The 57,671-nt window shown below is 39.2% G+C and carries 53 protein-coding genes (2 of these 53 only partly in view); 13 read left to right on the forward strand and 40 right to left on the reverse strand.

The features are described from left to right. From GNP81_RS08750 to GNP81_RS08830, 17 genes are all read right to left on the reverse strand, one after another. Window positions 1-884, reverse strand: partial view of a beta-ketoacyl-ACP synthase gene (locus tag GNP81_RS08750; RefSeq protein WP_155672111.1) — the 5' portion only. It extends 352 nt beyond the left edge of the window; only the first 884 of its 1,236 coding nucleotides appear in the window; the start codon lies at window positions 882-884; its stop codon lies off the left edge, out of view. After that, the gene (locus GNP81_RS08755) at window positions 881-1,606 is read right to left on the reverse strand and encodes a 3-ketoacyl-ACP reductase FabG2 (RefSeq protein ID WP_155672112.1); all 726 of its coding nucleotides are present in this window, start codon (window positions 1,604-1,606) and stop codon (window positions 881-883) included. The genes GNP81_RS08750 and GNP81_RS08755 overlap by 4 nt, the downstream gene beginning before the upstream one ends. Window positions 1,607-1,622: 16 nt before the next feature. Then, window positions 1,623-2,084 carry a hotdog family protein gene (locus GNP81_RS08760; protein WP_196587332.1) on the reverse strand — a complete coding sequence of 154 codons (462 nt, stop codon included), beginning with the start codon at window positions 2,082-2,084 and terminating at the stop codon, window positions 1,623-1,625. Continuing rightward, on the reverse strand, window positions 2,084-3,271 hold the full coding sequence (locus GNP81_RS08765) for a beta-ketoacyl-[acyl-carrier-protein] synthase family protein (protein ID WP_155672114.1): 1,188 nt from the start codon (window positions 3,269-3,271) through the stop codon (window positions 2,084-2,086). Before GNP81_RS08765 ends, GNP81_RS08760 begins: the two co-directional genes overlap by 1 nt. Before the next feature lie 5 nt (window positions 3,272-3,276). Continuing rightward, window positions 3,277-3,903 carry a DUF3261 domain-containing protein gene (locus GNP81_RS08770; RefSeq protein WP_155672115.1) on the reverse strand — a complete coding sequence of 209 codons (627 nt, stop codon included), beginning with the start codon at window positions 3,901-3,903 and terminating at the stop codon, window positions 3,277-3,279. Beyond that, window positions 3,893-6,265: an MMPL family transporter gene (locus GNP81_RS08775; protein WP_336495395.1), complete on the reverse strand. Its 2,373-nt coding sequence runs from the start codon at window positions 6,263-6,265 to the stop codon at window positions 3,893-3,895. The genes GNP81_RS08770 and GNP81_RS08775 overlap by 11 nt, the downstream gene beginning before the upstream one ends. After that, a complete protein-coding gene (locus GNP81_RS08780) occupies window positions 6,249-6,869 on the reverse strand; it encodes a LolA family protein (protein ID WP_155673413.1) in 621 nt (206 codons plus the stop codon). Before GNP81_RS08780 ends, GNP81_RS08775 begins: the two co-directional genes overlap by 17 nt. Continuing rightward, window positions 6,862-7,257, reverse strand: coding sequence for an acyl-CoA thioesterase (locus GNP81_RS08785; protein ID WP_155672159.1), 396 nt, complete (start codon window positions 7,255-7,257; stop codon window positions 6,862-6,864). The genes GNP81_RS08780 and GNP81_RS08785 overlap by 8 nt, the downstream gene beginning before the upstream one ends. A gap of 62 nt (window positions 7,258-7,319) precedes the next feature. Continuing rightward, window positions 7,320-8,855 (reverse strand): HAL/PAL/TAL family ammonia-lyase, encoded by a 1,536-nt coding sequence (locus tag GNP81_RS08790; RefSeq protein ID WP_155672117.1) that lies wholly within the window; start codon window positions 8,853-8,855, stop codon window positions 7,320-7,322. Beyond that, window positions 8,845-10,536 carry a glycosyltransferase family 2 protein gene (locus GNP81_RS08795; protein ID WP_155673412.1) on the reverse strand — a complete coding sequence of 564 codons (1,692 nt, stop codon included), beginning with the start codon at window positions 10,534-10,536 and terminating at the stop codon, window positions 8,845-8,847. The genes GNP81_RS08790 and GNP81_RS08795 overlap by 11 nt, the downstream gene beginning before the upstream one ends. Window positions 10,537-10,538: 2 nt before the next feature. Further along, the gene (locus GNP81_RS08800; protein ID WP_155673411.1) at window positions 10,539-10,913 is read right to left on the reverse strand and encodes an ApeI family dehydratase; all 375 of its coding nucleotides are present in this window, start codon (window positions 10,911-10,913) and stop codon (window positions 10,539-10,541) included. A gap of 13 nt (window positions 10,914-10,926) precedes the next feature. Continuing rightward, the gene (locus GNP81_RS08805; protein WP_196587331.1) at window positions 10,927-12,315 is read right to left on the reverse strand and encodes an AMP-binding protein; all 1,389 of its coding nucleotides are present in this window, start codon (window positions 12,313-12,315) and stop codon (window positions 10,927-10,929) included. After that, entirely contained in the window at window positions 12,291-12,851 is a 561-nt protein-coding gene (locus GNP81_RS08810; RefSeq protein ID WP_155672120.1) for a COG4648 family protein, read from the reverse strand. Before GNP81_RS08810 ends, GNP81_RS08805 begins: the two co-directional genes overlap by 25 nt. Beyond that, the gene (locus GNP81_RS08815; protein WP_005418340.1) at window positions 12,851-13,108 is read right to left on the reverse strand and encodes an acyl carrier protein; all 258 of its coding nucleotides are present in this window, start codon (window positions 13,106-13,108) and stop codon (window positions 12,851-12,853) included. The genes GNP81_RS08810 and GNP81_RS08815 overlap by 1 nt, the downstream gene beginning before the upstream one ends. A gap of 11 nt (window positions 13,109-13,119) precedes the next feature. Further along, window positions 13,120-13,377, reverse strand: a complete 258-nt coding sequence (locus tag GNP81_RS08820) for a phosphopantetheine-binding protein (RefSeq protein ID WP_017018452.1) — start codon at window positions 13,375-13,377, stop codon at window positions 13,120-13,122. 7 nt (window positions 13,378-13,384) lie between these two features. Further along, entirely contained in the window at window positions 13,385-14,182 is a 798-nt protein-coding gene (locus GNP81_RS08825) for a lysophospholipid acyltransferase family protein (protein WP_133415284.1), read from the reverse strand. A 4-nt stretch (window positions 14,183-14,186) separates the two neighbouring features. Continuing rightward, window positions 14,187-14,906 (reverse strand): beta-ketoacyl synthase chain length factor, encoded by a 720-nt coding sequence (locus GNP81_RS08830; protein WP_196587330.1) that lies wholly within the window; start codon window positions 14,904-14,906, stop codon window positions 14,187-14,189. A gap of 138 nt (window positions 14,907-15,044) precedes the next feature. On the opposite strand from GNP81_RS08830, the gene GNP81_RS08835 reads away from it, so the two are divergent. The 3 genes from GNP81_RS08835 (at window position 15,045) to GNP81_RS08845 (ending at window position 18,129) form a co-directional block, all read left to right on the forward strand. Continuing rightward, window positions 15,045-15,620 (forward strand): YceK/YidQ family lipoprotein, encoded by a 576-nt coding sequence (locus GNP81_RS08835; RefSeq protein ID WP_155672122.1) that lies wholly within the window; start codon window positions 15,045-15,047, stop codon window positions 15,618-15,620. A 103-nt stretch (window positions 15,621-15,723) separates the two neighbouring features. Continuing rightward, window positions 15,724-16,791, forward strand: a complete 1,068-nt coding sequence (locus GNP81_RS08840; RefSeq protein ID WP_146864044.1) for a methyltransferase — start codon at window positions 15,724-15,726, stop codon at window positions 16,789-16,791. Window positions 16,792-16,890: 99 nt separating this feature from the next. Next, the gene (locus tag GNP81_RS08845) at window positions 16,891-18,129 is read left to right on the forward strand and encodes an NAD(P)/FAD-dependent oxidoreductase (RefSeq protein WP_336495394.1); all 1,239 of its coding nucleotides are present in this window, start codon (window positions 16,891-16,893) and stop codon (window positions 18,127-18,129) included. 82 nt (window positions 18,130-18,211) lie between these two features. Here GNP81_RS08845 and GNP81_RS08850 read toward each other — a convergent pair whose 3' ends face one another. Then, window positions 18,212-18,808: a VOC family protein gene (locus GNP81_RS08850; RefSeq protein ID WP_155672123.1), complete on the reverse strand. Its 597-nt coding sequence runs from the start codon at window positions 18,806-18,808 to the stop codon at window positions 18,212-18,214. A 207-nt stretch (window positions 18,809-19,015) separates the two neighbouring features. Here GNP81_RS08850 and argS point away from each other — a divergent pair, with 207 nt between their 5' ends. Then, window positions 19,016-20,749, forward strand: coding sequence for an arginine--tRNA ligase (argS, locus tag GNP81_RS08855; RefSeq protein WP_155673408.1), 1,734 nt, complete (start codon window positions 19,016-19,018; stop codon window positions 20,747-20,749). 114 nt (window positions 20,750-20,863) lie between these two features. Here argS and yfbV read toward each other — a convergent pair whose 3' ends face one another. After that, window positions 20,864-21,313, reverse strand: a complete 450-nt coding sequence (gene yfbV / locus GNP81_RS08860) for a terminus macrodomain insulation protein YfbV (protein ID WP_005418327.1) — start codon at window positions 21,311-21,313, stop codon at window positions 20,864-20,866. A 317-nt stretch (window positions 21,314-21,630) separates the two neighbouring features. Here yfbV and GNP81_RS08865 point away from each other — a divergent pair, with 317 nt between their 5' ends. Both GNP81_RS08865 and pta read left to right on the forward strand, forming a co-directional pair. Continuing rightward, window positions 21,631-22,827, forward strand: coding sequence for an acetate kinase (locus GNP81_RS08865; protein ID WP_012533087.1), 1,197 nt, complete (start codon window positions 21,631-21,633; stop codon window positions 22,825-22,827). Window positions 22,828-22,926: 99 nt separating this feature from the next. After that, window positions 22,927-25,092, forward strand: coding sequence for a phosphate acetyltransferase (gene pta / locus GNP81_RS08870; protein ID WP_005418323.1), 2,166 nt, complete (start codon window positions 22,927-22,929; stop codon window positions 25,090-25,092). 282 nt (window positions 25,093-25,374) lie between these two features. Here the strand turns inward: pta and GNP81_RS08875 are convergent, their stop codons facing one another. From GNP81_RS08875 to znuA, 6 genes are all read right to left on the reverse strand, one after another. Beyond that, complete coding sequence (locus GNP81_RS08875) at window positions 25,375-25,617, reverse strand: FeoC-like transcriptional regulator (protein WP_005418321.1); 243 nt, start codon at window positions 25,615-25,617, stop codon at window positions 25,375-25,377. Then, window positions 25,614-27,890 carry a Fe(2+) transporter permease subunit FeoB gene (gene feoB, locus GNP81_RS08880; RefSeq protein ID WP_155672125.1) on the reverse strand — a complete coding sequence of 759 codons (2,277 nt, stop codon included), beginning with the start codon at window positions 27,888-27,890 and terminating at the stop codon, window positions 25,614-25,616. Before feoB ends, GNP81_RS08875 begins: the two co-directional genes overlap by 4 nt. 1 nt (window position 27,891) lies before the next feature. Continuing rightward, window positions 27,892-28,119 carry a FeoA family protein gene (locus tag GNP81_RS08885; protein WP_005418316.1) on the reverse strand — a complete coding sequence of 76 codons (228 nt, stop codon included), beginning with the start codon at window positions 28,117-28,119 and terminating at the stop codon, window positions 27,892-27,894. Between the two features lie 628 nt (window positions 28,120-28,747). After that, window positions 28,748-32,155: an AraC family transcriptional regulator gene (locus tag GNP81_RS08890; protein WP_155673407.1), complete on the reverse strand. Its 3,408-nt coding sequence runs from the start codon at window positions 32,153-32,155 to the stop codon at window positions 28,748-28,750. A 149-nt stretch (window positions 32,156-32,304) separates the two neighbouring features. After that, window positions 32,305-33,645, reverse strand: coding sequence for a murein DD-endopeptidase MepM (mepM, locus tag GNP81_RS08895; protein ID WP_155672127.1), 1,341 nt, complete (start codon window positions 33,643-33,645; stop codon window positions 32,305-32,307). Continuing rightward, window positions 33,642-34,535, reverse strand: a complete 894-nt coding sequence (gene znuA, locus GNP81_RS08900) for a zinc ABC transporter substrate-binding protein ZnuA (protein ID WP_155672128.1) — start codon at window positions 34,533-34,535, stop codon at window positions 33,642-33,644. Before znuA ends, mepM begins: the two co-directional genes overlap by 4 nt. Before the next feature lie 88 nt (window positions 34,536-34,623). On the opposite strand from znuA, the gene znuC reads away from it, so the two are divergent. Further along, window positions 34,624-35,394 (forward strand): zinc ABC transporter ATP-binding protein ZnuC, encoded by a 771-nt coding sequence (znuC, locus tag GNP81_RS08905; protein ID WP_155673406.1) that lies wholly within the window; start codon window positions 34,624-34,626, stop codon window positions 35,392-35,394. Next, window positions 35,391-36,176 carry a zinc ABC transporter permease subunit ZnuB gene (gene znuB, locus GNP81_RS08910; RefSeq protein WP_155672130.1) on the forward strand — a complete coding sequence of 262 codons (786 nt, stop codon included), beginning with the start codon at window positions 35,391-35,393 and terminating at the stop codon, window positions 36,174-36,176. Before znuC ends, znuB begins: the two co-directional genes overlap by 4 nt. 95 nt (window positions 36,177-36,271) lie before the next feature. Here the strand turns inward: znuB and GNP81_RS08915 are convergent, their stop codons facing one another. The 9 genes from GNP81_RS08915 to sdhC form a co-directional block, all read right to left on the reverse strand. Continuing rightward, window positions 36,272-37,882, reverse strand: a complete 1,611-nt coding sequence (locus GNP81_RS08915) for a methyl-accepting chemotaxis protein (RefSeq protein ID WP_236798229.1) — start codon at window positions 37,880-37,882, stop codon at window positions 36,272-36,274. Window positions 37,883-38,114: 232 nt separating this feature from the next. Further along, window positions 38,115-38,987, reverse strand: a complete 873-nt coding sequence (gene sucD / locus GNP81_RS08920) for a succinate--CoA ligase subunit alpha (protein ID WP_005418308.1) — start codon at window positions 38,985-38,987, stop codon at window positions 38,115-38,117. Continuing rightward, complete coding sequence (sucC, locus tag GNP81_RS08925; RefSeq protein ID WP_005418307.1) at window positions 38,987-40,153, reverse strand: ADP-forming succinate--CoA ligase subunit beta; 1,167 nt, start codon at window positions 40,151-40,153, stop codon at window positions 38,987-38,989. Before sucC ends, sucD begins: the two co-directional genes overlap by 1 nt. Window positions 40,154-40,305: 152 nt before the next feature. Further along, window positions 40,306-41,517, reverse strand: a complete 1,212-nt coding sequence (gene odhB, locus GNP81_RS08930; protein WP_155673405.1) for a 2-oxoglutarate dehydrogenase complex dihydrolipoyllysine-residue succinyltransferase — start codon at window positions 41,515-41,517, stop codon at window positions 40,306-40,308. 19 nt (window positions 41,518-41,536) lie between these two features. Continuing rightward, window positions 41,537-44,353, reverse strand: coding sequence for a 2-oxoglutarate dehydrogenase E1 component (gene sucA / locus GNP81_RS08935; RefSeq protein ID WP_005418305.1), 2,817 nt, complete (start codon window positions 44,351-44,353; stop codon window positions 41,537-41,539). A 97-nt stretch (window positions 44,354-44,450) separates the two neighbouring features. Next, the gene (locus tag GNP81_RS08940; RefSeq protein WP_005418304.1) at window positions 44,451-45,164 is read right to left on the reverse strand and encodes a succinate dehydrogenase iron-sulfur subunit; all 714 of its coding nucleotides are present in this window, start codon (window positions 45,162-45,164) and stop codon (window positions 44,451-44,453) included. 12 nt (window positions 45,165-45,176) lie between these two features. Then, window positions 45,177-46,946 (reverse strand): succinate dehydrogenase flavoprotein subunit, encoded by a 1,770-nt coding sequence (sdhA, locus tag GNP81_RS08945; protein ID WP_336495393.1) that lies wholly within the window; start codon window positions 46,944-46,946, stop codon window positions 45,177-45,179. Continuing rightward, the gene (sdhD, locus tag GNP81_RS08950) at window positions 46,946-47,293 is read right to left on the reverse strand and encodes a succinate dehydrogenase, hydrophobic membrane anchor protein (protein ID WP_155673404.1); all 348 of its coding nucleotides are present in this window, start codon (window positions 47,291-47,293) and stop codon (window positions 46,946-46,948) included. Before sdhD ends, sdhA begins: the two co-directional genes overlap by 1 nt. Continuing rightward, a complete protein-coding gene (gene sdhC, locus GNP81_RS08955; protein ID WP_026029235.1) occupies window positions 47,287-47,682 on the reverse strand; it encodes a succinate dehydrogenase cytochrome b556 subunit in 396 nt (131 codons plus the stop codon). Before sdhC ends, sdhD begins: the two co-directional genes overlap by 7 nt. Window positions 47,683-48,075: 393 nt before the next feature. Here sdhC and GNP81_RS08960 point away from each other — a divergent pair, with 393 nt between their 5' ends. Beyond that, complete coding sequence (locus GNP81_RS08960; RefSeq protein WP_005418295.1) at window positions 48,076-49,365, forward strand: citrate synthase; 1,290 nt, start codon at window positions 48,076-48,078, stop codon at window positions 49,363-49,365. A 91-nt stretch (window positions 49,366-49,456) separates the two neighbouring features. Here the strand turns inward: GNP81_RS08960 and GNP81_RS08965 are convergent, their stop codons facing one another. The 3 genes from GNP81_RS08965 to seqA all read right to left on the reverse strand — a co-directional run bounded on the left by GNP81_RS08965 (window position 49,457) and on the right by seqA (window position 52,514). Next, window positions 49,457-50,212: a Nif3-like dinuclear metal center hexameric protein gene (locus GNP81_RS08965; RefSeq protein WP_012534264.1), complete on the reverse strand. Its 756-nt coding sequence runs from the start codon at window positions 50,210-50,212 to the stop codon at window positions 49,457-49,459. A gap of 64 nt (window positions 50,213-50,276) precedes the next feature. Then, window positions 50,277-51,923, reverse strand: a complete 1,647-nt coding sequence (gene pgm, locus GNP81_RS08970; protein ID WP_011261498.1) for a phosphoglucomutase (alpha-D-glucose-1,6-bisphosphate-dependent) — start codon at window positions 51,921-51,923, stop codon at window positions 50,277-50,279. A gap of 48 nt (window positions 51,924-51,971) precedes the next feature. Next, window positions 51,972-52,514 (reverse strand): replication initiation negative regulator SeqA, encoded by a 543-nt coding sequence (gene seqA / locus GNP81_RS08975; RefSeq protein ID WP_005418290.1) that lies wholly within the window; start codon window positions 52,512-52,514, stop codon window positions 51,972-51,974. 95 nt (window positions 52,515-52,609) lie between these two features. Here seqA and GNP81_RS08980 point away from each other — a divergent pair, with 95 nt between their 5' ends. The 3 genes from GNP81_RS08980 (at window position 52,610) to fldA (ending at window position 54,282) form a co-directional block, all read left to right on the forward strand. Beyond that, window positions 52,610-53,386, forward strand: a complete 777-nt coding sequence (locus tag GNP81_RS08980; protein ID WP_155672135.1) for an alpha/beta fold hydrolase — start codon at window positions 52,610-52,612, stop codon at window positions 53,384-53,386. 87 nt (window positions 53,387-53,473) lie between these two features. Further along, window positions 53,474-53,695 carry a DUF2788 domain-containing protein gene (locus GNP81_RS08985; protein WP_005418283.1) on the forward strand — a complete coding sequence of 74 codons (222 nt, stop codon included), beginning with the start codon at window positions 53,474-53,476 and terminating at the stop codon, window positions 53,693-53,695. 59 nt (window positions 53,696-53,754) lie between these two features. Beyond that, entirely contained in the window at window positions 53,755-54,282 is a 528-nt protein-coding gene (fldA, locus tag GNP81_RS08990) for a flavodoxin FldA (protein WP_011261496.1), read from the forward strand. A gap of 53 nt (window positions 54,283-54,335) precedes the next feature. On the opposite strand, the gene GNP81_RS08995 is transcribed toward fldA, so the two are convergent. Next, entirely contained in the window at window positions 54,336-54,800 is a 465-nt protein-coding gene (locus GNP81_RS08995; RefSeq protein ID WP_155672136.1) for a hotdog fold domain-containing protein, read from the reverse strand. A gap of 180 nt (window positions 54,801-54,980) precedes the next feature. On the opposite strand from GNP81_RS08995, the gene fur reads away from it, so the two are divergent. Then, window positions 54,981-55,424 (forward strand): ferric iron uptake transcriptional regulator, encoded by a 444-nt coding sequence (gene fur, locus GNP81_RS09000; RefSeq protein ID WP_146864095.1) that lies wholly within the window; start codon window positions 54,981-54,983, stop codon window positions 55,422-55,424. Window positions 55,425-55,507: 83 nt separating this feature from the next. On the opposite strand, the gene glnS is transcribed toward fur, so the two are convergent. Both glnS and nagE read right to left on the reverse strand, forming a co-directional pair. Further along, a complete protein-coding gene (gene glnS, locus GNP81_RS09005) occupies window positions 55,508-57,166 on the reverse strand; it encodes a glutamine--tRNA ligase (RefSeq protein WP_005418271.1) in 1,659 nt (552 codons plus the stop codon). 175 nt (window positions 57,167-57,341) lie between these two features. Then, a protein-coding gene (gene nagE / locus GNP81_RS09010) for an N-acetylglucosamine-specific PTS transporter subunit IIBC (RefSeq protein ID WP_005418270.1) crosses the window boundary here: on the reverse strand, window positions 57,342-57,671 show its end. It continues 1,164 nt past the right edge of the window; 330 of the gene's 1,494 nt are visible here — the last part of the coding sequence; its start codon lies off the right edge, out of view; the stop codon is at window positions 57,342-57,344.

Consider the following 57,671-nt stretch of genomic DNA (forward strand, 5'->3'; position numbering starts at 1 on the left):
TTCTCTGGTGCTAAATTGGCATCTTTTAATGACATTTCCATACACAGTTGCATGGTTTCCATTTGAGGTTGCGTTACATGGGCAGCATCACAGTTACTCGCAAAACCAACTAACTCAGCGTAAATTGTTGCGCCACGAGCTTTAGCGTGCTCATATTCTTCAAGAACTAAAGCACCTGCGCCTTCACCAATAACAAGACCATCACGATCTTGATCATATGGGCTTGGGGATGTTTTTGGCGCATCATTTTTTAAGCTTGTTGCAAATAAGGTATCAAATACCGCTGATTCTGTTGGGCATAACTCTTCAGCACCACCTGCAACCATTGCGGTTTGATAACCGTGTTTGATCGCTTCATAAGCGTAACCAATGGCTTGGCTGCCTGATGTACATGCGCTGCTTGTCGGAATAACTCGGCCACGTAAACCAAAGAATAAACCTACGTTAACAGCAGCGGTATGCGGCATCATTTGCACATAGGTTGTTGCCGTAATAGCACGAGTTGATTTCTCATTAAGCATCACACCAAAGGCACCAACGGCATCGGTAGATCCTGTTGAAGAACCAAAGGCAATACCTGTTTGTCCATTGGTTAAGATGTCATTACCGATTAAACCACTTTGCTCTAAGGCTTGCTCTGAAGCAACGGTAGATAGCAAAGAAACGCGCCCCATAGAGCGAATTTTCTTGCGGGTATAATGTTTTGGTAATGTGAAGTCATCAATCGGTGCTGCTAGCTTAGTATTAAGGCCATCATAGACTTCAAAGCTTGGCATGTACTGAGTGGCATTTTCACATTTACGTAGGTTTTCGCCTACGGTGTTCCAATCGCTACCTAAAGCGGTAACACCTGACATACCGGTTACAACTACGCGACGACTCATACTAAACCACCATTGATTGAAATTACTTGGCGAGTAACATAACCCGCAACATCTGACATTAAGTAACTTACTAAACCTGCTACTTCTTCTGGCTCACCCATTCTACGAAGTGGTACTTGTGGTAATGCATGTTCTTTTACATGCTCATCAACCATACCAGTATCAATTAAGCCAGGTGCAACACAGTTTACTGTGATTTTTCGTTTTGCTAGCTCTAAAGCAAGAGATTTGGTTGCACCAATGACGCCTGCTTTTGCAGCGCTGTAATTCGTTTGACCACGGTTACCCATGATGCCAGATACTGATGCAAGCGTCACAATTCGACCGCCTTTTCGCTTCTGAACCATTGGCATAACACAAGGGTGAAGTACGTTATAAAAACTGTCTAAATTGGTGTGAATTACGCCATCCCACTCTTCTTCTGTCATCGCAGGGAAAGCGGTGTCACGAGTAATTCCAGCATTACTTACCACGCCATAATATGCACCATGAGTTTCAATATCACTCTCAAGAGTTTCTTTACATTGTGCACGGTCACTAATATCAAACTGAATTAAGCGCCCTTCACCACCATTTCCTTCAATGGTTGCGAGTGTCGCTTCGGCACCGGCTTTATCACTCATATAGTGAACAACAACATAAAAGCCATCTTTTGCTAATTGTTCTGAAATTGCGCGACCGATGCCCTTACTGGCGCCTGTCACTAATACTTGTCTTTTCATGATGTCCTCTACTGCTTTACTGCTTTGGCGTTAAGAGCTCTTCTAATTTTTCTTCTGTTGGCACAAATACATTCAATTGACTTGATGCCAGTTGTTGTCCTTTGTGCTCAATATAACAACTGAATACGGCCATGCCATTATTCTCTAACACTTGCTCTACAAAAATGTCGAGTGTGTCGCCTTGTTGAAATTCACTGCACTGCGCTTGATATTTACGGCTGCCAAGCAAAAAGCCTATTGGTGACTTATTGCCTTTTTTCCATGCATGGTAGCCAGACCAACCCGCAATACTTTGTGCCATGAACTCAATACCTACCCAAGCAGGAATTGTTTTAGTTTCATGGTTAAAAAATACATTATTCTCACTGATTGTCACCTGACAATGAATGGATAACTCTCCCACCTCAATCAATTCATCAACCAGAGCTAATGGAGTATCATGGGGCAAAAGGTCGATTAAAGGAGGAATACTACTCATCAAATACATCCAAAAATTAAACTGATGTTGTTACCACCAAAGGCAAATGAATTACTAATAACGGCTCTTTTGGTTAACGCCTGATCGACCACTAACTGAATATCAGCGAGTGCATCATCTTTGTGTCCGTCATTAATTTGCTTAGGTAGTGGTAAATTATATTTTAAAATATGCCAACAAATGCTCGCCTCAATAATGCCTGCAGCACCTAATGTATGACCCGTTAACGGCTTTGTTGAACTCACAGGTACAGAGTCACCAAATACAGCATGAACCGCTTTAGATTCCATCGCATCATTCAACGGCGTAGCAGTTCCGTGAGCATTGATATAACCAATATCTTCTGGCGTTAAGCCTGCATCATTAAGCGCTTTGTTCATCGCTTCAATCGCTCCTTTCCCTTCTGGGTGTGGCGCTGAAATATGGTGAGCATCCGAACTGTCTCCTGCTCCTAGTAGAGCAATTGGATCATCAGAGTCTTTTTGCTCTGCACTTAACAACATATACGCACTCGCTTCACCAATGTTTATCCCTTTTCGATTAGGACTAAACGGCAAACAATACTCATTTGATAATGCTTCTAGACTATTGAATCCATTAAGCGTTAAACGGCATAAACTGTCTGTTCCACCGATAATTACTGCATCAACAAACCCTGCTTTTAGTAAACGCTTTGCTGATAAGAAAATACGACCACTTGAGGAGCAAGCGGTTGAAATAGCATACGTTGGTCCATCGATATTAAGGTATTGAGCAATAAAATCTGCAGGGTTTCCTAGCTCTTGCTGTTTATAGCTATAACCAGAAGGAAATTCACCTTGCTCCATCTTCTCTTTTAAAGCGACTTCACCATCAGAGATCCCTGAGGTACTTGTGCCAACAATAACAGCAATACGATCTGAACCGTATTTCTCTTTTACGGCTTTAATTTGGGGTTCGATTTGCTGTAAAGCTGACAGAACTAGCTGATTATTTCTTGTATCCCAATGAGACAAATGCTCAGGAACTAAAGGCAATTCACCTAATGCCTTACCAACTACTGTTGCTTTACCATCATTGAGCCAACCGGTCTCTTTATGCATTGATGGTGCTTTATTTCCACTCAATACTTGATGGATTTCATCAACCTCTTTACCCATGGCTGAATGTGAGCCACACGCATGTATATATAAAGGAAAGTCACTCATTTAATTTATCCGTTATTATTTTGAGTTGTTGTATTTGAATGCGAGAACGTTTTAATTTTTATGACGTAACCAAAGTCTGGACTTGTTAACACAATTTCACCACTTAGTTTGTCTGTAATGGAATCATAACGAGCATCAAGGATCGTTTTTCCTAATTCATTCACTAATGTTCTATGATTGCCATTTTCGTTTAGTTGCCAGCCAATGCTAGTTAAACTTCCTTGCCATGCTTCAAGTGGCCACAAGGTAATCATGACATTAAATAGCACTTGTTCTGGCGGTGGTAGCGTGTCACTTAACCCTGCCATTACGTAAGTATCCAATGTTTCACCATCATAATCTAAGCTTAATAAACGAGAGCCCCATGAAGCAAAACCAGCTAATACCAAGTCATTACCTGTCAGTTGCAGTTGAACAGGAAGTTGATTTTTATTTCCCTGCCACTCAACTGAGATCAATTGGCTTAATGATAAGTCACTGCCATACTCTTCTGGTTGAGGTAAAGTAACAAATTGTCCTTGTGACACTTCAACTTGATTCGGTTGCTTTATTGGCTTAGCTGCACATCCCATCAAAAGAAAGGATAGAACAAGCGCTATAAGATGGTGGACTTTTATGGCCTTATGATGCATCTTTTTTCTCCGAAGACGTATTGATGTGCCCTTTACTCTCTTTATTTTGTTGGCTTAACGGAGCCAATAACCAAGCAACGATAATCCCTGTTAGTACCGTAATACCGAAGCTATGAATCGCTTGGGTTTCACTCAAGGCTAATAAACCAAATGACAAAATCGTCGTTAACGCAGATAAAGAAATCGCTAGTAGTGTACTTTCTTTGTGTGAATCATCACTTTGCTTATTCTGCTCTGCGAAAAACAAGGTGTAATCTATCCCTATCCCTAAAATCAACATCAAGGCCAGTAGATTAAACAAATTCAACGGCACGCCAGTTAAAACGGTTACGGCTAAACCGGCACAACCCGCTATAAATGGTGGCAATACAATTAAAAACGCCTGTTTCATTTTATAACGAGGTAACAACAGTAAGAAAATAACAGCATAAGCAAACAGCAATAGCTCGGTAATACGATGTCGATAATCGGCAAATAAACGAGAGATCTCTTCTGCTTTATTTAAGTAAGTAATGTGATTATCCGCTGCAAATGCTTGTAACTCAGTACTGTTCACTTCTTGATTAAAAGTGATCACCGAAGCAAATACACCATCGATTTTACCTAACCATAAAAAACCAACCGTATCTGATATTGGTGATGCTAAGAAGCCATCTATAGTCAAAGGCTGATATTTCTGTGAAAAATCCAATGCTGTTTTTTGTTGTATTACACTTTGATAATACTCAGATTGTTGCTGATACAGATGTTTAATTAATTGGTAATTTTCTTGTTGTCTTTTTTGTGACGGCACATAACGACTAATTGATTGATAGCCACCGAAATCACCACGTTTATCCAATTTAGTCGATATGGTTTCTAACTTTTGCAGTAACTCTTCTTCAGAACTGTCTCGTACAAGTAATAGTTGTTGAGAGCCACCGACACCTGTAATCGCTTTTATTTCTCTTTCTTGCTGTTGTAGTGCGTGTGGTAACGCTTGAAGCTGACGAATATCATCATCGTATTTCGCCATGTAGACGCCAAAGCTTGCAGCAATCAATAAACTTAATGGTAATACTAATCGAATAAGAGGCTGCTGCCATACCAAGAGCCATTGACTCAACGCTCGCTGCATCGGTACTTGGTTATATTGATTTGGTTTACTTGCCAGTACTGGATACCAACATACCACGGTAAAATAGGCTGCTGTTAAACCAATAGCGGAAAATAAGGACAGTTGCTGTAACCCAGGGAAAGGCGCAATCAGCATTCCTAAATAACCAATTAAACTGGTAATTAATCCCAAGGTAATGGCAGGAAAAAGTTGCTGAATACCCACCACTGAATTCCATTTTTTACCCGCATGAAGTCGATCGGTTAAAAAGTGAAATGCATAATCAATAGAAACCCCAATTAAGCTGGCACCAAAAACCAAACTAAACAGGTGAATCGTCCCAAATAAAGCGATCGTCAATACATAAGCACAAGCAAGTCCCGTTGAAATGGAAAGTAAAGCCAGTGCTAAAGGCAAAGTGCTACGATAAACTAAAAAGACAAGAACAATGATCCCAATAAGAGACCCAAGACCAATAGTGCTGATCTCCCCTTTGGCGCTTTCTGTCCCGTGAGCGGCATAAAAGATCACGCCAGTATGTTGAATATCAACCGAGAATGTCTTTGATACTTTATTCTCAAGTGACGCTAATTGAGGTAATTGCTGCTGCAAAGAGAGTTGGTATGATGATCCTGATAGATCGGCGGTGATCACTATGTATTCTTTATCATCGTGTTTGGCAATCAGATAACCATTCTCAACTTGAACATTACCTGAGCTTTGAGTTAATCCCGATAAATAATCTCGAAATAACAAGAAAGGATCGTTCTCTAACTCTCCACCAGTTACACCTGAAAATGGATTGTATAGTGCGTGTAATACCTTTTGAACTTGCTGTTCTGGTGCTTGTTTTAATTGCTGAGCTTGTTGTTCTGTCAGTAACTGAGCACGAGCAGGAAAATAAAATTTCCCCCACGCTTGTTGTTGCTCAGGACTTATCGTTGCCGTTACCGAATCAAACATAGGTAACGCAACCAGTTCTTCATTAAACTGATCAACGGCTTCAATCAGTTTTTTACTGTCACCTTGGGTTTGGCTAACCACAAACACCACTTTATCACTCATGGTGTTAGCAATATTATCAAACGCTTGCTGAGCAACCTTATCTTGTTGATTATCAGGTAATAACGCCAAGATATTGGTTTCTATTGGCAGTGCGCCTTTGGTTGTACATTGATAACCAAATACCCCTGCGACTCCTAATAGAACCAATGCCCAAACCAGAGCTAAAACTCGTGGTTTTATCCAATTAGAATTCGAAAACACGTAACTCTTCTTCTGTTAAGGTCGCAGGTTGTGTCGACTGATTAGTAAATATCATTTCAGTGACATCGCCTCGCACTTCACTTAATACCACTCGATTTAAATATTCATTCCCCTCAATTTTTATAGTTTTAAATACACTGTCAATTGGGGTTTTAGTTGGAGTGAGTATTAATGTCCAAGCGTCTTTTTCACCCGTTAATTGCAGAGTGAAATTTTCTTTAATGGATTCCGTATCGCCTTTAAATAGAGATAGAAATAGACGAGTAAAATAAAACGCCATTGGATTATCTGAATCCGTCATGACTTGAGATTCACCATTAATAGATTGGCGAAGTTTATTTTGCGTTAGGGTCAGCGCAATCGGAAAAGGCGTTGTTTGTTGCCACAATAACCCCTTTTCATGGTCTAACAAAAAAGTACCTGATGTCGATAAAGGCTGCGCAAACATCTGCATGGTTCTTACTTGTTTAAAATCACCACGAACAAGAGTCGATTTTGCGAGTTGCTGCTGCAAGTCATCGACACTAAATGCAAAGCTATTTACGCTAAAAAGCATAACAAACGATGCCATCAATAATGACCAATAACGTTTAATATTAAGCATTATGATAAGCCTCTACTTTATTGGTAAATACACGAGGAGAGACAAAACACATCTCTTCTGTTTCTATACTTACGGCCACTTGCATTGTGTGAGCTTTAGTCATACGCACGTTGGTTTCAGCATCATAGATAACATAATCAACACGCATGCGGTTTTCCCATTCAGTTAGTGTCGCCACTACTCGGATCTTATGATCATAAGGAATGGATTTAACGTACTTTACACGAGTATCAATGATGGGCCAGACATAGCCTGACGCCATCATATCTCGATAGCTATAACCGATTTTTTCAAGCATTTCATGGCGTGCTTTTTCAAAAAATCGGAAATAATTACCGTGATACACAACGCCCATCGGATCCGCATCCTGAAAGGCGGTTGTGATCATCACTTCTGCGCTTAATACATTCACTGGCTTAGCTTCATTTGTATTAGTCACAACATTTAACCTTAATATAGAGTCCAGTGCTGCTGCTGAATCTTCGCCATAAAGTTACGTAAATCGTTCTCTAATGGTCGGTCTTCATCAACAAAAGCAAATTCAGTTAATACTGCATCACGCATGGCTTTAAGCTCTGTACTTAACTGGGTATCATCAAGCTCACCTTGTTTTTCACGCAACACTAACGCTTGAGTTGCCGCTAATAATGAAGCTGATGTCACTTGCTCTGTTAACTGTAAAACACGTAAGCAATCACGAGAGGCAATCGTACCCATGCTCACTTTATCTTGGTTATGGCACTCTGTTGAACGTGAGAACACACTTGCTGGCATCGTGCCTTTAAGCGCTTCTGCTGTCCATGCTGAGATACCAATTTGTACCGCTTTAAAGCCATGGTTAATTGGTTTACGAGCCCCTGTAGAACCCGTCAGGTTAAATGGTAAACCGTTATTGAATTTGTAATCCATTAGCTGTGCCATTTGGCGGTCTAATAAATCAGCAATGTTCGCTACTGCGGTTTTTAGCATGTCCATTGCCATTGCAATATGACCACCATAGAAATGACCACCATGAAGAACACGCTCATTATCACCATCGATAATTGGGTTATCGTTCGCACTATTTAATTCATTTTCAATCATTTGACGTAAAAACGGTAGGCTATCTTGAAGTACACCAATCACATGTGGTGCACAACGAAGTGAGTAGCGGTCTTGCAGACGATCGCTGTTTCTTGGTGGTGTTTCATTATGTAGATCAGAACGTAACCAAGCAGCAATTTGTTGTTGACCTGGATGTGGTTTAACCGCAAATAACGCTTCATCAAAGTGGAAGTCATTACCTTGCATACCTACCGATACCATTGCGGTGATCTTAGTTGCCATTTGAGCTAAATACTCAGCACGCTTATACGCTAAACACGCTAATGCTGTCATCACTGATGTACCATTCATTAAAGCCAAACCTTCTTTTGGCTTAAGCTTGATTGGTGTGATGTTTAGCTCTTTAAATACATCTGCAGTTGCACGGATTTCGCCTTTATAGATCACTTCACGCTCACCAATAAGTGCAGCCGCAAGATAAGATAATGGCGTTAAATCACCACTGGCACCCACTGAACCCTCTTGAGGAATACGTGGAGATACGCCGTGATTAATTAGAGTGACGATTTGGTTAAGCAGATCGTGAGTAACGCCCGATACCCCTTGTGATAAAGAGCATAAACGAGTCGCTAATACGGCACGAGCTTGTTGTTCATCTAAGTTTTCACCTAAACCACAACCGTGGAAACGAGTTAAATGTAGCGGTAATTCATCCACTAAATCCATTGGGATTGCTACAGTACAAGAGTCACCATAACCCGTTGTTACACCATAGATCACGCCTTCTTCTTTTAATAAACGTTCTAAAAACTCAACACCACGGTCAATTTTGGCAGTGAATTCATCAGAGTTATTAAGTTGTGCATTTGCACCATTTGCGATATCAACAACGTCTTCAATTGTCAGACGTCCTTTACCAAATGTAATTGAATTAGTTGTCATCTTTCTTTCCAGTTAACTGCCAAAAATTAAAAAAGTTATACCATTGTGATGGTGCTTTTAATGTGAAATGCTCCAGACGTTGAGCATAATTTTGTACGACTTCTTGCAAAGCCTCTTCTCGCTTACCACGAGGTAATATGATTTGTTCAGAAAACGGTTCTAAATACACATCAAACAGCGGATCTTTTTGTGTGTCATCACGAAGTCCAAACATTAAATATACTGGTTGCTTTAAAATAGAGGCCAACATAAATGGCCCTTGAGGGAATGGCGCAGGTTTACCAAGAAAATCAGCCCAAATAACTCGATTTTCTTTTGTAACCGAGGTTCTATCCCCAACGATCACAATCCATTCACCATCATCAATTTTTTGCTGTAATAAAATCGCTGTATCAGGCCCTATTTTAGACACCTGAATAACATTCACTTCTGATTGTGGATTAACGGTTTTCATTACCGTATTAAAACGCTCTGCATGCTCAGTAAAAACTAACGCATTAATCTTAAGATGAGTATGACGACGGCTAAGCGCACGACATAGTTCTAGATTTCCTAAATGAGAACCCAGTAATACAATGCCTTTTTCACGCTGAGCTAACGTTTCATAGTGTTCAATTCCATGCACGGTAAGGTTCTTATCTGAGAAATCCCCACGCCATGCCGCTAACTTATCTAACATGGTTTCACCAAAAGAAACTAAATGACGATAAGTGGTTAACTTTTCAGGTAATTGAATGCCTTTAATTCGAGCATAAGCGTTTACTTGTTGAATGAAGTCATCAGAAGCGTCTTTAACTGAACCACCACGTAGGTAGTAATAAGCCATGACTGGTTTGAGTAATAGTGAAAAAACCTTGCGACCAAACGTTGAATAGATCCAAAGCAAAAATTGAATACCTAAAATCGTACCGCGCTCAGCATGAGACGACCAATGATCTTCTTGAACAGGTTTACGTTTTAGTAATGAAGGAATGCGAGGTAGCATGCCAAAAAATAATTTGGTGTGCATCCAACTGATTTTCACGTTATCCCATAACGCATCGAAATGAGAAATACCATCTTCTGGATAAATAACACGAGTATTGATAAAGCGAATATCGGTTTCATTCCAGTACATACGAACCATGATTTCTGTATCAAAATCCATACGTCGACCGATAACAGCTCGCTCTAGTACATTAATCGTTGGGCCAATAGGATAGGAACGGAAACCACACATGCTGTCTTTAATGGCAAAAGAAAGCGTCTCAATCCACACCCAAATATGCGTAACATAGCGACCATACAAGCGAGATTTAGGCACACTCTCATCGTAAATAGGTTGCCCAGAAATCAGAGCCGTTGGGTATTCTTGAGATTCAGCAATTAATTTAGGCAAGGCTTCAAGATCATGTTGACCATCAGCATCAATTTGAATCGCGTGACTGTAACTTTGCTGATAGGCTTTTTCGATACCAGCAATCACAGCACCACCTTTACCTTGGTTTTCGGTCAGTGTGATTAAGGTAATCGACGCATTATTTTGAGTTACTTCTTCTAAAATACGCTTTGTTTCATTCTCACTGCCATCATCAACGATGATCATTGGATAGCCATACGACATTAATGAGTCAACAACGGCAGGAATGGTTTTACCATGGTTATAACAAGGAATTAAAAAACAAGGACGAAAGTTAGTCATGATTACGCTCCTAACACAATACGGCCAGAGGCGTGATTGCTTACTGTATCGCCTTTGTTTGAACGGTAAGTAAAATACAACTTACTCTTCTCGATATCCCATTTAAGCTCAAGTTCCACTTCCATATTAGGTAAAATAGGCTCTTGAAACTTAAGCACTTCCATCCCTTTAAAGTTTGAATGCACATTAAGATACTGTTTAGCGTAATGAATAGCCCAATCAACTTGAGTAACACCGGGTAGCAAAGGATGATTTGGAAAATGTCCGGTAAAATCTAAGATATCATCGTCAACACGCATACAAATAAGCACACTTGGCTGCGCTTCATTTACTGAGATGTCTTTTGTTGTAAGAATACTTGGCTTACGTTTTTTCATAATCTAATCTTTCTTAATTATTCGCGTCACTAAACAGCTGTTTTAAATCGTGCATTTGACGTTTACCTTGGCTATTTAGTGGAATTTCACTCACATTTCGAAAACGACGAGGAATACCAACAGGCTCTAACCATTCTCGTAGTTCTGAACGCAATGTTAACCAGAACTTACCCTTAGAGCCTTGATTCATAAGTTTAGTTCCCGCTTCTGATAGAACAATCACTGCACCTAATATAGTACGTTTTTCTTCTTCCATCGGGATAACTGCGGCTTCATTAATCCACTCTAACTGCATTAATCGTTTTTCAACTTCCGTTAAAGACAACCGCTTTTCTTCAATTTTAATAACACGATCAACTCGGCCTTTTAGCACAAACTGGCCATTATCAAGCAAGTCACAATAATCGCTGGTCGCGTACCACTCTTTTTCATCAATAAAGGGAGAAAGCAATTCTAAGCAATGCTCAATGTTTAAACGAGCTTGATGAGAAGGAAAGAAACACCACAAAGAACTTGGTTCAAACTGCTGACGATAACCAATACCGCCAGTTTCTGTACTACCATAAACTTCAAATGGACGCAGTGAGAGTTTTTTCTCACTTTGCTCAGCCCCTTCAATAGCAAGCGGCCCACCAGATGAAAAAACCATCTGATAAGTATTGTGTCCTTCATGATCAACTAAGCGCTTAAGCAATGCAGGGCTACAAATAAGCGTTTTTTTATCATCAGGTCGATGAGATAAGATTTGCTCTGGGTAAATAAAGTTATGGCGACTAAAAGCACGCTCAGCCATTAATGGCCATAGCACTCTAAACAATAAACCATAGATATGTTGGTGTGATACCGTGCTGTAAATTTCGCTTTGTCCGAGTTTTTCACCCCATAAACTGTCTAATTGTTGAATTTCGTTATCCAATAATTGAAGGGTTTTATTTATAGGTTTCGGAGTGTCTGTTGAACCTGAAGTAAAAAGAGTAAGCGCAATATCACTAAGAATAAGCGGTGATAATTCAGCTAACTGATCACTTTTTATATCATGATAGGCAACATGCTCACTGCATGGCATCACCTTGATAATGTCATCATGAATTAGAGCATCAAAATGCTGAGATAATTCGGCCAATGCTGCTGGTTGATGATTACCTGGAAGGATCAGATGCTTACCCGCATGGGCTAATGCAAGAAAAGTAACCGCAAAATAATAGCTATCATCAAAACACAATGCCCACTTATCTTGAGGCTTTTGCTGAAAAAACGCACATGCTTGCTGTACGTCTTTTTGAAATTGAGAATAAGAAATATATGAGTGCTGCTCATCAAAACACACCATATGGTCTGTTTTATCTTGTAATACTAACTGCGAAAGAGAGACTGTTTTCATACTTCTTTTTTTCTTATCCATTGGCGCACTAACCATTCGCTTATGAATAATGTTCCAATAAGCAAGTAGCTAATAAATCCGTTGTATAGCATCCACATCTTCATATCCATGAAACAGGTAGAAAAAGAGATAGAGCCATTAATAATAAAAAATACACACCAAATTTTAGTTACGGTTCTGGTGTACTTAACGCCACTTTCAGGTAAATCGGGTTCTTGTAGACGAGCAAAACGTTCAATCATGCTTTGGGATTGAAATAAACTCCAAAAAAACATAACGAACATAACGACATTGACTATTACAGGATAGAAAGTAAACCAACCTTCAGCTTTAAAGATCCAACCAAGAGAAGCAAGAATTATCCCTGCTCCACCACTAATAATAGCGATGTATTTGAGTTCTTTTATCGGTACTTGTTTACCACCGACCATCCGCACTAAAAACAATACCGCTAGTACGCCTGCTACCGTTTTTATTCCACCAAAATGGAGACCGTAATAGACCGCTAGCGGATATGCTAAAAGCGCAATGGCTGACAGCGCTGTCAGCCAACGCATTATTCGCCTTTTAACAGTGCAGCAACTGAATTTACTACATCATCAACCGTACGAACTTCTTTGAACTCTTCAGGTTTGATTTTTTTACCTGTCACTTTCTGCAAATGAACAACAAGATCGACAGCATCAATGCTATCTAAATCAAGGTCAGTATATAGCTGAGCTTCTGGAGTAATATCTGCCTCATCAATTTCAAACAGTTCAACTAACGCAGAAGTTACTTGCTCTAATACTTGCTCTTTATTTACGTCTGTCATTATTTACTCTCTTACGCTTTGTTTGCATTAATGTAAGCGGCTAGGTTTGCTACTGACGCAAAATGTTCGCGAGTTTGAGTATCGTCAGCATCTAACACTAAGTTGTACTTTTTCTTAATTGCTAAACCTAGCTCTAGAGCATCGATAGAATCTAAGCCCAAGCCGTCACCAAATAGCGGTGCATCCGTTTCAATATCATCAACAGAGATATCTTCTAGGTTAAGAGCGTCAATAATTAATTGTTTAATTTCGTTGTGTAATACTTCCATCAATGACCTACTTATTTTCTTTTGATGTGTTGACTTCATTTTGTGGATACAAAGCTGTATCTAAAAATCGATTTACATTTCGAGCCGCTGAAGATGAAGCGTCAGCGTCTTCGATAAATGGAGTGATGGCGACTCTCTCTTTCACTTGTAAATGGAAAAAAGGACGAACATCAGGAACTTGATACCACTTTGCTTCTTTAGTTAAAAAACTGGGTGTTACTGTGATATGAATAATACGAATATCACTTTGACTACGAACCGCAATTTGCGCTGCGCCTCGTTGAAGTTTTGATTTTTTACCCGGCGTTGTTCGTGTTCCTTCTGGAAAAACCAACAATACATTACCTGAGTTTAATTTTTCAGAGCATTCTTCTAAAAACGCTTCTGGTTCTTGGTTTGGAATATACCCCGCAGCTCTGACAATCCCTTGTGTAAACGGATTATGCCATAAGGCTGCTTTTACGATGCAATCACATTGCTTCAATTGTGAAGCAATTAAAACATAATCTATTAAGCTTGGATGATTAGCGACAATTAAGCAATTTCTGTCACTTTGAAGAAGCTCTGCACCATCAAATTGGTATTTAATCGCACGACTATAGTGCATTGTTTTACAAAAGATAAAAAAACTACGTTGGATAATTGATTGCACTCGAACTTCGCGTTGTTTTTTATCTTTTGCTGTAAACGTAAGCAATGGAAAAACAATAAATGTCAAACAAAGTGCACCGACCCCAAATAAAGAGAAACAGAAACCGGTGGCTAGAATTCGCCAGTATTTATCAGTGCGTTGAAGTAAAGTCATAAGACTATTTTCGATTCCATATCCATTGTTTTGAAAAACTCTCGGTTATCCATTGAGAGTGTGATCCTACTAAGTTAGCTATACATTGCAACCCATGAGGCAATCCAGAAGGTTTAATTGTAGGTTTATTGTTCCATTGAAGAGAAAAAACATCCCCTGCGCTCATTATTAAGCCAAATGCATAGCCTTGATAGTTTTGTTTTTCAAACTCGTAGTAATGAGAAGGTAAAGGTTCGTCAAAATCAATAATGAGTACTTTGTCATTTGGTTTTTCAACTAAGTACGCAGCGGCTTCAACAACCGCAGAATGGAAGGTGTTTTCTCCAGCGGCGATAGAAGTAACAGGAATGGCTTTCTTGGCAGTAATGGTAAATAGACCTGCGGCAGTATTATGAACAGATTGAGAAAAAGCCATTGGAGAAGCATCATCTCCATTCAAAATATCTTCTAAAAGAGCCACTGTTCGAGTTAATTCACCATGTCGACTAGAAAAAACTAAATAATCAATATCATTTTCTTCCGCTAATGTTAGTGCGGTTTGCACAGCTAATTTACTTAACGAGCTCATTCTTCTTCGAGCCATTGCCGGTATTTTATCGACAGGCGCTTTTTCATTTTCAGGCCAAGTGAAATTATTTTCACTCCATTCTAACCACGCATTTTTGCTATCCAAACCTGCAGAAATTGCGTGCCAATCGATAATATTAAAATTTGCGTATGTCATGATATCCATCTAGTCGTAAAAATATTACAATTTGTTAGCCTACTCGTATAGGATATATGAATTCAGTGACTTGGCGCAAATACAATAATGCGAGTCATACGGTAAATAAATATATATAGCGAAATTTAAGGGACTACCATGTCATTTTTAAAACCATTATTAGCGACTTCCGGTTTAATAATTTTATCGGGTTGCGCTAGTGTCATGACTCTTACTGATAAAAATACTGGTGAAGATTTATTCCTTACCAATAAACCCGTTTATACTCTTGTTAACCTTCACCCTGATGATGCGCGCTCAAAACTTTATTCTGTTAATTTTCAACAGGATGGATTAATTCCTCTTTGTACCCAAGTCGATATTGTCAACGTTAGCTCTAAACGCCTTACATTTAAAATTGATAGTAGTGGTAGAGAATATATTTTAGATAAACACAAATCATCTCCTGATTTTGCAAAATACTTAAGTAACTATTTTGGTACTGAGTGTAATACTGCAAAAGTAAAAAAATTGAGTGCACTTGACCAACAAGGAATAAAAGAAGGTGTGGTTAAGAAAGGCATGACAAAAGAAGGCGTGAAATATGCGATCGGCTTCCCACCAGAACACAAAACGCCTAATTTAAATAGCGAACAATGGTTATATTGGAAAAATAGATTTAATACTTTTAAAGTCGAATTTAACGGTAATACCGTATCAAATATAATCGATTAATATCATTCTCTCTTATATATCAGTGGTTTCTTGCTTTTGAACAAAGTTTCACTCAATACCACTGATATGATCATTTTATCATCTTCAACTATGGTTAATCTCTGTGACTCAATATAAAAATGACCCATTTAATGCATTAGAAGCAAAAACAGAAGCCCAAAAACTTTCTTTTGCTCCTATTGTTTTCCATACAGCTCGAACACTTAGAGATCTTGGTATTCTAGCGGCTTTAGACAAAGCTCAAGATCAAGGTTTAGATGCTGAACAATTAGCACAAGAAACGGGTGTTTCTGAGTATGGTGTAAAAGTTTTACTTGATATGGCATTAAGTGCGCACATTGTTACTTGGAATAAACCAAACTATGTTCTTGCGAATCTTGGTCACTTCTTATTACATGATGGAATGACGAACGCTAACTTAGATTTTACGGCTGATGTTTGTTATGCCGCTATGATGCACCTTACTGAGGCAATTCAAGAAGGCACACCAGCAGGCTTAAAAGAGTTAGGCGACTGGCCTACGATTTATGAAGGTTTATCTCGATTACCAGAAAAAGCTAAAGAGAGCTGGTTTAAGTTTGATCATTTCTATTCTGACCGTTCATTCCCTATATTATTAGAAAAAGTATTAAGCCAAAAACCAAAACGTCTGTTTGATATCGGCGGTAATACAGGTAAATGGGCACTGCAATGCTGTAATTACGATAACGATGTTGAAGTGACAATCATTGACCTTCCACAACAAATTGAAATGGCGTTAAAAAATGCCAAAGAACAAGGTTTTGCTGACCGTATTAATGGTCACCCAACGAACATGCTTGATAAGACTCTACCATTACCTCAAGGTGCAGACGTATGGTGGATGAGCCAATTCTTAGATTGTTTCTCACCAATGGAAATCTTAAGCATTTTAAAACGCGTTCGTGCCGCTATGTCTACTGATGCGAAAGTGTATATTTTAGAGCTATTTTGGGATGCGCAAAAATACGACGCCGCTTCATATAGCTTAAATGCGACATCGCTTTATTTTACTTGTTTGGCAAATGGTAATAGCCGTTTCTACCGTTGCAGTGATTTCTTAGAGATTATTGAAGAGGCTGGTTTTGCTGTTGCGGAGCAAACCGACAATATTGGTTTAGGACATACTCTACTTGAGCTGCGCGCTAAGTAACTGTGTTTTTAAACAAATATTATCTATAAATATAATAAATATTCTCACCACTTTAGGTTTCATACGTAAAGTGGTGCTTTTGTCTTAAAAGGAGCGCTTGTGCAATCACCACAAACAACTCAAGTGGCTATTATTGGTGCTGGGCCATCAGGCTCTATTGCTGCTGCACTATTAAACAAACACAATATTGACTGCATTATTCTTGAGAAATCGACTTTTCCTCGCTTTTCTATCGGTGAAAGCCTTTTACCTGCGTGCATGGAATCCATTAAAAATGCAGGCATGCTAAAAGCGGTTGAGGATGCTTGTTTTCAATTCAAAAATGGCGCCGCTTTTCATTGTAATGACACTTTTACTTCTTTTGATTTTACCGATAAATTTACTGACGGCGCAGGAACCACATTCCAAGTACAACGTGGCAACTTTGATAAAGTTTTAGCAGATTGTGCAACAGAGCAAGGCGTTGAAATTCGCTATCAACATGAGATAACCAACGTTGATGTAAATGCAGAAAAACCTCTGTTATCTGTACTGGATGAAAACGGAACAGCTTACCAAATTCAAACAGATTTCATTCTTGATGCGAGTGGCTTTGGTCGTGTTCTGCCAAAACTATTGGAACTCGAAGAACCTTCATGCCTGCCACCACGTCGTGCTATTTTCACACACATCAAAGACAATATTACTGACGAAGGCTACGACAGAAATAAAATCTTAGTTTCTGTTCATCCAACAAATGCACAAGTGTGGTATTGGTTAATTCCATTCAGTAATGGAACTTGCTCTTTTGGTGTAGTTGGAGTGCCTGAGTTCTTTGATGCGTATTCAGAAGATAAAGTAACGGCATTAAAGCAACTTGCTGAAGAAGAAAGCCACCTAAAGCACCTATTAAACCAAGCTGAATACCCAAACCCATGCGGTGAAATCATGGGATATTCAGCAAATGTCAGTAAGCTGTTCGATAGAAACTTTGCTTTACTGGGCAATGCTGGTGAGTTTTTAGATCCTGTGTTCTCTTCTGGTGTGACGATTGCAATGAAATCAGCAGAGTTAGCTGCCGATTTATTAATTAAGCAATTTAATCAAGAAGACGTTAATTGGCAGCAAGATTACTCAGATAAGTTAATGAAAGGAGTGAATGCATTCCGTTGTTACGTGGAAGGATGGTATGAAGGGACATTCCAAGATGTTATCTTCCATGAAAATCCAAATCCTAAAATTAAACAAATGATCTGCGCTATTTTAGCGGGCTATGCTTGGGATGAAACTAATCCATTTGTTGCCGAGCCGGAGCGTCGCTTAAAAGTAGTTGCTGAATTATGTAAACCACTAAGTTAACTCATTCACTACCATCCCATAATCAAAAAAGGCATCTAAACTCCAGATTGGATGCCTTTTATGTTTTTAAAGCCTGCTTATCTTATGCTTGTTCACTCTCAATAACTGCTTTTAAACTGTGAGGATGAAGCTTTATACACACTCCTTGGTATTTGAATGCTACGGTGTAATTTGCAATACGCTCTGCATCACCTGATGGGCAGCTTTGTTTTACTTTAACGCCCAAAGACGCCAAGTTATCCCACTTATCTTTTAGAGATGGGAACGTTTTAAATACATATTCCAAAAACGCTTCTTGAGAATCCACATCACATGGGATAACCCATTCTACATGTTCCCACCCTTGCTGCGGATAACTTTTATCACCAGGATATGGCAACTCTAAACATTCAATAGACCAATCATTGATAGTTAACGCTTGATTAAAACCTAAAGCAATAATAGGACGGCCGTTAATTTCATTATTTGACCATTCCTCTGCTTGTTGTAGCCACGCTTGATGAGCCGCTTCTGCTACGTCTCGATCATTAATTCTTAGTGCAATGTGATCCGCTTGATATTGAGTTAAATCGATCTCTAATACATCGAGTAATGCTTGGATCTTCTTCATAAATGAAGGTAATGCATTAATCAGTTGTTGAGGCTCTAATTGTTGCTGTTTTAATAATAGTGATGACATGAAGGCAACCTAACGGTAAAAAAGAGAAACCGAATTGTATCAACCTCTTTACTTGATGTTTAGAACCTTTCGAGAAATAGCCTCTAAGTTGCAATAAAAAATAACAGAAACTATTAAATATCCCCTGTTTTATTGCTATTATTAGCGATTATTTTGCTTTCCATGCAATAGCATTCCTGTTTAACAGCGATATGAAGGATAACCTCTTTGAATATTCAATCACTTATTAACGACAAAGTTTCTCAAGCGTTAGAAGCAGCCGGTGCGCCAGCAGGCAGCCCTGCCGCAGTACGTCAATCTGCAAAAGCACAATTTGGTGACTACCAAGCTAACGGCGTAATGGGCGTAGCTAAGCGACTAGGTACAAACCCACGAGAATTTGCTCAGAAAGTACTGGATGTTTTGGATCTTGATGGCATCGCTAGCAAAACTGAAATTGCAGGCCCTGGCTTTATCAATATTTTCTTATCAGAAGAATTCCTAGCAAAACAAGCAGAAGCAGCATTAGCTGACGAACGCTTAGGTGTTGCTAAAGAAGAACAACAAAACATCGTTGCAGACTACTCTGCACCAAACGTTGCTAAAGAAATGCACGTTGGTCACTTACGTTCAACCATCATTGGTGATGCTGTTGTTCGTACTCTTGAGTTTTTAGGTCATAACGTTACTCGTGCTAACCACATCGGTGACTGGGGTACTCAGTTCGGTATGCTTATCGCAAACCTTGAGCGTATCCAAAAAGAGAAAGGCGAAGTTTCTATGGAACTGTCTGATCTTGAAGGTTTCTACCGTGAATCTAAAAAACTGTATGACGAAGACGAAGAGTTTGCAGTAACAGCGCGTGGTTATGTTGTTAAACTTCAAGGCGGCAATGAGTTCTGCGCAGAAATGTGGAAGAAGCTTGTTGACGTTACTATGGTTCAAAACCAACGCAACTATGACCGTCTAAACGTATCACTTACTCGTGATAACGTAATGGGCGAAAGCATGTACAACAGCATGCTTGCTCCAATTGTTGCTGACCTTCAAAAACAAGGTTTAGCGGTTGAAAGTGAAGGCGCGCAAGTTGTATTCCTAGACGAATACAAAAACAAAGACGGCGAGCCTATGGGTGTTATCGTTCAAAAACGTGACGGTGGCTTCCTGTACACTACAACGGATATTGCTTGTGCTAAATACCGTTACGAAGAACTGAATGCAGACCGTGTTCTTTACTTTATCGACTCACGTCAACACCAGCACTTAATGCAAGCTTGGACTATCGTTCGTAAAGCGGGTTATGTTCCTGAGAGCGTATCTCTAGAACACCATGCGTTTGGTATGATGCTAGGTAAAGATGGTCGTCCATTTAAAACTCGTGCAGGCGGTACCGTTCGTCTAGCTGATCTTCTTGATGAAGCCGAAGAACGTGCAACAAAACTGATCGAAGAGAAAAACAAAGATCTATCTGCTGAAGAAAAAGCAAAAATTGCTACAACAGTTGCAATGGCTGCAGTTAAGTACTCAGATCTTTCTAAGCACCGTACTACGGACTACATCTTCGATTGGGACAACATGCTTGCATTCGAAGGTAACACTGCACCTTACATGCAATATGCATACACTCGTGTGGCTTCTATCTTCAGCAAAGCTGGCTTGTCTATGGACGAGTTAACGGGTGAAGTGAAGATCACTGATGAGAAAGAAAAAGCGCTAGTTGCTAAGTTAATGCAATTTGAAGAAGCGGTTCAAGCGGTAGCAAGTGAAGGTCAACCTCATCTAATGTGTGCTTACCTATTTGAACTTGCAGGTCAATTCTCTAGCTTCTACGAAGCGTGCCCTATTCTTAACAACGAAGATGAAGCTGTTAAACAAAGCCGCCTGAAGCTAGCTGCATTAACAGCGAAAACAATTAAGCAAGGCTTAGAGCTATTAGGTATTGAAACGCTAGAGCGTATGTAATTCCTATTTCAACAATCTGAATACTCACTTATTCAGATTGTTGATAGCTAAAGATCAAAAAAGGAGCTAATTTTAGCTCCTTTTTTTATTATCTATACTTTGTGTAAGAAAATATTAAAACCAACGTTCTAAAGCTGTTTTGTCTAACTGTTTAAACGCTTTATTCAAAATATTCGCCAGTTCTTTATAACGTGGCTGACTCTTCATTGGCTCTAATGCAGCCCCTGATTCAATAATTTTTTGATACAACTCACGATACCAACTCGCAAGTGCTGGCGGTAATTTTGTATTCGCTCTATTACCTAACCACCAAAAACCCTGTAATGGCATACTAATCGCAAACAATGCAATGATGATCGCTTGTGGCAACCCAGCAGTATTATTAAAAACCATTTGCGTTAATACGCTGATAACCGCAACCGCTGGCATAACTTTAACAGCGAACTTAGTTGCTTTAATCACTCGTTGCTCAGGGAACATCGGAGCTAACTCTTTTCGCTCAGGCCAAGTATCCATATAGGTTTGACCATCTCGAAATCGGAATAAAAAACCGTTTTCACTCATATTGCCCCCTTGGACTTCTAAACAAAAGTTGAATCATTCAAAAAAATACAGAATAAACTTGATTAGAATTAATATTATCTTAAAATATTTTTGTTATCTTAGCGCACAATCGTTATCCTATGCGCTGATTTATCTTTTGCTGTAGTTCTACTATAAGCTAAAAGTAGATAAATCGGCAAGGACTGCTGTAATGCTCTTACTAAGGATAGCTAATTTTTTTGGATAAATGTGGTTGTTTTCAATTAATCGACTACATTTGTCGTGATATGTCATTACGACATAACTTTAATTACTGATGAATAAATAGGTATTTATACATGTCTAAGCTGGTTTTAGTTTTAAACTGCGGTAGTTCTTCTCTTAAATTTGCGGTTGTTGACGCAGAATCTGGTGCAGAGCACTTAACTGGTCTTGCTGAGTGTCTTGGTCTTCCTGAAGCTCGTATGAAGTGGAAACTTGATGGCAAGCACGAAGCTCAACTAGGTGCAGGCGCTGCACACGTAGAAGCTCTATCATTTATGGTAGAAACTATCCTTGCATCTAAGCCAGAGCTTAAAGCTAACCTTGGCGCTATCGGTCACCGTATCGTACACGGTGGTGAGCAATTCACTAAGTCAGCTCTTATCACTGACGAAGTACTTAAAGGTATTCAAGACGCTGCAACTTTTGCACCTCTTCATAACCCAGCTCACATCATCGGTATCGAAGCAGCTAAAGCTAACTTCCCAGGCCTTCAAAACGTTGCTGTATTTGACACAGCGTTCCACCAAACTATGCCTGAAGAGTCTTACCTATACGCTCTTCCATACAACCTATACAAAGAGCACGGCATCCGTCGTTACGGCATGCACGGTACTTCTCACCTGTTCATCACTCGTGAAGTTGCTGGCCTACTAAACAAACCTGTTGAAGAAGTTAACATCATTAACTGTCACCTAGGTAACGGCGCATCTGTATGTGCAATTAAAAACGGTGAATCTGTAGATACTTCTATGGGTCTTACTCCTCTTGAAGGTCTAGTAATGGGTACTCGTTGTGGTGATATCGATCCTGCTATCGTTTTCCACCTACATGACGCTCTAGGTTACTCTGTTGAACAAATCAACAACATGCTAACTAAAGAGTCTGGCCTACAAGGTCTAACTCAAGTAACTTCTGACTGTCGTTTCGTTGAAGACAACTACGGTGAGAAAGAAGAAGCAACACGTGCGATGGACGTATTCTGTCACCGTCTAGCTAAATACGTTGCAGGTTACACAGCAACTCTAGAAGGTCGTTTAGACGCAATCACTTTCACAGGCGGCATCGGTGAAAACTCTGCTCCAATCCGTGAAATGGTTCTTAACCGTCTAGGTATCTTCGGTATCGAAGTTGATGGCGAAGCAAACCTTAAAGCACGTTTCGGTGGTGAAGGTACTATCACTACTGCTAACAGCCGTATTCCTGCAATGGTTATCTCTACTAACGAAGAGCTAGTTATCGCAGAAGACACAGCTAAACTAGCTGGTCTGTAATATCTCCTAAAAGGCTAGCCATTAGGTTAGCCTTTTTTCTTTCTATGGCTTTATTTTTTCAATAAGGTCTCTTGCCCCAATAGTGTAGAGGAATTTTCCATGTCTCGTACTATTATGCTTGTTCCAATCAGTGCTGGTGTTGGTCTAACTAGCGCAAGTTTGGGTGTATTACGTTCAATGGAACGTAAAGGCGTAAGCGTTTCTTTTTACAAACCAATCTCTCAGCCTCGTCACGGTGGTGATCAACCTGATCTAACTACTTCAATCGTGACTAGCAGCAGCGATATCAAAGCAGCAGAACCAACTACAATCTCTCGTGCAGAAGAACTGCTACGTAACGAACAGTCTGACGTTCTTCTAGAAGAAATCGTTGCGCGTTACAAGTCTATCAGTCAAGACACTGATGTGACGCTTATCGAAGGTTTAGTTCCTACTCGTAAACACCCATTTGCTAACCAATTAAATGGTGAAATCGCAAAAACTCTGGGTGCTGAGATTGTGTTTGTAGCAACTCCTGGTACAGATAACCCTTCTCAACTTAAAGAGCGTATCGAAGTAGCATGTTCTAACTTTGGTGGCACTAAGAACAAACAAATCGCTGGCGTTATCATTAACAAGCTAAACGCTCCTGTTGATGAAGCTGGTCGTACTCGCCCTGACCTATCTGAAATCTTTGATGATGCAGATGCAACGACTAAGACTAACCTTGAAGTAATGCAAATCTTCAACTCTAGTCCTATTCGTGTTCTTGGTTGTGTGCCTTGGAAAGTAGACCTAATTGCTACTCGTGCTATCGACATGGCTAAGCACTTAAATGCTGAAATCATCAACGAAGGTGAAATTGCGACTCGTCGTATTAAGAGCATCACTTTCTGTGCACGTTCTCTACCGCATATGATTGAGCACTTCAAACCAGGTTCTCTATTAGTAACTTCTGCTGACCGTCCTGACGTTATCGTTGCTGCATGTCTTGCTGCAATGAACGGCGTAGAAATCGGCGCAATCTTACTGACTGGCGGTTACGAAATCCCTCAATCAATTGCTGAACTTTGTAAGCCTGCTCTAGAGTCTGGTCTTCCAATCTTCACTGCGCAAGGTAACACTTGGCAGACTTCTCTAAATCTACAAAGCTTCAGCCTTGAAGTTCCTGCAGATGATAAAGAGCGTATTGAGTTTGTTAATGAGCACGTTGCTAGCCACATTGATGGCCCTTGGATTGACTCTCTATCTGAAGGTACTGAAGGTATCCGTCGTCTAAGCCCACCAGCATTCCGTTACCAGTTAACTGAATTTGCTCGTAAAGCGGCTAAACGTATCGTTCTTCCTGAAGGTGATGAGCCTCGTACAGTTAAAGCTGCGGCTATCTGTGCTGAGCGTGGTATCGCGACTTGTGTTCTTTTAGGTAACCCTGAAGAAATCCGTCGTGTTGCAGCGCAACAAGGTGTTGAACTTGGTGCTGGCGTTGAGATCATCGATTCTGATTCTGTACGTGAAAACTACGTTGCTCGTTTAGTTGAGCTACGTGGCGCGAAAGGCATGACTGAAGTTGTGGCTCGTGAAAAACTACAAGATTCAGTATTCCTTGGTACTATGATGCTTGAAGCGGGTGAAGTTGACGGTCTTGTTTCTGGTGCGGTTCATACCACAGCAAACACTATCGTTCCTCCATTCCAAATCATCAAAACAGCTCCAGATGCTTCTATCGTATCTTCAATCTTCTTCATGCTTCTGCCTGATCAAGTTCTTGTATACGGTGACTGTGCGATCAACCCAGATCCAACAGCTGAACAACTTGCTGAAATCGCTATCCAATCTGCTGATTCTGCAGCGGCATTTGGTATCGACCCACGTGTTGCAATGATCTCTTACTCTACTGGTGAATCTGGTAAGGGTGCAGACGTTGATAAAGTACGTGAAGCAACTAAGATCGCTCAAGAGAAACGTCCTGATCTAATGATCGACGGTCCTCTACAGTACGATGCTGCAATCATGGAAAACGTAGCTGCTTCTAAAGCACCTAACTCTCCTGTAGCTGGTAAAGCAACTGTATTTGTATTCCCAGACCTAAATACTGGTAACACAACGTACAAAGCGGTTCAACGTTCTGCTGACCTAGTATCTATCGGTCCAATGCTTCAAGGCATGCGCAAGCCAGTAAATGACTTGTCTCGTGGTGCTTTAGTTGACGATATCGTATACACAGTAGCACTAACAGCTATCCAAGCGGATCAAGCTGCACAAGCTGAAGAAAAAGTAATTAACTAATTTAATGCTCTAGTAATAGAGTGTAGTTAATGAAAATAGGAAGACACGCGATGCAAATTGCGTGTCTTTTTTTGTGGTTATGAATCAGGGACTAGGGACTAGGGACTAGGGACTAGGGACTAGGGACTAAGAATAACCCTCGGATATTGTAAGTGAAGCAATAACCTCTCTTTTGATCTTCTCTCGTCCCTAATTACTAGTCCCTTGCCCCTTTTAACCATAAAAAAAACGAGAACCAATTGGCTCTCGTTTTTATTTATCACTTTAATCTAACTTTAGCGACTATCGTATATAAGTGGTCATTAGCTCATTTTGATACACTGGGCGATACCACACACGTTCTGCCTCTTGGCAACATTGTGTTTTCTCACATCCGGCGAGTTCACGAGTTAGTTTTCCTTTTTTTACCCAAAGCTCAAGCATTGCATCAACACCATCTTCACTCATGCTGAATTTCTTTGCTAATGCAATACGCTCTACACGGCCTTGTTCGTCAATATACTGCTTAAGTTCGGTTAAAATCATACTAATGCTGCCTGCTGTTCTTGAGCTTCTTGACCTTTACGTTTTAGTACTAGGTAAGTCACTAACATAATAATAAGTGAAATGGCTATCCACATAGCACTTGTCATCGGTGCTGCTGAGAAGTGAGCAATTTGGTAGTACAGTGTTGCAGAAACATAAGCAAGTAGCATTGTCCATCCAGCAATAAAGTACGAGTATTTACGACCAAATTCACGCATATATGCCCCCATTGCGGCTACACATGGAGTGTAAAGCAGAATGAAGATTAAGTATGCCATTGCACTTGCACTTGTTACAAAGTGAGCTTGTAGATTACCGAAGATAGAGTTTTCAACACCCTGTTCTTCTGCTACCGCTTGAATATCTGTTAAATCACCAACTTCAACACCTAATGGATCTGAATAACTTAAGCCTGATAGATTATCTGGGATAGACATTACCGCTTCATTTAAGCTTGCCATTAAGTCAAATTCAGCATCATCGCTTGCAGGATCTGCATACAAGCTATTTAACGTACCAACAACCGCTTCTTTAGCAAAGATACCAGTGATGATGCCTACTGTTGCTGGCCAGTTATCTTCTTTAATACCAATAGGAGCAAGAACAGGTGTAACTACTTGAGCGGCTTTTGATAACACTGAATTTTCACTGTCTTCGTTACCAAATGAGCCATCCATACCTAAAGAGTTGAAGAAGCTTAGTAGTGTTACAACAACAACAATTGTTTTACCCGCACCAAGTACAAAACGTTTTAGTTTCTGCCATGTTTTGATCATGATATTACGCATTGTTGGGAATTCGTAATCTGGAATTTCCATGATAAACGAATCACTACGCCCTGGATAAATCGTATGTTTCAGTAACAGACCAGTAAAGACAGCAGCTAAAATACCAAAAAAGTACAAACCAAATACAACGTTTTGACCGTTCTCTGGGAAGAAAGCTGCAGCAAACAATGCATACACAGGTAAACGAGCACCACATGACATAAATGGAGCCATTGATGCTGCCAATTTACGCTCACGCTCTTGTTCTAGAGTACGAGTAGCCATGATAGCTGGAACGTTACAACCAAAGCCAAGTACAAGTGGTACAAACGCTTTACCTGGTAATCCAATCTTTTGCATCACTTTATCAAGTACAAATGCAGCACGAGCCATATAACCAGAGCTTTCTAGTAAAGAAAGGAACAAATATAGACATGCAATAACAGGAATGAAGGTCGCTACGGTTTGGATACCACCACCGACACCATCTGCAATTAACGTCACTAACCAAACAGGTAAATGTCCATCTAGTAAGTAATGACCACCATCAACAAGAAGAGCACCAACACCGATATCGAAGAAATCAATAAATGCACTACCAATGTTAATCGAGAACATAAACATTAAGTACATGACAAAAAAGAAGAAAGGAACACCAACCCATTTATTTAAAATAACTTGGTCAATTTTCTCACTCACACTATGGCTTAATCGGCCTTCTTGACGACGCAATTGCTGACATAATTGATGTAAAAAAGTGTATCGGCAATCAGCAATATGGAAATCTGCTTCAACATTTGTATTTAGTACATTAGCAATGTTAGCAACTTGATTTCGCTTATCTGCTTCTAATGTATTAAGCACTAACGCATCATTTTCTAGTGCTCGAATCGCAAGAGAACGACTTGATGCATATTCACTTGAAAATAGTTCTGATGCTTCTTTAATTGCAGATTCAACGTCATCACCATATGTAAGTTCAAGTGGCATCATTTTAATGCCTTGAGCAATAGACTTATGTAGCTTTTCTTTAAATTTATGAACTTGAGTTTTGTCATTTGCAGATAAAGACAATACCGGACAACCCAGTACTTTTTCTAAGCCTTTCACGTCTAAAACTTGACGTTGACGTTTAAGTACGTCCATTTTGTTTAGAACAACGATCATTGGGCGACCCAACTCACGAAGTTGTAGCGTCATATATAAGCTACGTTCTAAACATGAAGCATCAACAACATTAATAATCACATCTGCGGCATGAGTTAACACTGCTCGTGATGCAATAGTTTCATCCAGACTGTTTACGTCATTACCACTATCTAATGCATAGATACCAGGTAAGTCAGTGAGTAAAAACTCATCACCAGAACAAGTATATTTACCGGTTTTCTTTTCAACCGTAACACCAGCCCAGTTACCTACTTGTTGCTTTGCACCAGTTAATCCATTAAATAGCGTTGTTTTACCGCTATTTGGGTTACCTACAGTTAATACTTGATACTGCATTTTATAATTCCTTAACTGTAATTTGTTCAGCTAGATTCTTTCGGATAGCCAGAGAAGTGCCTCTAACACTAATCTGTAATGGGTCTCCCATTGGAGCTTTTCGTAGAATCGCAATTTCAGTATGAGGCAACATGCCCATTACCATTAACTTTTTTCTTGTGTCGGTTGGTAACAAAGACATGTCTGTTACTACAGCTTTTTTGCCGCTCTCTAATTGCGCTAGGTTCATCTCAAGCTCCACGATAGTGAGAATCATTATTATTTCGTTTCATTTTATAACTAACAGTTACTTTTTTCTTGCGCTAAATCAATTTTTTTCAGTAAATTGACAAAAAACATCAAATACCCTTTTGTTAATCGTAAAATAAGATATATGACATTGCTTCCAAAACCACGTCAATTACGTCAATTTAATACCATAAATAAATAACGTTAAAATAATTAAAAACATAACAAAAACGACAAACAAAAAAATATCATTTAAAAACAAACAGATAAGTATAAAATTATATGAATGTCGTTTTTGTACCAATAGATTGTCGTTATTTTGATATGTAAAAAAAGAAGGGGCGATTATAGTTAATTACATCGAGAGGGAGACCTCTCAACTTTTATTCTAATAGAAGTAACAAGAAGTATCTTGTTACTTCGGCAGCAAGCGAAGGCGTCTTTGGCGCCCGTGACGTAGTCCCCCCGGCTACGTCACGATCTTTTTTTTCTTTATGAAAATACCCATCCGATTAAATACCTCATATTGAACCCCAAACATTCAACACGTTACCTATATTTATCGACCAAGTTTGATCGTATACATCACTTATTTTCTTTTAAATATCTTATATCGTTTCAGTTACGTACTATTCTTCATTCTCAGTCACAAACTGTGTTGGTGACAAACCATAGTGACGCTTAAAACGCTTACTAAAATAAGAAGGGTCATTAAAACCAGATTCAAAAGCTGCGTCGGCAACTTTCTGACCAGAGATAAGCAGTTCACATGCTTTTTCTAATCGTGTATCAATTAAGTACTCCATAAAGGAACGCTGGGTTAATTGCTTAAATTTTCGTTGTAGATTTCGTTCCGAGATATACAATGCTTTTGCTGCCGCACTCGTACCAAAAGATGCGATAGAGTAATTATCTTCAATAAGTTGGTAGACTTTTAATAACCATTCTTGATGTAATTTCTGCTCATCACTGTCTTTATCTTTAGAATGAACCTCTGGTACTTGAGGCGTAATAAATTCATCGATAGCAATCGGCCACGAAAATTGCAATTCATTAGAACCGGACATGTTCTTAACTATTTCAAAGTGCCCACCATTTTGAACAGTTAGTAATTTAACTGCAGGGAGGCCTAATGCTTGATTAATCACTTCAATCGTTTGTGATAAATCCACTCTTCCTAATTCATCTAACTCAGTGACGGATATCTCTGCACCTTCGCTCAAAAAGTAAGCAGCTACTCGTGTGCCATCACACTGAATACGTATCATTACCACCTCTCCTGATTGACTTCGTTTTAATAAGCTAAATAATACATTATTAAAAATGGCGTCAATCAATAGTGGTTGAACAAAGATAGAAACACCTTGTGAATTGTCTTCAAGTACAAGATCAACCCCTTTTGTATGGTATTCATCTTTCCAGCTTTTTAATGCCGCACTAAGTAAAGGAGCTAAAACTTGATTGGTTCTTTTATTCTTTTGCAACGTAACAAAAGGTTCAATATGAGTTAGTTGCTCTAATAACTGCAAACTGTGTTCACATTGATTCGCCAGAGCAAGGTTTGTAAGTAACCCTTTCTTTTGTAAATTCGCTTGAATGTCTTTAATTGGCTGCCTAGCTTGTTCTGCCATTTCAGAAATAACATGCTGACGAACAGTAAGAAGCTTTTGTAATTGTCGATTACTTGATATTAATGCTTTACCTTGATTGCTTAATTGCTTCGTTTTAATTTCAACACTTTTTTTCAGCTTCTCATTACTTTTCTTAATTTCTTTAGAGCGCCAATAGTAAATGCCCATTAAGATTGCACTCACTAAACTAAATAAAAAGAAGATAAACCAAGGAGCAAAAAACCACGGGACCTCAACATAAAACTCAACCTCAGTCACAAGACTTCTTCGTTGACCATTATTTCGCGGTTTTATACGCAATTCATATTTACCAGATTGCAACGAATCAAAGATTAATAAGCTACCATCAAAATCTTGCCATGCTTCATCATTAGAGCCCAACAATTGAAAAGAAAGCGACTTGTTATTGAACTCAGGAAGCACACCAAACAAAAACGATATATTCGCCCCATAAGGAACTTGCTTGGTTAACTTTTTCTCTCCTCCATAATTCACAATTTCAGAATCAATTTTAATTTGACCTAATACTACGTGAGGTTTTGGACGATGGTATTCAATTAACTCCTGTTCATGAGCAACGATAACACCATCTTTACTTGCAAATAGCATTACGCCATTTGGGGATATTGAACAAAGATCAGGAAGTAACTCATTATTAATAAGCCCACTTTGAGTTCCAAAATGCTTTACGATTCGTCCGCGGTGAGTATATAAAGAGAGCCCTTTACTTGATGATAGCCAAACACCGTTATCACTGGATAATACACAATGTGGTGTGGTGTATTCTGTTGGTAATGAGATATCCGTTCTTATCCCGTTACTATTACTGATCTGCAAACCATAGTTACTGACAATCCATGAGTTTCCATATTCAGTATCTACCATATCTAAAATGCTGCCAGCATGAACATAGGCATAATCAAAGGTTAATGCCCCATTCTCATAGCGATATAAACCGACATTTGTCCCTATGGATATTTGACTATTCTTATTTTGATAGATGTGTGTTATTTGTATTGAGTGTTTTTGATCCAAAGCCCAAGAAAAACCTAAGTTAACTAATTTATCTTGATGAATATCGTACTTATATAACCCATAAGAACTGGAAAACCATAACATCCCGTCATTACTTAATAGTAAATGATCGATACTTTCATCTTCAACGGGTTTAAGACCTTTAGGTATATAGGTATTTTTTAACTGTGGATCGACTTGCAGAATACCTTTATCCGTTGCCGCCCATACAAACTGCTCACCATGAGTAAGATCATTGATCGAATGTTTACTTATAGTAACGGTAGGTTGATATAAGTTATCCGTATTTATCAATAATAAACCTGAAGATGTGCCTAACCACGCATCATTTTCTGATGTTTGAGTAATCGCATTAATCTCACTTATATTCAATAATCCATTTACGTCTTTATAGCGTAAACGCGAAAATAATCGGTTGCTGTCCGAATAATAACTCACACCATTATCAGTAGCGACCCAAAGACCATTATTATGATCTGCTATGACGGAGTAAACCTTATTACCTTCTAAAGAGTAGTCATCACGAACAACTGCCGTAAAATGATCTATTTTGTTATTTAAAATATTCCATTTATATAAGCCATTACTCGTTCCAAACCAAAAGTAGCTTTCCGTTTCTGAAAATGAAAGTAATGATGAATTTATTAATATTTTTTTATTAATAATTAATTCATGATCATGAAGTTCCGATGACCAAATACTGCCATGAGTCCCTAAAAATATCCTATCAGTATATTTAGAGTAAAAAATGGCATCTATATATTGTCCAAGATAAAGAGGAGTATAGCTTTCTGTTGCTATATCAAATTCGAAAACCCCCTCTGATGTAGAAACGAGCCAGCGATTATCAACATGTATTGCACCAGTTATCGTAATTTCATCTAAAATAGCACTGGTATTTACTTCATTGATATTAGATGAGTAATAACGCTTTTTCTTTGGATCATAAACAAAAAAGCTATCGGTATCGTTCCCCCAGAACATACCATCCTGCTGATTCATTTCTATGATGCTAGTCCCTTTTGGCATCTTATAGACTTCGTTCATTCCTGTTTTTTTAGACCAAGCGTAAATACTTCCTTTTTTAATAAACCAAAACTCTCCATTAAAATACGCTATTTTCCTTGGCAAGGTTCTATCGCTCTTCTCACCTATAGTAAAAATATTTTCGCCATCAAATAGATGAAGTTGCCCATAGATGTCATACATCCACACAGCACCGTCTTCTCTCATAAATAGTTGCTGAGCGGTTATGTACTGACCATCAGTATGAATTGGCATAGGATAAAAAATTGAGCTTTCAGATTGCGATAAAGTGAAAGTAGAGAAGAAGAGAAAAATACTTACAGTAAGTATTCTGAAGAAAAGCATCTACTTGCCTTAGAATGAAAAGAGAACGGAATATAAACATGATAGAAAAACTCCGACTATATAGCAATCAATGCATAGGCAAAGGATATAAAAAAGCCCTGTCATATTAATATATGCAGGGCTTTATATAAGTAAGTTTATCTGAACAGTTAAACCTGCTCTTGCAGAGCTTCAATCGTTAACTTAGCTTGCTGCTTAAAGCGTGCGCGTTCATCACTTTTCACTGGAGATGCCTGAGGTAAAGGTACCTTCATAGCATTAACCGCTCGACCATTTTTAATTAGCTCATAGTGTAAGTGCGGCCCAGTTGAACGGCCAGTATTACCACTTAGCGCTATCTTATCTCCCATTGACACTTTTTGTCCTTTCTTCACTAAGATCTTACTTAAATGAAGGTAACGTGTCATATACTCACGACCATGTTTAATAATAATATAATTACCAGCCAATGGATGGTGTAATGCTCTTACAACCACGCCATCACCCGTTGCATACACAGACGTACCTACTGGTGCAGCAAAGTCGGTGCCATTATGAGGTGAAATTCTTCCTGTTACAGGGTGCTTACGATACGGGTTAAATGACGAACTGATTCTAAAGCGTTGATGAGTTGGATAACGCTCTAAAGCTCTGTTCAAACTACGTCCTTGAACATCATAAAAATGTCCATCAGTATGTTTAATTAATGTAATGTCACGGCCTGCATTTTTGTATAGCACGGCTTTTACATCACCAGACGAAACCGCTTTTCCATCGATAAACTCTTTATCAATTTCAACCGCAAATCGGTCGCCTTTACGAGCTTCTTTACCAAAATCAAATTTCCACTGTAACTGTTTAGCAAGCGTTTGAATTTGACCAGGAGTTAGCCCTGCCGAACGTGCTGAGTTATAAAAATTACTTGTCACTCTACCTGAAAGAAAGACTGGTTTTATCTCACCCTTTTCTTCAATTTGAGTGAAGGTATATTTTTCACCATTCCAAGCATACACATCTGTATCTTTGATGTTTCGATGGATTTTTAACTCAGTTAATTTACCATTTTCATCTTGCTGCCACTCAAGATCGACACCAACACGCATATTTGCAGCTGATTTATTTACATCAAGTAATGCGTACATATCCGAGATAGATAATGCGTATTGATTAAAAATAGCACCTAGAGTCTCACCAGCATCAACCGTATGAGAATGCACTATATCTTCTGCAGTAATATGCTTATCTAATTCATCTTTAGGTGCATTAAACTCAGGATCATTAGGATCAAAAATTGTTTCGACCGGTTCACTGTTCTGATCTGCTAATGCTTGTAAATTTTCACTCGACAATGTCACTGTGCTTCGAGATTGGTCCGAAATACTTTGACTAATACTGTGTGTCGGCTCCCAAATAAAAACGACTACCGTAAAAAGAGACAAAGACATTAAAACAAGCTTATGCCTTTTCGATAGTGAATTAATTCGAGCTGCTAATACTTCTTTATACTTCATTGATTTAGACAACTTTCTAGCTCGTTACTGATGGTTAATAAAAAATTAAAATAAGCACCCGGAACTTCATCTTGCTGTATGGCTAAAGGATCTAATTCTCCTTTGTGAACGTCTGTACCGCGAGTTATCGTTGTCACGATAGCAGGTTCAAATTGAGGTTCAGAAAAAACACATACTGCTTGTTGAGAAACAAGTGATTTTTTTATTTTTATCAATGTTTTTGCACCCGGTTTTCTATCCGGACTCACCGTAAAGTGCCCTAAGTTATTCATGTCAAAATAACGCTCAAAATAGCCATATGCATCATGAAAAACAAAGTAACCTTTGCTTTTTACTGGGGCTAATTGAGTTGAAATCGTTTTCACTACCTGTGTTAACTTTCTTTCAAACTGTGCAAGGTTAGACTCATATTGATCTTTATTCAATGGATCAATTTTAATCAGTTGCTTGGTTATCTCTTTTGCGACGCCTAAAGTTTCTTTTGGACCTAACCAAAAATGTGGGTCTGTATTATGATGATGGCCACCATCATGAGCATGTTCTTCTTCATCATGGTGATCAAAATGATAAAACTCAACAGAAGGAAACTGACTTACTGTAATGACGTTGCTTTTATTTTCTAATACTTTACTAAGAAAAGGTTCAAGATCATTTCCGTACCAAACTATGGTATCGGCGTCCTTAATTTTTTTCATATCCGATGGACGTAATGCGTAATCATGAGGCGATGCGCCGCTTGGAACTAAATATGACGATGTCGCTACACCTGTTGTTAACTCTTGTACAATGAGATTAATCGGCTTTACTGAAGATAGTACGTTCATTGCTTGTGCATTTACTCCCCAAAAAGTACAAACACACAGCAATATGAATTGAATTCTTTTCGTCATTTTCGTCTCTTAAAAAATGTGATAGCGATTGGATTTTTAAAATGTTACATTATAACACTTACTAATTGCAAACGACTCTTATTTAAAAATGACTACTTTACTCACTTTACAAGATGTTTGTGTTGTCTTTGATGGCCGTCATGTCATCGATAATGTCTCTCTTTCTATTGAATCAAATAAGATCATCACTTTGATTGGTCCAAATGGTGCCGGGAAATCGACATTAGTAAAAACCATTCTTGGATTACAAAAACCAACAAGTGGGACAATAAAAAAAGAAAAAAAACTCCGTATTGGCTATGTTCCGCAAAAATTGCATTTAAATGATTCACTTCCATTATCAGTTCATGGTTTTTTAAAACTAGCAGGGAGGTACAGCCAACAAGAGCATCTTAGTGCTTTAAAGTTAGTGGAAGCAGAGCATCTTTTAAATTCCAATATGCATAAACTCTCTGGCGGAGAATCACAACGTGTGTTATTAGCGCGCGCATTATTACAGCGCCCTGATTTACTCGTTTTAGATGAACCAGCACAAGGTGTCGATGTACAAGGACAAATCAGTTTATATGCATTGATTGAATCCATCCGTCATCGTTTCAACTGTGCCGTATTTATGGTGTCGCACGACTTACATTTAGTGATGGCTAAAACGGATGAAGTTATTTGTCTTCAACACCATATTTGTTGTTCTGGGGCTCCAGAATCTATTTCAAAACACCCGAAGTATATTGCCTTATTTGGACAACAACGTGATCAACAACTTGCGTTTTATCATCATGAACATCATCACAATCATGATCTTTCTGGAGAACCAAGTGATGGTTCCTGCTGCAGCAAAAATAAAAAGGCACACCAATGATTGAGTTTTTACTTCCTGCTCTACTCGCTGGGTTAGGCATTGCTTTATTGGCAGGTCCATTAGGTTCATTCGTTGTTTGGCGTAAAATGGCTTATTTTGGTGATACATTAGCTCATGCCTCTTTACTCGGCCTCTCTTTAGGTTTCTTATTTGATATCAATCTAAATTTAGCTCTGGTTATTTGTTGTATTGCTATTGCTCTATTACTGGTGACATTACAAAAACAACGTCTTGTCGCTACTGATACCCTATTGGGCATTTTAGCTCATAGTTCACTTTCTCTGGGTTTAGTTGCTGTTAGCTTTTTAGATAATGTTCGTGTGGATTTAATGTCATATTTGTTTGGTGACCTTTTAGCCGTAACTTATGATGACCTTTTATATATCTATTCAGGCGTCATCATTATATTAGGTTTGATTTTTATTGTTTGGAAACCATTACTCTCTTCAACAATCAGTGAAGAGTTAGCTCAAGTTGAGGGGGTTAACGTTGAATTAATGCGTTTAGTCTTAATGTTAATGGTTGGATTAGTTATTGCGATTGCGATGAAGTTTGTGGGGGCGTTAATTATTACTTCTTTATTGATTATTCCTGCCGCTACCGCTCGTCGATTTTCTCGTTCACCTGAACAAATGGTTATATTCGCGTCTATATTCGGTTGCATAGCAGTGATGGCTGGACTGGCCTTATCTTGGCACTATGATACCCCTGCCGGTCCGTCAGTCGTTGTTTCTGGTGCTGCGATATTTATGATCAGTCAGTTAAAAAAAGTAAAAGGTTAACATATACCAACCTACATAAAAATTTGACCAACGGTTCATTCTGATTGAAATCAATACAAAAAGAGCAAGACGAAATCGCCTTGCTCTTTTTATTTTTACAATTTAAATCGATTCACAATACTTGTTAAATCATCGGCCATAGAACCGAGTTTTTCAGCTTGTTGTGCTGTTGACTCTACATCCGTTAAATTATCTTTTGCAAACATATTAATATCAGTTATAAGCTGATTTACGTTCGTCGTTGCCACTAACTGTTCTTCTGTCGATGCTGATATTTGACTGTTCATAGTTTGTATTACAGAAACCGATTCAAAAATAGAATTCACCGTATTTTGAGCAACTACCGTCTTTTCAGCTATTGTATGTGCTTCATCTGAATTACTTTGCATTAAGTTCACTGATTTAACAGCTTCATCTTGTAAACCTGCAATCATTTCAGATATTTGAGCTGTGCTATCTTGAGTCCGACTCGCAAGTAAACGAACTTCATCCGCGACGACAGCAAAACCACGACCACTTTCACCGGCACGTGCAGCTTCAATCGCAGCATTTAATGCCAGTAAGTTTGTTTGATCAGCAATACCTCTAATTACATCTAAAATACTACCAATATTTTCGGTTTCAACTTGTAAATTACCGATAACTCCAGCCACACCTTTAATATTTCCAGCCAGTTGTTGCATATCATTATTCATATCACCGATAGTGCTAATGCAATCTGCTGATGTACTATTTACGGTCAAAGCTGAATCTGTCGCTTGAACAGCACTTTTCGTTACTTCATTAACACTAACAACAATTTGATCTGTTGCAACAGCAGCTTGTTCCAACTGTTCTGTTTGTGTTTTCACATTAACATTCATTGTTTGCGATGAAGAAGATAGATGATGAGATGAATCACTTAATTCTTTTGTTAATACCGTTATATCATTAACTAACTCTTTGATATTTGAGGCCATATCAAGAATTCGGCCATAAATACCAACATTTTCAATAGATTTTTCAGGTAAGTGACTTAGGTCACCGCGTGAAATACGGTCAATAACATTAAGAATGACATCAGGCTCATTTCCTAAGGTTTTGTTGTATTTTCTTACTGCAAAAAACATTACTAATCCAATGAATAGATTAACAACGACACCAATAGTTAGCCCTTCAAACAAGAATGCTTTAAACGTATCGTTTACTTTCTTCTCTTGAACACCACTACCTAAATACCAATTCCAGAATTTTGTTTTTACTGCTATTGATTTCACTTCTGTTGTGACATTTTCACGAGTAGTAAACCATGAATAAGTAATAACTTGCCCTGCTACAGTTAAGTTATTAATGATATGTGTTTCAGCTTCTTTACTTACGATATCAGAGAAATGCTTACCTATAATTTGAGGGTCTAATGGCGCAGCTAAAAAGTTTAACTTTTCATCTGTCATCCAAATATATTCATTATCTGAATATGCATAACTTTGCATTAATTCACTTGCGAGACGCTTCGCTTCAATTTCTGTCAACTCTCCTGAAGCGGCTTTTTCTTCTAATGTTGCAATGGTATTTTTTGCGTTGGTTAGTAGGTTTTCTAAACGTGTTACATTATTGGTTTCTAATGTAAATCTTACATTGTATGCACCCATAATGATGGAGCCAAACATTGCTGCAGAAAAAATCAAATAGATAATAAAATACTTAGATTTTGTATTAAATTGCATAAAAGGTCTCAAATAAAAATAACCATTAATCGTCATGCTATTCATTCTTTGAGTAATATAAATAAGAGTCATAGAAAGAAAAAGCGCCGAATCTTATCAAATAGTTATATAAATCCTGTACTCTTTTTCATCACACCAAATGTAACCAAACATTTCATAATGTCACATATTAAAAAAGCCATTCATATTTCTATAAATGGCTTTTGAGTTATTCATGTATTGGTTTAACTTATTACCAACCAGTCACTTCTCTTAGTGCTTTACCAATGTCTGCAAGACTTTTTACAGTCTTAACTCCCGCTTCTTCTAGTGCTGCAAATTTATCTTCTGCCGTACCTTTACCACCAGAGATAATGGCACCAGCATGACCCATACGTTTACCAGGAGGCGCAGTAACACCTGCAATATAAGAAACCACAGGTTTAGTTACATTTGCTTTAATATATGCAGCCGCTTCTTCTTCTGCTGTACCACCGATCTCACCAATCATGACGATAGCTTCTGTTTCTGGATCTTCTTGGAACAGTTTTAGAATATCAATAAAGTTTGAACCCGGAATTGGATCACCACCAATACCAACACACGTTGATTGGCCAAAGCCTTCGTCTGTTGTCTGCTTAACCGCTTCATACGTTAATGTACCAGAGCGAGAAACAATACCTACTTTACCTTTCTTATGGATGTGACCCGGCATGATACCAATCTTACATTCGTCAGGCGTAATAACACCCGGACAGTTAGGACCGATCATAACTACACCTTCTGCGTCTAGACGAACTTTTACATCTAGAAGATCAAGCGTTGGAATCCCTTCAGTAATAGTAACAATCAGCTTAATGCCAGCATCGATTGCTTCAAGGATGGCATCTTTACAGAAAGGTGCAGGTACATAGATAACCGACGCAGTTGCACCAGTTGCTTCAACTGCATCACGAACCGTATTAAAAACAGGAAGCCCTAGATGAACTTGACCACCTTTGCCTGGTGATACACCACCAACCATTTGTGTTCCGTAATCAATGGCTTGCTCTGAGTGGAACGTACCTTGACCACCAGTAAAACCTTGGCAGATAACTTTTGTATCTTTATTAATTAGTACAGACATTATTTGCCCTCCGCTGCAGCAACAACTTTTTCAGCCGCTTCAGTTAATGAAGTAGCCGCAATGATATTTAGGCCACTTTCAGCCAGTTTTTGTGAACCTAGTGGTGCGTTGTTACCTTCAAGGCGAACAACAACAGGAACTTCAACACCCACTTCTTCAACAGCACCAATGATGCCATCTGCAATTAGATCACAACGAACAATACCACCAAAGATGTTTACTAGAACCGCTTTAACATTACTGTCTGATAAAATAATTTTGAACGCTTCAGTTACACGCTCTTTTGTTGCACCACCACCTACATCAAGGAAGTTAGCGGGTTGGCCACCGTGTAGATTTACGATATCCATCGTACCCATCGCAAGACCCGCGCCGTTAACCATACAGCCAATGCTGCCATCAAGTGCTACGTAGTTTAATTCCCACTGAGCAGCATGCGCTTCACGCTCATCTTCTTGAGATGGATCGTGCATTTCACGAAGCTTAGGTTGACGGTACATCGCATTTGAATCAATGTTGATTTTGCCGTCAAGACATAGAAGGCTACCTTCAGCAGTAACCACTAATGGGTTGATTTCAAGAAGCGCTAAGTCGTACTGAGCAAACATGTTACCTAGGCCCATGAAGATTTTAACGAATTGCTTAATTTGATCGCCTTCTAAACCCAATTTGAATGCAAGTTCACGACCTTGATATGCTTGAGGGCCAACAAGAGGATCGATCGCCGCTTTATGAATCAGTTCAGGGGTCTCTTCAGCAATTTTTTCAATATCAACGCCACCTTCAGTCGATGCCATAAAGACAATACGCTGTGATGCACGATCAACAACTGCACCTAAGTACAATTCATTGGCAATATTTGATGCTTCTTCAACTAAAATTTTTGATACAGGTTGGCCGTTGGCATCAGTTTGGAAAGTAACTAGATTTTTACCTAGCCATTTTTGTGCAAATTCTTTAACACCTTCTTTTGTGTCATGCAGTTCAACACCGCCCGCTTTACCACGGCCACCAGCGTGTACTTGACACTTAACTACTTTTTTCGCCGTGCTAATACGGCCTGCAGCTTCAAAAGCTTCTTGAGGTGTATCGCAAGCATAACCCTCGGGTACAGGAAGGCCAAATTCTGCAAAGAGCTGCTTTGCTTGATATTCATGTAAGTTCATTATGTTCTATCCATTTTATGTTATTCCCTTTTATGGGAATTTTTAATGTCCTAAGAGGCTCTAAGGTCTCTTTCTATTTTTTATCCAATAATGAAGTTGAATAAGAGGCTGCCGTGAGCATGGCAGCCTTTGTTTGTTACTAAACGTTATATTTAAACATCTAGCAATAAACGAGCAGGATCTTCAAGTAACTCTTTAATAGTTACTAAGAAACCTACTGATTCACGACCATCAATTAAACGGTGATCGTAAGACAATGCTAAGTACATCATTGGTAAAATTTCTACCTTGCCGTCAACCGCCATCGGACGATCTTGGATTTTATGCATACCTAAAATTGCAGCTTGAGGTGGATTAATAATAGGAGTCGACATTAATGAACCAAATACGCCACCATTAGTAATGGTAAAGTTTCCGCCCATTAAATCTTCTACTGCTAATTTACCGTCACGACCTTTAATTGCTAGCTCTTTAATGCCTTTTTCAATATCAGCAAATCCAAGCGTATCGCAATCTTTCAATACAGGAGTAACTAACCCACGAGGAGTTGAAACGGCCATACTAATATCAAAGTAGTTATGATAAACGATATCATCACCATCAATTGACGCATTCACTTCTGGGTAACGCTTCAATGCTTCTGTTACCGCTTTCACATAGAAAGACATAAAGCCTAAACGTGTGCCATGACGCTCTTCAAATTGATCTTTATATTGCTTACGAAGATCCATGATAGGTTTCATGTTTACTTCATTAAACGTAGTTAACATCGCAGTGCTGTTCTTCGCTTCAAGTAGACGGTTGGCTACTGTTTTACGAAGACGAGTCATCGGTACACGTTTTTCGCTACGATGAGCTAATGCTTCCGCTGGCTTATTTGCTGCTTTTTCTGCTTTTGGTGCTGCTTTTAATGCAGCAATATGTGCATCAACATCTTCACGTGTAATGCGACCACCAACACCGGTGCCTTTAACATCAGATGGAGCAATATCGTGTTCACCTAATAGGCGACGAACCGCAGGGCTTAATGCATCATTGCTTTCTTCTGATAAAGACGCTGTATGACGTTTATCAGGAGATGATTCTGTTGCCGTTGTTACATCAGTCGTTGGCTCACCAACAACAACACCTGGCTTAATACGCGCAAGAAGTTGCTTAGAAAGAACCGTTGCACCTTCATCTTCTAAAATAGCTTCTAGTACACCCGCTTCAGGAGCTGGTACTTCAAGAACTACTTTATCCGTTTCAATGTCTACAAGTATTTCATCACGCTCAACTGCATCACCAGGTTGTTTATGCCATGTTGCTACAGTAGCGTCTGCTACAGATTCAGGTAAATCTGGAACCAGAATTTCGATTGTCATATCCGTTTTCCTATACTTTCTAGTTCTTATCTAGGGTCAGAGCGTCTTCTACTAACGCTTTTTGTTGTTTCACGTGCACCGACATATAACCTACTGCTGGCGAAGCAGATGCTGGGCGTCCTGCGTAATGTAGAATCGCACCATCAGGTAATGCTGAGCGGAAGTTATGTTGGCTTGAATACCAAGCACCTTGGTTTTGAGGTTCTTCTTGACACCAAACATAATCAACAACATTTGTATATTCAGCTATTGCTGCTTCTACGTCTTCTTTAGGGAATGGGTACAGTTGTTCAATACGAACAATTGCAATGTCATTCTGTTCATTCGTTCGACGTTGTTCCAGAAGATCGAAATAAACCTTACCAGAACAGAAAACAACTCGTTTGACTTGTTTAGGATCTAACGCATCAATCTCTGGAATTGCTGACTGGAAGTTACCCTCAGCAAGCTCTTCAAGTGTTGATGTACATAATGGATGACGTAGTAAAGATTTAGGTGACATTACCACTAATGGACGACGCATAGGGCGAACCACTTGACGACGTAACATGTGATAAACTTGCGCCGGTGTTGATGGCACAACCACTTGCATATTCTGTTCAGCACAAAGCTGTAAATAACGCTCTAAACGTGCAGAAGAGTGCTCAGGACCTTGACCTTCATAACCATGTGGTAGCAGCATAGTTAGACCACACATACGACCCCACTTTTGCTCACCTGAAGAAATGAACTGATCCACAACAACTTGGGCACAGTTAGCAAAATCACCAAATTGCGCTTCCCAAATCGTTAAGCCACTCGGCTCTGCTGTTGCATAACCATACTCAAACGCTAATACAGCAGCTTCTGATAGAACAGAATCATGAACTTCAAATGGACCTTGTTTATCATGAACATTTGATAGCGGTACGTATGTACTTGCATCAGATTGATTATGTAATACTGCGTGACGATGGAAGAAAGTACCACGACCAGAATCTTGGCCAGTAATACGAATGCGCTTACCTTCATCAACAAGCGTCGCATAAGCTAATGTTTCAGCCATACCCCAATCAATTGCTTTTTCTCCAGCAATCATTGACATACGATCGTTGTATAACTTATTTACTCGGCTGTGTAATTTATGGCTTTCTGGGTATTGGCAAATTCGCTGGCCAAGCTCAACTAAGCGCTCTTTATTGAATTCGTTGTCCCATTCCATATTCCAATCATGACCAATAAATGGTGACCAATCTACATTATGTAGTTTCATTGGACGCCACTCTTTCACCACAACTTCACCATGATCAAGTGCATCTCGGTACTCATTAATAAGTTGAGTGGCCGTCTCTAACTCAAGATCTTGGCGCTCAATTAATGTGTCCGCATACAATTTACGTGGCGTTGGGTGTTTTTTGATTTTTTGATACATCAATGGTTGCGTTGCATTTGGCTCATCAGCTTCATTATGACCATGGCGGCGATAACACACTAAATCAATCACTACATCACGTTTGAATTCATTTCTGTAATCCAATGCAATTCGTGTTACAAAAGCAACGGCTTCAGGATCATCTGCATTCACATGGAATATTGGAGCCTGAACCATTTTTGCAATATCAGTACAATATTGAGTTGAACGAGTATCTTTCGGATTTGATGTAGTAAAACCAACTTGGTTATTCACAACGATTCGAATCGTACCACCCACATAGAACGCACGAGCTTGTGACATATTAAATGTCTCAGCGACCACGCCTTGCCCTGCAATAGCAGAGTCACCATGAATAGTGATAGGGATTACTTTATCACCCGCTTTATCGTTTAAACGATCTTGGCGAGCACGAACCGAACCAATAACTACTGGGTTTACAATTTCTAAGTGAGATGGGTTGAAAGCCAATGCTAAATGCACATCTCCACCCGGCGTTGCGAAGTCAGAAGAGAAACCTTGGTGGTACTTAACATCACCTGTACCCCATGAATCGCCATGCTTACCAGCAAATTCATCGAATAAATCTTGTGGCTTTTTACCAAGTACGTTAATTAGCATATTTAAACGGCCACGGTGAGCCATGCCAATGACAACTTCTCTACCACCACATGAACCCGCATGACGAATTAACTCTTTCACCATAGGAACCATGGCATCGCCACCTTCCAGTGAGAAACGTTTCGCTCCAGGGAACTTAGCACCAAGATAACGTTCAAGGCCTTCAGCAGCCGTGAGTTCCTCTAGGAATGTAAGTTTTTCTTGAGAAGTAAAAGATGGCTTACCTGCTACAGATTCTAGACGTTGTTGGATCCAACGTTTTTCTTCTGTATTAGTAATATGCATATATTCTGCACCAACAGAACCGCAATAAGTACTGCGTAATGCATCATACAAATCAGAAAGTTTCATTGTCTCTTGCCCTGAAGCAAAAGAGCCAACGTTGAACGTTTCTGAGAAATCTTCATCGGTTAAGTTATGAAATGCTGGTTCTAATTCAGCAACATATTCATGAATTTGCAAACCTAATGGATCGAGATTTGCATTTTGATGCCCACGGAAACGGTATGCATTGATAAGTTGCAATACCTTAACTTGCTTAGCATCTACGTCTGGATCGTTAACTTGAGCGCTAAATTGCTTGGTTTCTTTCGCAAGACGACGGAAATAATCACGAACAGGAGTATGAGCTTGCTCTGCTGTGCCAGCTTGATTTACTGGCAGCGCATCAAAAACTTCTCGCCATTCGTCACTAACGATTTCCGGGTCACTGAGATAGAGTTCGTAGAGTTCTTCTACGTACGTTGCATTAGCGCCAGCTAAATGTGAAGACTCGAGCCATGCCTTCATCACGCTATTCTGCATTATTTTCCCTTAATCCAGTAGTTTCACGTCTATCCCGGTCTTTGTGCCGGGCTTATAATAAGCCTCAACCTATCAACATAGGTTGAGGAAAAGTAAATTATACCGCTTTTTTCAATAGCATTGTCTTTATATGGCCAATTGCTTTTGTTGGGTTTAACCCTTTAGGACATACACTTACACAATTCATGATACCATGGCAACGAAAAACACTGAATGCATCATCTAAATTAGATAAACGTTCATTTGTTGCAGTATCTCGACTATCAATTAACCAACGATAAGCTGCAAGCAACCCTGCTGGTCCGATGAATTTATCAGGATTCCACCAAAATGATGGGCACGAGGTAGTACAACATGCACACATGATGCATTCATACAAACCATCTAGATGCTCACGCTCTTCTGGAGATTGTAGGTTTTCTCTTGAAGGTGGCGTTGCTCCATCACTAATTAAGAACGGTTTTACCTTTTCATAATTTTCATAGAATTGTGCCATATCGACAATTAAATCACGAACAACAGGTAAACCGGGCAATGGACGAATAACAATCTCACTTTTATCTGCTAATTCAGATAATGGCGTAATGCATGCAAGTCCATTTTTACCATTCATGTTAAGACCATCAGAACCACACACACCCTCACGACATGAACGGCGGAAAGCTAATGTTGGGTCTTGTTCTTTTAATAAGATAAGTGCATCGAGCACCATCATATCCGAACCTTCTTCAACATCTAGTGTGTATGCTTTCATGTGAGGTGCATTATCTACATCTGGATTATAGCGGTAGATCGAAAAATTCAATTTCATTCTTCTGCCCTCTTAATATGTACGAGCTTTCGGAGGGAAAGCTTCACGGTGAACAGGTTCCATATTTACATTACGCTTAGACATTGACTCTGTCTCAGGGTTGTAAATTGAATGGCATAACCAATTAGCATCATCACGCTCAGGGAAATCGAAGCGTGCGTGTGCTCCACGACTTTCTGTACGGTAATTTGCTGCTACTGCGGTTGCAAATGCCGTTTCCATCAAGTTCTCTAGCTCTAAACATTCAATACGCTGAGTATTAAACTCAGTCGATTTATCAGATAGATACGCATTGTTTAGACGCTCACGAATCACTTTTAGTTCTTCAAGACCTTTTGCCATTGCATCACCTTCACGGAATACCGAGAAATTATTTTGCATACACTGTTGTAAGTCTTTACGGATTTGAGCTGGGTCTTCACCACCCGTACTATTTTCCCAACGATTATAACGCTCTAATGAACGTTGAATGTCTTCTTCAGTTGCTGGTTTTGCTTCTGCTTGCTTCTTCAGAGTTTCACCTAAATGAAGCCCTGTTGCACGGCCAAACACCACTAAATCAAGCAAAGAGTTACCACCTAAACGGTTAGCACCATGTACTGAAACTGACGCAATTTCACCACAAGCAAACAGGCCTTGAACTTCAACATCGGCGCCACTTTCATCTTGCTTAATAGCTTGACCTGAAACCTGAGTTGGTACGCCACCCATCATGTAGTGACAAGTAGGAATAACTGGAATAGGCTCTTTTACTGGGTCAACATGAGCAAAGGTACGAGATAACTCACACACACCAGGTAAACGTGACTCTAGTGTTTCTTTACCTAAATGATCCAGTTTCAGTTTAATGTGTGGACCCCAAGGACCATCGCAACCACGACCCTCACGAATTTCAACCATCATTGAACGAGCTACAACATCACGACCTGCCAAATCTTTAGCATTTGGTGCGTAACGTTCCATGAAGCGTTCACCATCTTTATTTAAAAGATAACCACCTTCACCACGACACCCTTCAGTTACAAGAACACCAGCACCAGCGATACCTGTTGGGTGGAACTGCCACATTTCAATGTCTTGCATTGGAACACCAGCTCGAATCGCCATACCAACACCATCACCAGTATTAATATGTGCATTGGTTGTTGAAGCGTAAATACGTCCAGCACCACCAGTAGCCAGAATTGTTGCTTTGGATTTAAAGTAACAAACTTCACCGGTTTCCATACAAAGCGCAGTACACCCTAAAATTGCACCCTCTTCATTTTTTACTAAATCAAGCGCATACCACTCAGAAAAAATCGTCGTTTTATGCTTAATATTTTGTTGGTAAAGCGTATGAAGAAGCGCATGCCCAGTACGGTCTGCCGCAGCAGCAGTACGAGCAGCTTGTTCGCCGCCAAAGTTCTTAGATTGACCGCCAAATGGACGTTGATAAATCGTACCATTATCAAAACGTGAGAATGGCAAGCCCATTTTCTCTAGTTCGATAACCGACTCTGGACCATTTTTACACATGTATTCGATCGCATCTTGGTCACCGATATAATCAGAACCTTTCACCGTATCATACATATGTTGTTCCCAATGATCTTCATGCGCATTACCAAGAGCAACGGTAATACCACCTTGGGCAGATACAGTGTGAGAACGAGTTGGAAAAACTTTTGATAACAAAGCACAAGAAAGGCCTTGTTCTGAAATTTGCAGCGCGGCTCTCATACCCGCACCACCAGCACCGATTACAACGGCATCAAATTCTCTAACAGGAATACTACTCACTACACACCCCACACTATCATTAAACCAGAGAAGAAATAGACAAACAGAACAGAGACCAACCCAAGCTGAAGCAGAGCACGCAACATAACTGGTTTGATATAATCGGTAAGCACTTGCCATAAACCAATCCATGCATGAATTAGAATGGACAATAGCGCTAACATGGTAAACGCTTTCGTAAACAGTCCACCAAAGAAGTTAGTCCATGACAAATACGTTAACTCTGGCCCAAAGGCACAAAAGCCAACAATGTATAATGTGTATAGAGTAAGAATGATCGCACTGGCACGAATTAGAATAAAATCGTGTACACCGTTACGACCAAATGACGAAACATTAGCTACCATACCAATACTCCTGCTAAAAGTGACAACACGGCTGTAATTGCAAACGCAACTTTAGCACTTTGAGTGCCTGACTCGAGCTCTTCAAAATAGCCCATATCCATCAGTAAATGACGAATACCTACGACAATATGGTAAGCAAGAGCAGTCAGAATTCCCCACATAATGAAAGTCACAAAAAAGCCATCGACATAATCAGCGGCTTGTGCGAATCCAATAGGTGAAGAAAGCGATAGGTTGAGCAACCAAAGCAATATTCCGACAGAAACAAAAGTAATTACACCACTCACGCGATGCAAGATTGAGGCGATAGCCGTTATAGGAAAACGGATCGTTTGTAGATCTAGGTTGACAGGTCTTGACTTTTTAACTTTCACAAGGGGCTCACTCAGCTCCATTGAGCATTTTATTGTTATAGATACCTCCGATCTATCAAAAACCGCCTAGATTTAACATTTACGCAACTTTTGATGTGAGCAACATCTCTTTATTGAGCTAAATATATAAACCGCACTCTATTTATAAGTAGATGAAAATCACGTTAACCCCATATAATATAAGGAAACAGACCAGAAACTCAGCCGCAGTATACGATGTGAAACATCTTATTACAAACCCATAAACAAAACTTACATCACACCACAGAAAATTAACTTTTTTTTCATTAAAAATATAAACAAGTGCACACATAAGCGCACAAAAATTGACTTTAGCCCGTGTAATGGGTACAAAGTTGTCACTCTCATATCCGGGATAGAATAAAAATATAACAAAAGGAGAATGTTATGGCAGATAAAAAGGCAACACTTCATATTGAAGGTCAATCGCCTATAGACATGCCAATCATGGATGGAACGATTGGTCCAGAAGTGATCGATGTGCGTAAATTAGGAGCGAATGGTTACTTTACTTTCGACCCTGGTTTTCTTGCCACTGCATCTTGTGAGTCTCAAATTACCTATATCGATGGTGATAAAGGTGTTCTATTGCACCGTGGTTTCCCTATTGATCAGTTAGCTAACAATGCAGATTACCTTGAAGTCTGTTATATCCTTCTAAATGGCGAAGCGCCAAACAGAGAAGAATATGAAACATTCAAGGACATCGTAACTCGCCACACAATGGTACATGAGCAAATTTCAAGCTTCTTCCATGGCTTCCGCCGTGATGCTCACCCTATGGCCGTAATGTGTGGTGTTGTAGGAGCACTGGCTGCTTTCTATCACGATTCTTTAGATATCAATAACGATGAACACCGCGAAATTGCTGCATTTAGATTACTATCAAAAATGCCAACTCTTTCAGCAATGTCTTACAAATACTCAATTGGACAACCGTTCATCTATCCTCGTAATGATCTGACTTACGCAGAAAACTTCTTACACATGATGTTCGCTAATCCGTGTGAAGAATACGAAGTAAACCCTGTTGTTGCACGAGCAATGGATAAAATCTTTACGCTGCATGCCGATCACGAGCAAAATGCATCAACATCAACCGTTCGCTTAGCTGGTTCATCAGGTGCGAATCCATTTGCTTGTATCGCTGCTGGTATTGCTTCTCTATGGGGACCTGCTCATGGTGGTGCTAACGAAGCATGTTTACGTATGCTTGAAGAAATCGGCTCTGTAGACAACATTGATGAATACGTTGCAAAAGCAAAAGATAAGGATGACCCATTCCGCCTAATGGGCTTCGGTCACCGTGTTTATAAGAACTATGACCCTCGTGCAACCGTAATGCGTGAAGCATGTCACGATGTTCTAAAAGAACTAAACATTAAAGATCCACTACTTGATGTCGCAATGGAGCTTGAACGTATTGCACTTTCTGATGAATATTTTGTATCTAAGAAATTGTATCCAAACGTAGATTTCTACTCAGGTATTATCCTAAAAGCAATTGGTATTCCTGTATCTATGTTTACGGTTATCTTTGCAATGTCTCGTACTGTTGGCTGGATTGCACACTGGAGCGAAATGCACAGTGACCCAACAAATCGTATCGGTCGTCCTCGCCAACTTTATACAGGTGAAGAACTACGCGAGTTTAAACCGCTTCATGAGCGTGAATAATGTCGCTTTAAATAGTTAGACCTATGAACAAAAAGGTTGATGTAAATACATCAACCTTTTTTTATATCACCGCATTGATAACTCAAATTGACTATACTGGGTTATCGATATCAATAAACTTAACATCAAACCCATGCTCTTTTTCTAACCACTCACCTAGCGCTTTAACACCATAACGCTCTGTTGCATGATGACCTGCAGCAAAATAGTGAATCCCTAGTTCACGAGCAATGTAAGTCGTACGTTCCGAAATCTCACCCGAAATAAACGCATCCATCCCCTGTTGAGCCGCCAATTCTATATAATCTTGGCCACCACCAGAACACCAAGCAACCGTTTTAATCGGCTTGTCTTGTGTTGGTTTAATATGCAATGGTTCACGATTTAATACTTGCTGAATACGCTGTGCAAATTCTTCGCCTGATAGTGTTTCAGTCAGCTCTCCCTTCATAGCGATCGATTGTGGTGTGGCTTCTAACCCTTCCACATTTGAGAGCGAAAATAAACGAGCTAGCTCAGCGTTATTACCCAACGTTGGATGAATGTCTAAAGGCAAATGATAAGCAAATAGATTAATATCATGTTGAATTAATGAACGAATACGCTTACCTTTCATTCCAGTGATTGGCTCAGCTTCCCCTTTCCAAAAATAGCCATGATGCACAAGTAATGCATCTGCATTTTCTTCAATAGCGGTATCAATTAAAGCTTGAGATGCAGTAACCCCTGTTACGATCTTTTTTATCTCATTTGAACCTTCAATTTGAAGACCATTTGGACAATAATCTTTAATTAATTGAGGTTTTAACTCTGAGTTTAATAATTGTTCTAACTGAAAATTATTCATGTTATGGCCTTCTTATCAAAAAAAAGCAGCGACATGCGCTGCTTAATTTGTATTACTTAAAAAATTATAAACCGGCTTCTTTAAACACGTTACTTACAATTTCTTGAGCTTCTTGTTCAATCAGTGCTAAATGATCAGCACCTTTAAAACTTTCACAGTAAATCTTATAGATCTCTTCAGTGCCAGATGGACGAGCAGCAAACCAACCATTTTCAGTTGTTACTTTTAATCCACCAATTGCAGCTCCGTTACCAGGAGCATGCGTTAAACGAGCAGTGATCTCATCACCAGCAAGCATTGTTGCTGAAACCATTTCTGGTGATAACTTACTTAGCACTGCTTTTTGCGCTTTGTTAGCAACCGCTTGAATACGATTGTAGCTAGATTCGCCATGCTGAGCAGCCAGTTTGTTGTAGTATTCTTGTGGATTCATACCGGTAACAGCTGTGATTTCAGCCGCAAGAAGACATAAAAGAATACCATCTTTATCAGTTGACCAAGGCGTACCATCAAAACGTAAGAAAGAAGCGCCTGCACTTTCTTCACCACCAAAGCCTAAAGAGCCTGCATATAAGCCATCTACAAACCACTTAAAGCCTACAGGCACTTCACACAAATCACGGCCAAGATCAGCAACTACTTTATCGATAATTGCAGAAGATACTAATGTTTTACCAACAGCAACTTCAGGTTTCCACTCTGGACGATGACGGTATAGATAATCAATACATACCGCTAAGTAGTGATTTGGATTCATTAAGCCCGATGGCGTTACGATGCCATGACGGTCATAATCAGGATCATTACCAAACGCTAGGTCATATTCATCTTTTAATGATAATAGACCAGCCATTGCATAAGGAGACGAGCAGTCCATTCGAACTACACCATCTTTATCTAGTGACATAAACTGGAATGAAGGATCAATCGCTTCACTCACCAAGGTTAAATCAAGATCAAAAGCTTGACCAATTTGACGCCAGTACTCAATACCAGAGCCACCCAATGGATCCACACCTAATTTTAGATTTGCTTTTTGAATCGCTTCAATATTAATAACATTTTTTAAGTCATCAATATAAGGCTGCACTAAATCCATTTGCTTTACTAAATCAGATGACATCGCTTCAGTAATTGATACACGTTTAACATCTTTTAATTCATTCGCAATTAATTGATTTGCACGATTTTCAATTGCTGTCGTCAGCTCACCCTCGGCAGGACCACCATGAACAGGATTATATTTAATACCGCCATCTTGAGGTGGGTTATGAGAAGGAGTTATCACAATGCCATCCGCTTTATCTTCACACTTAACATTGTGCGTTAAGATTGCATGCGAGATACCAGGAGTTGGTGTGTAGCCATTATTTTCTTGAATGATCACTTCAACGCCATTAGCAACAAGTACTTCAATAGCAGATGTGAATGCAGGTTCAGATAGCGCGTGGGTATCTTTACCTAAAAATAATGGACCCGTTACGCCATTTTCTTTACGTACGTCAGCCACAGCTTGAGCTATCGCCCAAATATGATGTTGGTTAAACGTCGCTTTATCTGCCGTACCACGGTGGCCAGAAGTACCAAATTGCACTTGCTGATCAACATTTGTTGGGTTCGGCTCTAATAAGAAATAGTTAGCAACTAATGATGGGATATTGTGTAAATCTTCTTGCTGAGCTTTCTGCCCAGCACGAGGATGTATAGCCATTTGACGATTCCTTGTGACAAATTATGATTTGAGTTATGACTCAAAAAATTAGATCGCCGCACACACTTTTTCTGTTAAATCATGTTGGAAGCCCATTCGCTCCATTAATAATTCAACCATGTGGCGCTTGCGATTAGTATTTGTATTTGTGATTACCCAGAATGGAGTACCTACAATTTCACGAGGCTTTGTCGTTTTACCGCTCGCGATTAATGTCTCTTGATTGTCAGCAAAATAAACTCGAGTACGGCCTTTTACTTCCGTTGCTTCTGAGAAAGCTTTTGAGTCAATTTTATATAATTCAGATAATACAGTTAAAAAGCGATCGATCGCTTTATCTAATGCTGAAAATTCATCAGAGATTAATAAGGTACGCACCGCTTTAACGCGATCTACCGATGCCTCTTTACCAGCATCTTTACTGACTACAATGCCTTTTTTCTGTACTTCAACAGGAGCAGAAACAGCAAGGTCTGAAGGTGATGACTGCATTAAGAGACGACGTAAAATATCAGAGGCACTTTCACCGATGTGTTGAGTTTGGCTCGCAATAAAGCGGTATAGTTCTTCGTCTACTTCAATTGTCTTCATTATATGGTTCGTATTCTATAATCTATTTATGAAGGCACGATTATACCCTGTAAAATCGTGATACTCTACGACAAACCTAACACAACGATAGAAAAATGATGTTACTTAACTATAAAGAACAAGGAAATGGGGATCCTTTGATCCTAATTCATGGATTATTTGGAAGCTTAGACAACTTAGGCCTTCTTGCTCGACAATTCGAAACGGAATATCGAGTGATCAGTGTTGATCTTCGAAATCACGGTCGTTCATTTCACTCTGATATCCATAATTATCATGAGCTTGCAAACGATCTTGTTAATTTGTTCGATCATTTATCTATCACTTCAGCGCATATTGTTGGCCATTCTATGGGCGGAAAAGTAGCAATGGCGCTAGCGAGTCAATCACCACAATTGATTCAATCTCTATCCATTTTAGACATGGCTCCTATTGCTTACCCTGAGAGAAAACATGATGCTGTATTCTCAGGTTTGCACAAGATACTTAATAATAAACCAGTAACACGTAAAGAAGCAGACGACTTACTTGCCACCTCTATTGCCGATCCTGGTGTTAGACAATTTTTAAGTAAATCGCTGTATAAAGAACAAGATCACCTTGCTCTTCGCTTTAATGTAAATGCTTTATTTGATAATTACGCACAGATTATTGGCTGGGATAATATTCCCGCTTTTGAAGGTGATGTTATCTTTATTAAGGGACAAAACTCAGACTATATTTTAGCTGAGCATCAAGCGAATATTATAAGCCAATTCCCAAATGCCAAAGCGCACATTGTTAACGGAACTGGGCATTGGTTACATGCAGAAAAGCCAGAAACAATTTATCGAGTCATAAAACGCTTCATTGGAAAAGTGACAAATCGATAATCCATACCAACAAAGACAAAGCTATGATATAGTTTTGCAAAATTATTCGATCAGATATAGGTCGCTTACTTAAGATAAGGGTGATTCATGCTTTATGAACATTTTGATCTCATTGAATCTATTGGTTTAGATTTATTGTTTGCCTCGATATTCTTTTTTATCGGCATGGCTATTAAAGATGTATTAAAGCAAGCAAATGTTCCCCCTTTCGGCCGTAAAATTGTATGGCTTGTTCTCTTTTTAGGTTGTGCAGGCTTTATTGCTAAAGGACTCATCCAGCTGAGCTGGGAAGGTTCTGGACTCAATTAAATTGACTGATCTAACACCATTTATTTTTATTTAATATAGACAATACAGGTATTCATCATATGGCAAGTGTAGGACTCTTCTTTGGCAGCGATACAGGTAACACTGAAGCTGTTGGCAAGATGATTCAAAAGCAGCTTGGTAAAAAGCTAGTTCATGTACAAGATATTGCTAAAAGCAGCAAAGAAGACATCGATAATTTCGATCTACTTCTATTAGGTATCCCTACATGGTACTACGGTGAAGCTCAATGTGATTGGGATGATTTCTTCCCTGAACTAGAAGAAATTGATTTTTCAACAAAGCTAGTTGCTATTTTTGGTTGTGGTGACCAAGAAGATTACGCTGAATACTTCTGCGATGCGATGGGTAATATCCGTGATATCGTAGAAGCAAAAGGCGGTACAATTATTGGTTACTGGCCAACTGAAGGTTATGAGTTTGAAGCGTCTAAGGCATTAGTAGATGATGATAACTTTGTTGGTCTATGTATTGATGAAGACCGCCAACCAGAACTAACTGAAGAGCGTGTAACTAAGTGGGTAAACCAAATCCACGAAGAGATGTGCCTAGCAGAATTAGAAGACTAATATTCTAATTCCTATAATGCTCTCTGCCTATCACTCATTTAGCGTAGGGAGCATTATCTAAACTCAGGCTTCTTCCTTACATATAGTGTTCTATTTACCCTAGCAACTACCTTTCCTTTTTTATCATAAATATATACTTCAAATTGCGGAAAATGTTTTTCCCCCTCTTTTGTTGCTTGTTTAATTTCAGCTAATTCTTCATCGGATATCACAAACCGAGCGTGTAAATCTGTGGTTCCTGGTGAAATGAAATCTATTTCAGATTGTTTATCCCATACATAATATTCATCTCTTAATATCCCCATTAACATGAGAGAGAATACAGGATCGGTCATAGAAAAGATACTTCCACCATACTGAGTTCTATTGGCATTTCGATTCCAAAAACGGTCTTTCAAAATAACACTTACTTCTTGAAAGTCAGATGAAATATTTTCGATGGAGATCCCAGCGCCCCAAAACGGAGGCCAAATATTTAATGCCCTTTTTACAATTTTTGGGGTAAAGTAACGATACATATTTAATCTCTTTAATTCTGGTCAGACCTCATAATAGTTTCTTTGTTAACAAAAGATCAACATCTATTTTTTTGTAAGAGATCTTGCATATAAGGTTTCAACTGAATTGAATGTTCCCTATAATTAAGTGATTAAAACTGCACAGGAAATCGATGCAGAAAGCCAAAACAGGAAAAGTCGATGTCAGATAATAACCAAGCTCTAAAAAAAGCCGGTTTAAAAGTAACCCTTCCGCGCCTTAAAATTTTAGAAGTGCTACAAGAACCAGAGTGCCAACACATTAGCGCTGAAGATTTGTATAAAAAGCTGATTGATATCGGTGAAGAAATCGGACTTGCAACTGTTTACCGTGTATTAAACCAATTTGATGATGCTGGTATCGTCACTCGCCACCATTTTGAAGGCGGTAAATCAGTTTTTGAATTAGCAACTCAACATCACCATGATCACTTAGTTTGCTTAGATTGTGGAAAAGTAATTGAGTTTTCAGATGAGACAATTGAGCAACGTCAAAAACAAGTTGCAGAAAAGTACAATGTCCGTCTAACGAATCACAGTTTATACCTATACGGTCACTGCATAACGGGTGATTGTGCTGAAAATGATGACGCACATAACGCCTAATTAATCGTTTTTGCGACAAGCTCATATAAAAAAACCAGCATTTTCATGCTGGTTTTTTATTTTTATTAGCTAGTAACTGTTAATTAACCAGCCCAAGTATCACGTAAACCTACTGTACGGTTAAAGACTAATGCATCAGCACTTGAGTCTTTGTTATCTGCACAGAAGTAACCTGTACGCTCAAACTGATAACCAACTTCTGCTTCTGCTGTTGCTAAACTAGGTTCAACAAAACCATTTTTAACCACTAAAGACTCAGGATTAATTGTTGCAGCAAAATCATCCGCAGCACCTGGGTTTGGTACAGTGAATAAACGATCGTATAAGCGAATTTCAGCTGGTAATGCTTTATCAGCAGAAACCCAGTGAATAACACCTTTAACTTTACGACCATCTGCAGGGTTTTTACCTAACGTATCTTCATCGTAACTACAGAAAATCGTTGTGATATTACCTGCTTCGTCTTTTTCAATGCGGTTAGCTTGAATAACGTAAGCACCACGTAAACGAACTTCTTTACCTAGCACTAAACGCTTGTATTTTTTGTTCGCTTCTTCGCGGAAATCGTCTTGTTCAATATAAACTTCACGAGTAAATGGTACTTCACGAGTGCCCATTTCAGGTTTATTTGGATGATTAGCAATATTTAGCGTCTCAACCTTACCTTCTTCGTAGTTTTCAATCACAAGTTTCACTGGCTCAAGAACAGCCATTGCACGAGGTGCTGATTCGTTTAAATCATCACGAATACAAGACTCAAGAGAGCTGAATTCAATCATGTTTTCTTGTTTCGTTACACCGATACGCTTACAGAACTCGCGAATTGATGCAGAAGTAAAGCCACGACGACGTAAACCAGAAACCGTAGGCATACGTGGATCATCCCAACCATTAACTAATTTCTCAGTCACTAGTTGGTTCAGCTTACGCTTAGACATTACCGTATATTCAAGATTTAGACGGCTAAATTCATATTGACGCGGTTGGCAATCAATTGTGATGTTCTCTAGTACCCAGTCGTATAAGCGACGGTTATCTTGGAATTCAAGCGTACAAATAGAGTGCGTAATGCCTTCTAACGCATCAGAAATACAGTGTGTGAAGTCGTACATTGGATAAATGCACCACTTATCACCCGTTTGATGGTGAGTAGCAAAACGTACACGATAAATAACAGGATCACGAAGTACGATGAATGAAGAAGCCATATCAATTTTAGCTCGTAAGCAAATTGTACCTTCTTTAAATTTACCATCACGCATTTGTTCAAATAGCGCCAGGTTTTCTTCTACGCTACGATCACGGTACGGGCTGTTTTTACCAGGCTCTTTTAGAGAACCACGGTATTCACGCATTTGCTCAGGAGTTAGCTCATCAACATACGCTAATCCTTTTTCAATTAATTCAACAGCATAACCATATAGCTTATCAAAGTAGTTTGAAGAATATTGAATATCTCCACTCCACTGAAAACCTAACCAGTTAACGTCATTCTTAATAGACTCAACGTATTCGATGTCTTCTTTTTCAGGGTTTGTATCGTCAAAACGAAGATTACATTGACCCTGATAATCTTGAGCAATACCAAAATTCAAACAGATAGATTTTGCGTGTCCGATATGCAGATAGCCATTTGGCTCTGGCGGGAAACGAGTATGGACACTGGAATGTTTACCAGACTTTAAATCTTCATCAATAATTTGACGGATAAAGTTGGTAGGACGAGTTTCAGTTTCACTCATCTAAAGCACCTCATTGGTATTAGTATTGTCAGAAAGAACAGATTGTTCATATCTCCCTATGATCCACAATTATGGGCAGATACTCAATATATAGAATCAAATAGTTTGGTTATTTATATAAAAAAAGCCGCTCTAAAGAGAGCGGCTTGTTGATTTTGAGTTAATTACTCAATAATTATGGTAGTGCAACTGCTGTTAGGTCTTCAGAAGCTGGGATTTTTTTCATTTCGCCAGCTACGATTTCAGCAAGAGGACCAAGGATAACTTGAACGTTGTTTGAACCAAGTTTAACCACACCCATTGCACCTAGAGCTTTAAGTTGCTTCTCGCTGATTACGCTAGTGTCTTTAAGAGTTAGACGTAGACGAGTGATACAAGCATCGATGTTTTCTAGGTTTTCATGACCACCTAGAGCTTTAAGGTATTGTTTAGCTAGCTCACCAGTTTCTTTAGAACCACCAACTGTTGAACCTTCTTCGTCTTCGTCGTCTTCACGGCCTGGAGT

The organism is Aliivibrio fischeri (assembly GCF_009727955.1).
Taxonomy (GTDB): domain Bacteria; phylum Pseudomonadota; class Gammaproteobacteria; order Enterobacterales; family Vibrionaceae; genus Aliivibrio; species Aliivibrio fischeri_A.

Bases quoted from the DNA above. Each gene is read 5' to 3' on its own strand.
- GNP81_RS08755 (WP_155672112.1), bottom strand. From the start codon at position 1,606: ATGAAAAGACAAGTATTAGTGACAGGCGCCAGTAAGGGCATCGGTCGC.
- GNP81_RS08760 (WP_196587332.1), bottom strand. From the start codon at position 2,084: ATGAGTAGTATTCCTCCTTTAATCGACCTTTTGCCCCATGATACTCCA.
- GNP81_RS08765 (WP_155672114.1), bottom strand. From the start codon at position 3,271: ATGAGTGACTTTCCTTTATATATACATGCGTGTGGCTCACATTCAGCC.
- GNP81_RS08770 (WP_155672115.1), bottom strand. From the start codon at position 3,903: ATGCATCATAAGGCCATAAAAGTCCACCATCTTATAGCGCTTGTTCTA.
- GNP81_RS08780 (WP_155673413.1), bottom strand. From the start codon at position 6,869: ATGCTTAATATTAAACGTTATTGGTCATTATTGATGGCATCGTTTGTT.
- GNP81_RS08785 (WP_155672159.1), bottom strand. From the start codon at position 7,257: ATGATCACAACCGCCTTTCAGGATGCGGATCCGATGGGCGTTGTGTAT.
- GNP81_RS08790 (WP_155672117.1), bottom strand. From the start codon at position 8,855: ATGACAACTAATTCAATTACATTTGGTAAAGGACGTCTGACAATTGAA.
- GNP81_RS08795 (WP_155673412.1), bottom strand. From the start codon at position 10,536: ATGACTAACTTTCGTCCTTGTTTTTTAATTCCTTGTTATAACCATGGT.
- GNP81_RS08800 (WP_155673411.1), bottom strand. From the start codon at position 10,913: ATGAAAAAACGTAAGCCAAGTATTCTTACAACAAAAGACATCTCAGTA.
- GNP81_RS08805 (WP_196587331.1), bottom strand. From the start codon at position 12,315: ATGGATAAGAAAAAAAGAAGTATGAAAACAGTCTCTCTTTCGCAGTTA.
- GNP81_RS08810 (WP_155672120.1), bottom strand. From the start codon at position 12,851: ATGCGTTGGCTGACAGCGCTGTCAGCCATTGCGCTTTTAGCATATCCG.
- GNP81_RS08815 (WP_005418340.1), bottom strand. From the start codon at position 13,108: ATGACAGACGTAAATAAAGAGCAAGTATTAGAGCAAGTAACTTCTGCG.
- GNP81_RS08820 (WP_017018452.1), bottom strand. From the start codon at position 13,377: ATGGAAGTATTACACAACGAAATTAAACAATTAATTATTGACGCTCTT.
- GNP81_RS08825 (WP_133415284.1), bottom strand. From the start codon at position 14,182: ATGACTTTACTTCAACGCACTGATAAATACTGGCGAATTCTAGCCACC.
- GNP81_RS08830 (WP_196587330.1), bottom strand. From the start codon at position 14,906: ATGACATACGCAAATTTTAATATTATCGATTGGCACGCAATTTCTGCA.
- GNP81_RS08835 (WP_155672122.1), top strand. From the start codon at position 15,045: ATGTCATTTTTAAAACCATTATTAGCGACTTCCGGTTTAATAATTTTA.
- GNP81_RS08850 (WP_155672123.1), bottom strand. From the start codon at position 18,808: ATGTCATCACTATTATTAAAACAGCAACAATTAGAGCCTCAACAACTG.
- yfbV (WP_005418327.1), bottom strand. From the start codon at position 21,313: ATGAGTGAAAACGGTTTTTTATTCCGATTTCGAGATGGTCAAACCTAT.
- GNP81_RS08865 (WP_012533087.1), top strand. From the start codon at position 21,631: ATGTCTAAGCTGGTTTTAGTTTTAAACTGCGGTAGTTCTTCTCTTAAA.
- pta (WP_005418323.1), top strand. From the start codon at position 22,927: ATGTCTCGTACTATTATGCTTGTTCCAATCAGTGCTGGTGTTGGTCTA.
- GNP81_RS08875 (WP_005418321.1), bottom strand. From the start codon at position 25,617: ATGATTTTAACCGAACTTAAGCAGTATATTGACGAACAAGGCCGTGTA.
- feoB (WP_155672125.1), bottom strand. From the start codon at position 27,890: ATGCAGTATCAAGTATTAACTGTAGGTAACCCAAATAGCGGTAAAACA.
- GNP81_RS08885 (WP_005418316.1), bottom strand. From the start codon at position 28,119: ATGAACCTAGCGCAATTAGAGAGCGGCAAAAAAGCTGTAGTAACAGAC.
- GNP81_RS08890 (WP_155673407.1), bottom strand. From the start codon at position 32,155: ATGCTTTTCTTCAGAATACTTACTGTAAGTATTTTTCTCTTCTTCTCT.
- mepM (WP_155672127.1), bottom strand. From the start codon at position 33,645: ATGAAGTATAAAGAAGTATTAGCAGCTCGAATTAATTCACTATCGAAA.
- znuA (WP_155672128.1), bottom strand. From the start codon at position 34,535: ATGACGAAAAGAATTCAATTCATATTGCTGTGTGTTTGTACTTTTTGG.
- znuC (WP_155673406.1), top strand. From the start codon at position 34,624: ATGACTACTTTACTCACTTTACAAGATGTTTGTGTTGTCTTTGATGGC.
- znuB (WP_155672130.1), top strand. From the start codon at position 35,391: ATGATTGAGTTTTTACTTCCTGCTCTACTCGCTGGGTTAGGCATTGCT.
- GNP81_RS08915 (WP_236798229.1), bottom strand. From the start codon at position 37,882: ATGCAATTTAATACAAAATCTAAGTATTTTATTATCTATTTGATTTTT.
- sucD (WP_005418308.1), bottom strand. From the start codon at position 38,987: ATGTCTGTACTAATTAATAAAGATACAAAAGTTATCTGCCAAGGTTTT.
- sucC (WP_005418307.1), bottom strand. From the start codon at position 40,153: ATGAACTTACATGAATATCAAGCAAAGCAGCTCTTTGCAGAATTTGGC.
- odhB (WP_155673405.1), bottom strand. From the start codon at position 41,517: ATGACAATCGAAATTCTGGTTCCAGATTTACCTGAATCTGTAGCAGAC.
- sucA (WP_005418305.1), bottom strand. From the start codon at position 44,353: ATGCAGAATAGCGTGATGAAGGCATGGCTCGAGTCTTCACATTTAGCT.
- GNP81_RS08940 (WP_005418304.1), bottom strand. From the start codon at position 45,164: ATGAAATTGAATTTTTCGATCTACCGCTATAATCCAGATGTAGATAAT.
- sdhD (WP_155673404.1), bottom strand. From the start codon at position 47,293: ATGGTAGCTAATGTTTCGTCATTTGGTCGTAACGGTGTACACGATTTT.
- GNP81_RS08960 (WP_005418295.1), top strand. From the start codon at position 48,076: ATGGCAGATAAAAAGGCAACACTTCATATTGAAGGTCAATCGCCTATA.
- GNP81_RS08965 (WP_012534264.1), bottom strand. From the start codon at position 50,212: ATGAATAATTTTCAGTTAGAACAATTATTAAACTCAGAGTTAAAACCT.
- pgm (WP_011261498.1), bottom strand. From the start codon at position 51,923: ATGGCTATACATCCTCGTGCTGGGCAGAAAGCTCAGCAAGAAGATTTA.
- seqA (WP_005418290.1), bottom strand. From the start codon at position 52,514: ATGAAGACAATTGAAGTAGACGAAGAACTATACCGCTTTATTGCGAGC.
- GNP81_RS08980 (WP_155672135.1), top strand. From the start codon at position 52,610: ATGATGTTACTTAACTATAAAGAACAAGGAAATGGGGATCCTTTGATC.
- GNP81_RS08985 (WP_005418283.1), top strand. From the start codon at position 53,474: ATGCTTTATGAACATTTTGATCTCATTGAATCTATTGGTTTAGATTTA.
- fldA (WP_011261496.1), top strand. From the start codon at position 53,755: ATGGCAAGTGTAGGACTCTTCTTTGGCAGCGATACAGGTAACACTGAA.
- GNP81_RS08995 (WP_155672136.1), bottom strand. From the start codon at position 54,800: ATGTATCGTTACTTTACCCCAAAAATTGTAAAAAGGGCATTAAATATT.
- fur (WP_146864095.1), top strand. From the start codon at position 54,981: ATGTCAGATAATAACCAAGCTCTAAAAAAAGCCGGTTTAAAAGTAACC.
- glnS (WP_005418271.1), bottom strand. From the start codon at position 57,166: ATGAGTGAAACTGAAACTCGTCCTACCAACTTTATCCGTCAAATTATT.